Below are 56,803 nucleotides of genomic sequence, written 5' to 3'. Positions count from 1 at the left end.
TGCGCTGGGCCGAGTGGAACTACGGCCCGGAAAAGCGGTTTTTGGCCAGCTACCAGTTTCAGTATTCCCGCCCGACGGCGCTATTTGATTTGCTGCGCTTTACGCCGGCCGTGCAGAAAGTGCAGGAAAGCCGCCTGGTGCGGGAGTTCGGCAAAGACCTGCGCGACGAAAACGTGGAAGACGTGCAGGTGCTGTCGGCCAACCTGGACTTGTTTAAGCAGCTCGGGGAGCATGAGCTGCGCTACGGGGCCGAGGTAACCCGCAACGAGGTAGAAAGCACCGGCACCCGGGTCAACATTGTGAGCGGGGCCACTACCGGCATTGCCACGCGCTACCCCAACGGTTCGACCTACGCCACCACGGGCGTGTACGCCTCCCACCGCTGGGAAATTACGCCTAAGCTCATCTTGTCCGACGGGCTGCGCTTCAGCACCGTGAAGCTCAAAGCCAATTTCAACCCCGAGTTTTTCAAGTCCAGTTTGCTCAACTCCGACCAGTCGTCTTCGTCGCTCAACGGCAACCTGGGCCTGGTCTGGATGCTGCCGGCCGGGTTCCGGGTCAGCGGCCTGGTTTCCACGGGCTTCCGCAACCCCAACCTGGACGACGTAAGCAAGACCTTCGAGCAGAACAACGGCACGCTCATCGTTCCCAATCTGGACCTGAAACCCGAGCAGATTTTCTACCGCGAAGCCGAGGTGTCGAATACCATCGAAGGCAAACTGCAAGTGGCCCTGACCGGTTTCTACAGCACCCTGACCGACGCTATTGTGGTGCGGCCTTACACGGCCCCTGACGGCTCCACGACGACCGTTTATAATGGGCAGACTTTCACTACCGTGGCCAATACCAACACCGGCAAGGCCCGGGTGTACGGCTTCAGTGGCCGCTTCAATGCCGCACTGATTAAGCACTGGAGCGCCCAGGCTTCGGTGACTTATACCAAAGGCCGTGACTTAAGCCTGGACGTGCCCCTGGACCATATTCCGCCGGTGTACGGCCGCGGAGCTATTACCTACCAGAGCCGCAAGCTCACGGCCGAGGCCTCGATGCTGTTCAACGGCCGCAAGGGCGTGGCCGACCACAGCCCCTCGGGGGAAGACAACCTGATTCAGAATACGCCGGTGGGCGCCCTGGGCTGGCAGACCTTCAACCTGCGCACCACTTACCAGATTACCCGCAGCTGGAGCGTGCAGTCGGGCCTGGAAAACATCCTGGACCAGAGCTACCGGCCCTTTGCCTCGGGCATCAACGCGGCGGGCCGCAATTTCTACCTGACCGTGCGCTTTGAGCGGTAGTTCGGAAAAGAAGCACGCATAGCGAGGGTGGGAGTGTTACTTTTGACGCTCTCACCCTTTTTTGTGCCGTGCCCGTAGCTTCTTCCGACTTCCGCCCGCTCTCCGTGGCTCCCGCCGAGCTGTTCTCAGAAAACCTGGCCGCCCACACTGCCCAGGAGCAGCACTACGCCGGCCGGCACCGGGTGGTGGCCTGGGTGCGGCTGGCCGCCTTCGGGGTCAGCATTGCGGCCGTGTGGTGGCTGTTTTCGCGTGGGCAGCTGCCGGCCGCCTTTGGCGTAGTGGCCCTGGCTTACGTGGTGTTTTTGCTGCTGGTGCGCTGGCACAATGCCGTGGGCTACCAGCGGGAGCATTACCGCCTGCTGGCCCAGCTCAACCAGGAAGAGCTGGCCCGCCTGGAAGGTAAGCTCAACGGCTTCGACCCCGGCCTGCGCTACCTCGACCCGGCCCACCCCTACAGTGCCGACCTCGACGTGTTCGGCCCGCACTCCCTGTACCAATTGCTGAACCGGGCCACTTCCCGCCTGGGGCACGACTGGCTGGCCGGCTGGCTGCTGGCCGGGGCCGAGCCGGCCGTAATCGAGCTGCGCCAACAGGCCGTGGCGGAGCTGGCGCCCGACGTAGCCTGGCAGCAGGAGTGGCAGGCCCGGGCCAAGCATTTTCCCAAGCAGGACGCCGACCCGCGCACCTTCACGGAGTGGCTCCGGCAGCCCGATTTTTTCCAGGGTAAAGGCTGGCTCACGCTGCTGATGGTTGTGTTGCCGCCGGTGGCCGTGGGCTGCGTGGTGCTGTGGTTCCTGGGGTATTCCGGACTGCTGGCCCTGGGGGCGGTGCTGGTGCTGGGCGCTCTGAACTCGGTGTTTCGGGTGGCCCGGGCCGAGTACTTCAGCCACAGCAGCTCCATGCGCGACGCCCTGCGGGCCTACCGCGACCAGCTGGCCTGGTTTGAAGCGCCAACCTGGACCTCAGCCCATTTGCGGCAGCTGCACGCTACTTTGCACGCCAGCGCCGAACACCAGCCCGCCTCCGTCCTGATCGGGCAGCTTTCCCGCATTACTGGTCTGTTTTCGGCCCGGGAAAGCCCGCTGATTGCCATTATCCTCAACAACCTGCTGCTCTGGGACCTGTGGTGCATGTGGCAGCTGGAACGCTGGAAAAAGCGTCTCGGCGGTCAGCTCGACGCCATGCTGGAAGTAGGAGCGGAGCTGGAGGCCCTGGTCAGCTTGGCCGGCTTTCAGGCCGCTAATCCCACCTATGCCGTGCCCGAGCTAAGCGCCACGCCGCTGGAAGTCACGGCCGTTGGGCTGGGTCACCCGCTCATTTTTGCCCGGCAGCGCATCAGCAATGACTTCAGCACCCGGGGCGCGGGTCATACGGGCGTTATTACCGGCTCGAATATGTCGGGAAAAAGCACGTTTCTGCGCACGGTGGGCCTGAATATGGTACTGGCCCAGGCCGGGGCGGTGGTCTGTGCGCAACAGCTGCGGCTGGCGCCGGCCCGGGTGTACACGGCCATGCGCACCCAGGACAACCTGGCCGAAAGTACGTCCTCGTTTTACGCCGAGCTCAAGCGCCTGCGCCTGCTGCTGGAGCTGACGGCTACCGGCCAGCCGGTATTTTACCTGCTCGATGAAATCCTGAAGGGTACCAACTCCCTGGACCGCCACCGCGGGCCCAGGCCCTGATCCGGCAGCTGCACCAGCGGCCCGCCAGCGGCCTGATCAGCACCCACGACTTGGAGCTGTCGGCTATGGCCGAGGAACTGCCCGGCGCCGTGACCAACTACAGCTTCAACAGCACCATCGAGGGCGACGAAATTCGCTTCGACTACCGCCTCACGCCCGGGCCCTGCCGCGAGTTCAATGCCAGCAAGCTGATGCAGCTCATGGGCATAGAAGTGAAATTGTGAAGTGGTGAATTGGTGAGTTTGACGTTCTGACGTATACTCGACTATTCCTACTGAACGCCCGGTCTGAGTTGCCGTAACTAATGACCTGCACCGTAAGTAGTGCGCAATAATGTGAGAAGCCGTTTGGGCTACTATACCAACTCACCATCTCACCACTTCACCATCTCTGCATAAGTGTACATCCGGGAAAATCTTCGTTGGCGCGTCATCTGGAAATATGCCTGGCGCAGCGTGCTGCTGTTCACGCTGTATTCCCTGTTCATGTGCTTTCTGTACGCCAAAGTCGGGCTGCGCTTTATTGCCATTCCCTGGCAGCCAGTAGCCACGCTCGGTATTGCCGTGTCGTTTTACATCGGCTTCAAGAATAACGGCTCCTACGACCGGTTCTGGGAAGGCCGGCAGCTGTGGGGCGGCATCGTGAATGCCAGCCGCACCTGGGCCATCAAGGCGCTGGAATTCGTAACGTCCGTGGTGGATGCGCCCAACGTGAGTGCCCCCGCCGCCAGTGCCTCCGAGCTTAGCCACCGCCACCGCCAGCTCGTGTACCGCCACATTGCCTGGTGCAATGCCTTGCGCATTCAGCTGCGCCGCCAGCCCGAGCTGTGGGACGAGCAGGTAGCGCCTTTTCTGGACCCGGAAGAGTCGGCAATTATGCGCGGCAAGCAGAACCCGGCTGCCCATCTGGTGCGTCAGCAAGCGGCCGAGCTGCGCATCCTGCGCGAGGAGCGGGGCTTGCTCAACGACTTCCAGCATGTGTCGATGATTGAGACGCTGGAGCAGCTCTACAACTTGCAGGGCGGCTGTGAGCGAATCAAGAATACGCCGTTTCCGCGGCAGTACGCCTTCTTTAGCTACGTGTTTGTGTGGATCTTTATTTCCCTGCTGCCCCTGGGCCTGCTGGGCGAGTTCTCCAAGCTGGGACCTTCCCACGTGTGGCTCACGGTGCCGTTTTCGGTGCTGGTATCGTGGGTGTTCAACACGATTGAAGTAGTCGGCCACACCAGCGAGAATCCCTTCGACAACCTGATGAACGACGTGCCCATGACGGCCTTGTGCCGCAGCATCGAAATTGACTTGCGCGAAATGCTGGGCGAAACCGATTTGCCGTCCCGTTTGGAGCCCATCGAGGACATTCTGTACTAGCCCTGGTGCGCCCGCCACCGAGTGGTTTGGTGTAATTAGGAGATTAGCTACACAAAAGCCCCGCTTTAGCCCGGTCGTGAGACGGGGCTTAAAGCGGGGCTTTTTGTGGGTTTAGGCGTTATAAGGCGCATTTCGGGCTCGGCGCTTTCCGGGAGTATTACCGTAAAAAAGGATGCAACATTGAATTGTAATAATCTAATTATTGATAAAAGGTAGAAACTATTAATTTAGTAATGAGCGTCTTACGCCTGAAAATAATATATTCGGGCCGTATACTATTTGCTGTCAAAATCGTATTTGACAACTGAAAAAAGGGCAGCCTCGCAGCTGCCCTGGTCCTCGTGATTTTCTGCTCTGAATACCGCCCTGAGTCCCCCTGTCTTGCCAAACCCGCCAACCATTCTTGACTATTGCGCATGGAAGTTTACCGAGAGATTCTGCCAGAAAGCTACCTGCTAATTCTGGCTGATGATGTGCCCGTTTCGCCCGAGCACGAAGACGACGCCCTGGACCGGGCGCTGAGTCGGGCCGCCCGCAGCGGAAAGTCCAGCGTCTGGGTCGACTGCAGCCACCTGCACCACCTACCCTCGGATGCGGCCGAGCTGCTCACCTATTATTACCACAAGCTCAGCAAGCACGGTATGAGCCTGGTACTCTGCCACCTCAGCGACGGTATTCGTCAGGAATTGGCCGCCCTGGCACCGGCTCTGAACATCCCGATTGTGCCCACCCTGCTCGACGCCGAAACCTATTGCCGCCATCAGCTCAGCCAGCGCGACGCCCAGACCGACGCCGCCTGAAGCCTGCTGTACGCCCACTTCACCAAGCCTTTCCCACGCCGGGAAAGGCTTGTTTTGGTTTGAGGGTCAGCGTACTTAGCTTGTAATGCTGCCCGAAGCTGGGCGGTTTTGCCAACAGCCCTTACCTTGCCGCCCGTATAAGGCTCCTGAACAGCCCCGAACCGGGGCAACCACGCGGCAATGAACGAGCAAACCCGGAAAATCCACTACTTCTTCTTCGGGCAGGATTTTTCCGACGGACTGCGCATCACCTTCGCCATTTTGCTGCCGGCTCTGGTGTGTTCCTGGCTCGGGCAGTTTGAAACCGGCCTCACACTTTCCACCGGGGCCGTCTGCATCAGCATCACCGATTTGCCGGGGCCCATTGAGCACAAGCGCAACGGCATGCTCTACGGCAACCTGTGCATCTTTCTGGTGGGCCTGCTCACCGGGGCCCTGAACTACTCCAACTGGCTGCTGGGCCTGGAAGTAGCTGTCTTGACCTTCTTCTTTACCATGTTTCTGGTGTACGGCGCCCGGGCCGGGGCCCTAGGCTCGGCGGCGTTGCTGGTCATGATTCTCAACATGGACAAGCCGCTGACGGCGGCCCAGGTGCTGCCCCACAGCCTGCTGCTGCTGGCCGGCGGCGTGTGGTATACCGTGCTGAGTCTGTTGCTGCACCAGGTGCGTCCCCACCGTGCCGCCCGTCAGGCCCTGGCCGAGTGCATTCACGCCATTGCCCAGTTTCTGACCATTAAAGCTGATTTCTATACCCTCAACACGACCCTGGACGAGGATTACCGGCGGCTGGTGGCCCAGCAGGTGGTGGTCAGTGAAAAGCAGGATGCCGTGCGGGAAGTGCTGTTCAAAAGCCGACAGATTGTAAACGAAACCACCAGCCGCGGCCGGCGCCTGGTCGTCACGTTCATCGACGTGGTGGACCTCTACGAGCATATCACGGCCACGTATTACGACTACGCGGCCCTGCGCGCCCAGTTTGGCCACACCGGCATTCTGGGGAAGTGGCCGAGCTGATCCGGCACATGGCCGTGGAGCTGGACCACATTGGGGCCGCCATTCAGGCCAACCGGCCCTACGCCACCCGGGCCACGCTCAAAACTCAGCTCGAAACCCTCAAAACCCGCATCGACGCCATCGGCGAGGAAGGCAGCTCGGGCAGCAACCTGGTGCTGAAGAAGATTCTGGTAAACCTGCGCAACCTCACCCAGCGCGTAAACGACATCCTGAATTACTTCGACTCGGCCAAGACCGGGCAGACCTACGGGCGGGAGCTGGAGTTTTCCCGCTTCGTGTCGCACGAGGAGTTTGACCTCAAGTCCATCGGCGACAACCTCACGTTCAACTCCTCGGTGTTTCGGCACGCCATCCGCATGACGCTGGCCTGCTCGGTGGGCTTTATTGCGTCCAAGTTGCTGTTTCCGGGCTACCACAGCTACTGGATTCTGATGACGACGACCTACATGCTCAAGCCCGGCTTCAGCCTGACGAAGGAGCGCAACTACCAGCGGATCTTGGGCACCCTGGCCGGTGGCGTCATCGGGGTGCTGATTCTGTGGCTGATTCCCGACAAAACCGTGCAGTTTGTGCTGATGGTAGTGCTCATGGTTATTTCCTACAGCTTTCAGCGCACCAACTACATCATCACCGTCACCTGCCTGACGCCCTTTATCCTGATTATGTTCAGCCTGCTGGGCGTGGGCTACCTGGGCCTGATTGAGGAGCGGGTTATCGACACGTTTATCGGCTGCGCCATTGCCTTTTCAGCCGGCTACCTGCTGTTTCCGAAGTGGGAGGCCGACCAGTTGCAGGTGTTCATGCGCGACGTGCTGCGGGCCAACCTGAACTACCTGCTCAAGCTGGCCGAGAATATTTCGGGCGTGTCCTACCACCAAACCGACTACAAGCTGGTGCGCAAAAACGTGTACGTTAGCTCCGCCAACCTTTCGGCCGCGTTTCAGCGCATGCTTTCCGAGCCCAAAAGCACCCAGCGCAAAAGCTCCGAAGTCCACGAGTTTGTGGTGCTGAACCACATTCTGGCTTCTAATATTGCCTCGATTACCTCCACGGCGCCTGGGCAGCCGCTGGCTCCGGCCACCCGTAAGCCCCTGCGGCAGGCGCTGCTGGGCCTGACCCGGAGCCTGAAAAAGCTTGACGACGAAGCCCAGGAGCCCGCCACCGACTTTCTGGCCGTGGAGCCCGAGGCCTTTCCCAAGCAGGTGCTCACGCCCGAAGACAACCTGCTCCGCGAACAGCTGGAGTTTATCCAGAAAGTGAGCAGCGACATCGGCAAAACCACCGACGCCATTCTGACGAAATAGCTTGGGGGTAAGGGTAACTCCGGCTCCCGGTGACTTGTTGCCCCGTTGGCTACAAACCGTGGTCGAAGGCGAACTGCAGCAGGGCAGCCATATTGGGCAATTCCAACTTGTGCATGATGTTGCGGCGGTGGGTGCCCACGGTAAACTCCGACAACGAGAGTCGCTCGGCAATGTCGCGGGTGGTGAGGCCGGCCCGGATCAGGCCCACTACTTCCCGCTCCCGGCTCGAAAGGCGGTGCAGGCGCAGCAGTGGCTCGGTAGCTTCGCCGCTCTCGGGGGCGGCCCGGCGGGCGCTCGGGGAAAAACCCGCTGCCCGGCGTGTACGCGCCGGATAGATTCCAGCAGGTGTTCGGCATCGGCTGACTTGGCCACGAAGCCGTGGGCGCCGGCCGCAGCCACCCGCTCAATGAGCTCGGGGGAGGCCGCCGTGCTAAACACCAGCACCCGCAGCTGCGGATATTGTTGCAGGGTGGGCAGCAGGGTCAGGCCATCGGGGCCGGGCAGGTGCAAGTCGAGCAGGAGCACATCGGCGGGCACTGCGGCTCCCACGGCCTTGCCCAGCCACTCCAGCAGGGCCGTACCCGAAGCTAATTGGTCTACCACTACCAGGTCGGGCTGGCCGGCAAAAAGCAGCGCCAGGCTTTGCGTGAGCATTAGGTGGTCGTCGACGATAAGCAGGCGGCAAGGACTGGAAGGCATGCTACGGGAAGGCGTGAAAAAAGAGGAGGGAGGCTAGTTAGCAAGGAATTCTGACAACAATACTACTGCCCTGCGGGGAGCTGTCGATGTAGAGCTGCCCGCGCAGATAGTCGGCCCGGGCCCGCACCCGCGCAACCCAATACCGCTGTTGCGGGAAGGCTCTGCGAAGCCCCGGCCGTTGTCTTCCACCATGATTTCTAGCTCCTCGGAGTGGCGCAGCATCTGTACCGATACTTCATTGGCCCGGGAGTGGCGAATGGCATTGTTGAGCAACTCGGCCGCAATGCGGTAGGCGGTCTGCTGAATGTGGGTCGGCAGTTCATTCACGGCCGCGTCGCAGTAGGTCCGCACGACCGGGCTGCCGTGCAGATTGTGCAGCTTGCTGAGGGCAGCCAGCGACTCGCTGAGCGTACCCAGGCCGGGCTCGGAGGGTAGCAGCGTGTGGCTGTAGGTACGTACTTCGTCGCGCAGGTGACGCAGCAGCAGCTCGGTGTGCTGGCCCACGGCCGCGGCGGCGGGCGAAGTAGCCAGGGCCTCGCGCATGGCCGGACCCTGCCAGGCCATGTGCAGCGCCGCCAGGTTGGGCCCCAGCGCGTCGTGCAGCTCCCGGGCCAGCTGGGCCCGTTCTTCTTCCTGGGCCGCAATCAGACGGGCACTTTGGGCGTTGCGCTGCCGCAGCTGTCGGATTCGCAGCTTTTCATTCTGCCGCAGCGTGTGCCGAAACCGGCCCGTGAGCAGGCCGCTAAGTACCAGCAGCTCCAGCACCAGGCCCCAGGCCAGGGCGTTGGGCTGCACCAGGTTGAAGTTGGTCAGCCCCAAATGATTCAGCCAGAACAGCAGAAAGCCTACGAAAAAGAAGAAGTAGGTCAGGGCGTAGTAGGCGCCCAGCTGCCGACGCCGGCGCGACAACAGCACGTTGAGCAAGGTTACCCAACTGTAGAGCGCCAGGGCCCCCAGCAGTACTTCGCGCAGCCCGTTGAGCAGGGTAGGGTAGAGAAGGCCGGAGCGCACCGCAACGGGAAACAGAACCGCATAGGCCAATACAAACGCCGCTGCCAGGGCCGAAAGCCAGTTGCCCAGGCGGTACAGCCGGGGCCAGCCGGAGCGCAGGCGCAGAAAGGACTGCATGATCTGCACGCCACAGGCCGCGGCCAGCAGCAGGAAATTAAACTGCCCCACCGACCATACTAGGCGGTACAGCGCGGCGGGCAGGACCCAGGCGTCGAACCCGTCTTCCATCAGCAGAAACAAGGTGATGCACACCACATACACCACGTACCAGATGTGGATTCGGTCGCGCAGGAAGGTGTAGAGCACCAGGTTGAACAGAGCACTGCTTACGTAAAAGCCCAGCAGCCAAATCCAGTGCCGCTCGAAGGGCGCCTCCACCTCAGAGGCCAGAAACTGTTCGGTCGTCTCGATGTACGTGGGCAGATACAGGGCACCCGCACGATGGTCGACGCGCAGATAAAGCACGGCCCGCTGACCGGCCTCCAGGACAAAGGGGAAGCTCAACGACCGGGCCGGGAAAGGGCGTTGATCGGCTTGCTGCCAGGAGCTGGCCTGCACCCGGTGAAACTGCTCGGAGCCGTTGGGCCGGAAGTAAAGCGTGGCGCTGTCGGTAAAGTTGTAGATGCTCCACACGTAGCGGCTGCGTTGGCTTGAGGTGTTGGCCACGGCAATACGCACCCATACGCGCTGGTGCAAAAAGCCCAGGCTAAGCGCCTTGTGCCAACGGCCGGTTTGAAAAGCCCCGGCTTGCCAGAGGCTGTCGGCCCTCTCGGGGCTGGGCTTCACCGCAAACGGCTCGGTGCAGTAGCGGTACACCTCCGACACGTGCCGATGGTTTTCATCCTGCAGGTACAGCGTGTCGAGTACGGTATGGTCATCAGCGCTGCTCTGGGCCCGGCCGGGTACCAAAAAGCCAAGCAAGAGCACGCAGAAAGAAAGCAGGCGGATGAGCACAGTGGAGGAGAAGCAGCGGGGCAGGCGTGGACGGAAAGTATACTCTGTACTTACCTAAACTCAACTGCGTTGCATGCCTGGCGAATTACTTACCGCTTATGTACAGGTCCTAGCAGCCAGAAGCCACCCCAAAACCAACTTGCACCACGGCTCAGCCACGACGAGTACTACTGAAGCGGCTCTTGCCGGGGGCAGTCCTAATCGTAGTATTGATACTGGTAACGGTAAAAAACGGGGCTGCCGTTGCCGGTATTCGTGGTTTCGCCCGTCAGGAGCCCTGTTGGGGAGTAGGAAAATACGGTATAGGTGGAGCGGATACTAACCCCGGCACTTACAGAGGAATTTTCCCGGCCGATTAGCTGCCCCAGGTTATTATAGGTGTAATTGATGACAGCCCGAGAAGAACGTAAATCCTTCGCTCTCGTGAATTCGTGCCGAATAAGGCGGTGCTGTGAGTCATAGAAACGGCGGTTCTGGGGCTGTAACCCGGTACCCCGGCGTAGCGCTGCCAATGCCTGAGCCGGCCCCATCTTTTGAGCACTGGTATCATTGGCTGCCGAGCCTAGTTTGCGCGGATTTATCTTGCCTGTTTCCAGCAGCCGGCCGCGCTGGTAGAGCAAATAGTCGAACTGATAGCTGGTGGGGTGCTGGTTCTTGTCATAAAAGCAAGTCAGGGTCAGCATTGTGTCGGGGTGGGGTACCAGGCGAAGGCTGCGCTGGACATACTCCGGGTAGTAATAATTGCCTACCAGTAGCCCGTGGGCCTTGATTTCGGTTAGCAGTGTGTCGCCGTTTTGGTAGAGCTGCTTTTCCTGCACCACGGTGTGGGTTCCATTCCGTTGGAGCACTTCCTGGTGGCCCCGTCCCAGCGCCGGATTGTACGTGTTGATAACGGTATAAGGACGGGCCGCATAAGGGTGTTCTACCAATGCCGTGCACTGGCCGTTGCTATTATAGCTCCACTGCCGATGTACCTGGCCTTGCCACCGGCCCACCTCCGTCCAGCGACCTTGCTCATCCACGGCCAGGTACTCAACGGTGTCTTGCACCTGGCCCTGTTTATCGAGGCGAGTTTTTAGCACGGTGCGCACTCGGTGGCGGGCATATTGGCGCCGGGTGGCAGAATCAGGCTCCTGTTTAATGGATCCGTCAGCGTCGACGGGAATCGTCGGAGCAATTATGATTGGCTTTGGGGCACGGTACTGATTTGGCGAGGATAATTGGTAGCGAGTTTGCGGCTGATACGGTTGCGGCTGATACAGCACACTTCCTTGCGCATGGCCCGAATAAGCTGCCAGCAGACCGGGCAACAGCAGGGTGCTCAATACGACGAAGCGCATAGGACAATAGGTTTATAAGGATAGTGACCAAAAGATAGGGCGGCAAAACCAGGAACCCAAAAACAAACAGACCCTGCCGGTAGCGGCAGGGTCTGCGGGTGAGTGGTTCGGTCAGGCTACTTCGCCGCCTGGGCTTCGGGCTTGAGCGTGCGGCCCAGCCACTCGAAGAACACCCGGTTCCAAAGCACCGCGTTCTGGGGCTTCTGAATCCAGTGGCCTTCGTTGGGGAAGTATAGGAAGCGGCTGGGAATGCCGCGCAGCTGGGCCGAGCCAAAAGCTTCCATGCCTTGGCCCTCGGGCACCCGGAAGTCCTTGCCGCCGTGAATCACCAGAATCGGGGTGTCCCACTGGCCCACAAACTGCTGGGGGTTAAACCCGGTGTAGCTCTTGTGCTGGGGCATTTCCCAGGGCGCGGCCCCAATGTCGTGCTTGGCAAAGAACATTTCCTCGGTGCTGGGGTACCAGCTGGTCAGATTAAACAGGCCGGCGTGGGCAATAAAGGTCTTGAAGCGGCCCTGGTGGTGGCCTGCCAGGTAGTACACCGAATAGCCGCCGTAGGAAGCCCCTACGCAGCCGCGCCGGTCCTTGTCCACGTAGCTTTCCTTGCTTACGTCGTCAATGGCGGAGAGGTAGTCCCGGATGGGCTGCCCGCCCCAGTCGCCGCTGATGCTGTTGTTCCATTCGGTACCGAAGCCCGGCAGGCCGCGGCGGTTGGGCGCCACTACGATGTAGCCGTTGGCGGCCATCAGCTGGAAGTTCCAGCGGTACGAAAAGCTCTGGGTAACCGGACTCTGAGGGCCGCCCTGGCAATACAGCAGGGTCGGGTATTTCTTGCTCGCGTCGAAGTCGGGCGGGTAGATGACGTAGACCAGCATCTGCTTGCCGTCGGTGGTGGTTACCTGCCGGCTTTCCACCTTGCCCATCTTCAGGCCACTCAGCTCGTCCTTGTTAATGGTGGTCAGCGGAGTTTCCTTGCCGGTTTTCAGATCCACGCGCACCAGGTCGGCGGGGCTGCTGATGGTAGTTTTGTTGGCAATTGCCTGGTCTTTGCCGGCCAGCTCAAACGAGTTGTAGTTCTGGGCACCCTTGGTGAGCTGCTTCACCTTGCCGCCCTTGCTGGGAACCGAGAAAATCTGGTCGGTGCCCTGAATAACGCTGGCGAAGTAGATGGTTTTGCCGTCGGTGCTCCAGCGGATGTTAGCCGCGGCCTGCTCCGAACCCTTGGTAATATCCGTGCGCTGCTTGGTTTTGAAGTCGTACACCACGATGCCGTTGCGGTCCGACTCAAAGCCCGGGGTGGCCATGCTTAGCCAGGCCACCTTCGAGCCGTCGGGCGAAAATACGGGCTCCGTGTCGTAGCCTTCCAGGCCCAGGCTCAGGTTTTCGGTTTTGCCTTCCCGGATGCTGTAGAGGTAGATGTCGGAGTTGGTGCTTTCGGCTTCGGCCTTGCCCGTGAGCTTGCGCGAGGTATAAGCCACTGAGTAGCCGTCGGGCGAAAAGGCCAGCTGCTCAGAGCCGGCCAAGGGCTGCAGGGGCGCGTCAAACTTCTCGCCGGCCATGGCATCCTTGCCGTAGCCGGTGGGCTTACCATCCGAGCCCACGGGCTGGAAAAACACGTGGGAGACTTTGTAATCGTCCCACACGTTCCAGTGGCGGTAGTTCAAATCGTCGATGATGCGGGCGTCGGCCTTGGGCAGGTCGGCGTACCAGTCCTTTACCTCCTTGCCCGTTTTCACGTCCTGGGTGTAGAGAATAAAATTACCCTTGGGCGCATACTTCAGATTACTCAGGCCTTCTTCCGGAAATTGGCTGAGCTGCTGCTTGCCCGAGCCATCGGCGCTGATGACGTAGAGCTGGTCGGTGCCGCCTTCGCTTGAGAGGAAGGTCAACTTGCCGTCGGGGCGCCAGTTGAGGGTATTTTCGGAAACGGCGGGGGTGTTGGTCAGCTGCTTTACCGCGCCGCCGGCCACGGGCACCAGGTAAATGTCGGCGCTGCCTTTGTTGTCGCCCAGGCTGTAGCGCGTCACTGTGAAGGCCACCGTTTTCTGGTCCGGCGACACCTGCATTTCGCCCAGGCGGCCCAGCTGCCAGAGCTTCTCCGGCGTCAGCACCGATTGTTGGGCCGCGGCCGCCAGGGGAAGGAGGGCCAGCGCGGCAAGGAATGGTTTTCTCATTGGGAAAGGTGGAAAAGGGAATTGCTCAGGAAAGGTAGAAAAACTCGCTCTACTGCCGCTGTAATCTACCCGGCCTCACTCTATCATGTGATTGAAAGAGAAATAAATAGCTTCTACATTTAGTCGGTGCCGCTCTTTCAATTCCTTCTGCCCTATGAAAACCTGCCACCCAAAAGCAATGCTGCTGGCGCTGTTCCTGCTAAGTGGCAGCTACAGCTGGTCCCAGACGGCAGCGCCGGCTACTGCGCCTGCCACGTCGAAGGCCTTGCCCAAGCTGCCGCCACCCCCGACGCTGCCGGCCAATGCTACGGCGGCCCAGAAAGAAGAATACCAGCGGCAGACCGCCGACTACGAGCGGCGGCGCTGGAATTATGTGCTAACCGATTCGGCGGCCCGGGTTCGAGTGCTGAACGAGGCCCCCAATACGCTACTGGTGGAATCCGTGAAAAATCATCCGGTGGGCACGGCGCTGGACGTGGGCATGGGTGAGGGCCGTAACGCCTTGTATCTGGCTCAGCTGGGCTGGCAGGTAACGGGCGTCGATATTGCCGATGAGGCCCTGGCCTACGCCCAGAAAAAAGCCCGGGCAATGAAGGTCAAAATCACCACTGTGCAGCAGGATGCGGACCGCTTCGACTGGGGCACCAACAAGTGGGACCTGATTGTGCTGTCCTACGCCGGGGGCCGCGAATACGCGCCAAAAGTAATGCAGGCTCTGAAGCCCGGGGGCCTGGTGGTGCTGGAAGGCTTCCACAAGGATGCCACGCAGACGATGAAAATCGGGGACGGCGTGGTGTACAGCACCAATGAGCTCAAAACGCTTTACAGCGCTGCTGGCCTGAAAATCGTGCGCTACGAGGAACCCCTGGGCACGGCCGACTTTGGCAAGCGTGAAGTGCGCCTTGTGAAGCTGGTAGCCCGCAAGTAGCCCGGAACCATAGCCCGCCCGGCACCCCGGAAACCGCCCGGCGTACTACCTTGCGCCCATGCCCGATTTTCGTCTTCGCGTTTTTCAGTCGGTGGCCCGGCACCTGAGCTTCACCAAGGCCGCCCAGGAACTCTTTATTACCCAGCCAGCCATTACCAAGCATATCCGGGAGCTGGAGCGCAGCTACGGGCAACGCCTGTTTGAGCGGCGCGGCAACCGCGTGAGCCTCACCGAAGCCGGCCGCCTGCTGCTCAGCCACGCCGACGCCGTAGAAACCCTGCACCAGCAGCTCACCGACCAGCTCCACGGCCTGCACGCCGAAGCAGCGGGCCGCCTGCGCCTGGGAGCCAGCACCACGCTGGCCCAGTACGTGCTGCCCCCGCTGCTGCCCGGCTTTCAGGCCCGCTACCCCCACGTCGAGCTGATTCTGCACAACGGCAACTCCGAGCAGATTGCCGAAGCCCTGCTCCACGGCCACATCGACCTGGGCTTTGTGGAAGGCCAGGTGAAAAACCGGGACCTGCACTACGAGCACCTGCTCGACGATGAGCTAGTAGCCGTACGCCGAGCCACCGCGGCGGGAGTACCGGCCGAGCCCCTGTCGTTGCGCAAGACCCTGGAGCACCCGCTGGTGCTGCGGGAGCGGGGCTCGGGCACGCTGGAAGTGCTGGAGTTTGCCCTGAAAGCCCACAAAACCAAGCTTTCCGATCTGCGGGTAGCCTTATACCTGGATAATACCGAAGCCATTAAGTCGTATCTGGAGGCGGCGCCCAACTGTCTGGGGTTCGTCTCGAAACGGGCGCTGCATAAGGAACTGGAAGCCGGACGACTAGAAATTGTGCCGGTGCAGGATCTGCAATTGCCCCGGCAGTTTGAGGCCGTGTGGCTGCAGGGCCAACCCTTGGCGGTGCCCGCCCGGCGGTTTCTGCTGTACGCGCAACAAGAATTCAGCAAGGATACTATAACCTGAGGTAATTACTGATAATCATTTTTGATTATCGAAAGGGTAGGGGCGGGCGTAGTTTTGGGGTAGTTATTGCTGCTGCCCCACCCATGAAAGCGTCCCACCCCGCCCCACCCGTATTGCCGCACCCCGCGGAAGCCCGCAGCGCATTTGCGGCTTTCCTGGTTCATCCTCTGCCGGTCTTCGGCCTTAGCGTTACTCCCCAGCAGCTGATTTTTAGTTTGGCCGTACTTGTGTGCGTGTCGCCGCTGGGGTCCCCGCCGCTGGCGCTGCTGCTGGGGCTGGTCGTAGCCCTAGTTGTGGGCAACCCGTTTCTGAGCTTGAGCCGCCGGGTTACCAGCAAGCTGCTGCAGTGGTCGGTTATTGGCCTGGGCTTTGGCATGAATGCACAGGCCGCAGTACAGGCCGGGCGGGAAGGGCTGCTTTTCACGGTGGCCTCTATTAGCACCACGCTGGTACTGGGCTACTTTGTGGGCCGCTGGCTGAAGCTCAATCCCAAAACCACCCACCTTATTGCCAGCGGCACCGCTATTTGTGGTGGCAGCGCTATTGCGGCCGTGGGCCCGGTGCTGCGGGCCGATGAGTCGCAAATGTCAGTGGCCCTCGGGGCGGTGTTCATCTTGAATTCCATTGCTTTGTTCGTGTTTCCAATGCTGGGTCACGAACTGCACATGAGCCAGAACCAGTTTGGCCTCTGGTGCGCCATTGCCATCCACGATACCAGCTCGGTGGTGGGCGCGGCCAGCCACTACGGCGACCAGGCCCTGCAGATTGCCACCACCGTAAAGCTGGCCCGGGCCCTATGGATTATCCCGGTGGCCCTGGGCACGGCGTTTCTCTTCAAAACCCCGGGGGCCAAAGTCAAGCTGCCCTATTTTATTCTGGGCTTTATCGGGGCCATGCTGCTCAATACCTACGTGCCCGCCCTCCAGCCCCTGGCGCCGGTGGCTGTGAAGCTGGCCAAAATCGGCCTTACCCTAACGTTGTTTCTGATTGGGGCCGGCCTCTCGGCTCAGGTGCTGCGCTCGGTGGGCGTGCGTCCCTTCGTTCAGGCCTTGCTGCTGTGGGTGGTGATTTCCGTGACTTCGCTCTACGCCATTCTGCACACGGTCAGCTAAAGGCCGCAAGGCCGCGCCTCGAAGGTGCGACTTCTAAAACCGAAAGGGCCGTCCCAATACTGGAGCGGCCCTTTCGGTTTTAGAAGTCAAAGCCAAGGGCTTTATTTATCGTCGGCTTTCTTGCGGCCGGAACCGCTCTTTTTACCGCCGCCGTCCTGCTTGTTGACGGTGGCCCAGGCCCGGCGCTCGGCCTCGTCTTCCGACAAGCCGCGCTTTTCGTAGCCTTCCTCAATGTGTTCGGCCTGCCGCTTTTGCTTGTCGGTATAGGCCGATTTATCTCCTTGTGGCATGATGCAAGTGCGGGTTAGGTGAGACAATAACCAGTATGGGTTTTTGTACGCGGGCCTCCCAAGGGTGTTATGTCGAGCTTGCGGGCAGGGAGTTGCGCCTAGCTGCCTATCTTCGCCCACTCAACTCAGTGCCAACTCCTGCTGCTATGCGCCAGCTCGCCGATATTCCGCATCCGGAAGCCAAAATCACGCTCTTTTCCTGGAACGGGAAGTACCTTATCAAACTCGAAAAAGGCCCCTTCGAGCAAACCTACAAAGTCAGTGAAATGGATGTGACCAGCGAGGCCGACGTGCGCGAGCTGCTCGACGAGGAGTTCATTGCCGCTGCCGTGCTGCGTTTCACCCAAATGCGCCAGGATTTGCAGGCCGCCTTCGAACGGCACGATATTTACTAGTCGGCGGCTCAGCCGTCACCTTTTTGCCTGATTTTACTGTCCTATGAAATTCTTCTTCGCAACGATTCTGCTGGCCGGCGTGGTCGGCCTGGCAGCTCCGCGGGCCAGTGCCCAGCTCTACGAGGCCCGCACGAGCAGCGTCAACTTCGAGAAAAAAGAGCGTGCCGCCGTAAAGGTGCAGGTGGAAGGCACCGCCGCCTGGACGCGCGACTTCTGGCAGTCTTGGATTAAGGATACCTATAACATCCGTCTTAAAGGCGACGGCGTGTTCGGCGTCGGCAAAAAAGACGTGCTGATGGCTAAGCAAACCCCGGCTTCCAGCGTATCGGGCAAGCTCATTGACTTCTACTCCATGATTACCTCGCCCTCGGATACGACTTCGGAGCTGTCCATCTTCGCCGGCTTCGGCCCCGATACCTTCCTGGACCCCGACAAGACTTCGACCGAGTTTGCCGCCCTGCGCAGCATGGCCCAGAGCTTTGCCACTGCGGCCCGCCAGAAGGCCTATAAGGAGCAGATAGCCGAGGCCGAAAAGCAGCTTAAGGAGTCGGAAAAGGAAAAGGAGCGGCTGCAGAAGGAAATTACGACCCTGGAGGCCAACACGACCAGCAACCTGGCCCGCATTGAGGCCCTGAAGCAAACCAACGCCAGCAACGCCCTCAAGGCCCGCGAAGACTCGGTGAAGCTCGTCACCACCGGCCAGCAAATGGAGCTGCGCAAAATTCAGCTGCAAAAGCGGCGTGACCGTTTGTCGGCTTTGGACCGTAAATAACCCACGGCTCTTTAGCCCCAACCGCTGCCTAGTATGGAAAAAGACCCGTCCCCTCTCGATACCCTGCGCCAGCTCAAGGAATGGCTGGACGCGGGCACCATCACGCCCGCCGAGTTTGACACGCTGAAGCGCAAGTTGCTGTTCAGTGAGCAAAACGCGGCTACGCCTCCCGCCCCAGCTTCCCCGGTGCCACCGGTAGCGCCCATCACGCCCGCCAGCCCGGTACCAGTTCCGCCACTGGTGCCGCCGAGTGCTGTTACTCCGCCCTCGGGCGGAGGCTTCACCGACACGCCCACACCGCCCCCGGTAGTAATGGCGCCGCTGGTGTCGGAGCCCGAGCGGCCCGTTACGCCGCCAATTTCGTCGTTGCCGCCCGTTACACCCACGGCCCCGCCGGTAGTGCCCGTAAACCCTAGCAGCCCGACGGAAACCTATAGCTACACCCGGGAGCGGCCTGCCGAGCCGATTTATACCAACGTACCAACTGAAAGCTTCGAGGCCAACGAACTGCCCGACGAACCCGACGAAACGCCTTACGTGGCCCCGGCCCGCAACCCGCTTTCTACCGTGCTCATCGTGGGTGGCATTCTGGCTTTGCTGGCTTTGATTGCCTACCTCACGCTTGGCAACCGCGAGTCGGAGCACCTAAGCAGCAAGAGCCGCACCGAGCAGGACAGCCTAAGCACCACGCCGGAAGTAGGCCCCCAGGCCGAGCAGATTGACCTGCCGCCCGCTGCCGCTCCCGAAACCGTGCGCGTGGCCCCCGTAGTGCCGCCTACTGCTGCTCCGGCTGAGGATACCGCCACTACGACGGCGGCTCCAGCCGCTGAGGCAACGCCCGCCGCGCCGCCCGTCGACGAAAGCGCCGTGCGTAGCCGCATCGAGAGCACGCTTTCGGCCTACTACGAAGACATGAAAGCTGCGCCCTTCAGCGCCAGCCAGTACTTTTCCCCGTCCGTGGAGCGCTTCTACACCCTACAGAATACGACGCCGGCCGCCATCAACGAGGAGCTGACCAAAAGCCACTTTCCCGAGTTCCTGGAGGCTTCCACCGAAATTGAGCCCGGTAGCCTGCAAATCAGCGACGTAGCCAATGATGGTTCGCGCGTGGTTACGTTTCTGGAGAAAAGTCAGGCCTTCCGCCAGTCCCAGCAAAAGCACCAGCAAACCCGGGCCCAGGTGCGGGTCCGGTTTGATAAGAACTACAAAATCAAGTACCTGCGTCAGGAGCGCCTCCTGGAAAACACCTTCACTGACTAGGCTTGGCCGAATGACCAAAGAAAATAGCTCATGCACCGCGGTGCATGAGCTATTTTTGTATTCCAGCCCTGGTTTCCTATGCGTACTTCTCTTCTATTCCGGTCGGTTTGCCTGAGCGTGGCGCTGCTGGCCACGAGCAGCTTAAGCTCCTGCCTGAAGGTAATTAAGCCCGGCAAGCAATTCACCGCCTATCGGCCCGCCACCATGCCCGACTATGCCCAGCCCGACAACTGGGCCGCGCTGCCCACCCGCCGCGACTCGGCCGATGTGGTGCCGCTGGGCTCGGGGCTGCGCGACAACCAGAAAAACGCCGTGGCCGACGTGTTCTACGTGCATCCCACTACCTTCCTCAGGAGTGAGTCCTGGAATGCTGACCTTTCGGATGAGCGTTTGAACCGCTTTACTGACAACAGCACAATTCGCAAGCAGGCCACGGTGTACAATGCGGCGGCCCGTATCTACGCTCCGCGCTACCGCCAGGCCACGCTTTACTCGTTCTTCGACGAGAAGACCACCAATGGCAAGGATGCCCTCGAACTGGCGTACTCCGATGTAAAAGCCGCTTTCCAGTACTATCTGGCCCACTACAACCAAGGCCGGCCCATCATTATAGCAGGCCACAGCCAGGGCACGTTTCACGCCACCCGCCTGCTCCACGAGTTCTTCGACAACGACGCCAAGCTGCGCAAACAGCTCGTAGTGGCCTACCTCATCGGCTTCAAGGTAAAAACCGATGAGTACCAGGCTATGCGCCCCTGCGAAGATTCTACTCAAACCGGCTGCTACGTGGGCTGGAACTCGGTAGAGACGGGCAATGAGTACCCGCCCTTTGCCGGCGGCTTGGCTACGAATCCGCTCACCTGGACCCTTGACACTACCGTGGTTCCGGCCCGGTTGAATAGGGGAGGAGTGCCGCTGGCCTTTAATCGGATTGATACGGCCGTAGTAGGTGCTCAGGTGCACCGCGGCCTGCTTTGGATCAACGTGCCCAAGCCCATCGGCTACCCGCGCTTCCTGCTGCCCGGCCAGCCCCAGCTCCGCCACTCTTTCCACATTGCCGACTACGCCCTGTTCTACCTCAACCTGCGCCGCAATGCAGTTACCCGAGTGCAGGCCTACACCGCCCAGCCCCAACGCCCGTAAAGCTCCCTTATGAAGAATATCAATTGGCCCCGCGTTCTGATCGGCCTGCTGTTTTTGCTGTTGCTGGCCGCGCTGGCTAAGAATTTAATCGGTGGTGCTAGCCGGCGGAAGCATAACACTCCCGTTAGTCAGCCGCGGTAGGATATACCGTTTTGTGGGTACTCCCCGGGAAGCTAAATTCTTCAGTAAACTAAAACATACAGATAATCAGCACTCCAATTGCCAGCAGACAGGGTATGAAGGCCCCAATACTCAGTGCGGCAGCAGCGTCAATCTTTTGCTTTCTGTACAGTGCTATGGTAATGTAGCCGTTTGTGAGCAGCATCAGCAGAAGCACACCAATAAATAGGTTACCGCTTTCCTCTAGATAAAACGCGTACCCAAGCGCGACTACGTTAGCAGCTAAAGATGCTAGTACCGCTCCTAGAAACATAGGGTATTTGTACCAGGGCCATGTTGGTTCACGAGTCTCCATTACTTCTAAATATAGCAAAACAAAAAAGGCCCGCTGGTGAAAACCAGCGGGCCTTTTCAATAAACTAAACTTCTTACAGCTTAGGCACCGATGGCCACGCGCTTGAAGTCGGTTACGGTCATGCCTTTCGACGTTTTGTCGAGCAGCTGAGCGATGGTCAGCGAGTTGTCTTTCACGAACTCCTGGTTCAACAGGGTGTTTTCCTTGTAGAACTTGTTCAGCTTGCCCTGAGCAATTTTCTCCAGCATAGCCTCGGGCTTGCCTTCGGCACGCGCCTGCTCTTTGCCGATTTCAATTTCGCGCTCGGTGATCGAAGCGTCTACACCGTCTTTGTCAACGGCTACGGGCTTCATGGCTACGATCTGCATAGCTACGTCGCGGCCTACGGCAGCGATGTCAGCACCACCTACGTTCTTCAGGCCTACGAGTACGCCTTTCTTGCTGTCCGAGTGGATGTAAGAAGCTACTTTCTCAGCGGTCAGGGTAACGTAAGTCAGGTTCAGCTTCTCGCCGATTTTGCCCATCAGGTCGGTGATGTGCTCCTGAATGGTCAGGCCATCTTCTTCCTTGGTAGCCAGCAGCTCTTCCTGCGACGTAGCGTTGGTACGTACGGCAGCATCGAGGATGCGCTGTACCAGCTCGCGGAAGTTGGCAACCTTGGCTACCGATTCCGTTTCGCAGGCCAAGGCCACCAGCTTGCCGGTGGTGCCGTCTTCGCTTACAGCTACGGCTACAAAGCCTTCCGACGTTTCGTTGTCAGCACGCTTGTCAGCAATCTTCTGACCCTGCTTGCGCAGAATGTCACGAGCAGCTTCGAAGTCGCCATCGGCTTCGGTCAGCGCTTTTTTGCAATCCATCATGCCTGCACCGGTCATGGTGCGGAGCTTGTTCACGTCTGCGGCGGTAATTGCGGCCATTCTTGTGAGAGTTAAAAGGAGGGGATATTATGAGAGGATAGAACCGCTAGCGTACCAGCAGGTTCTCAATAGGCGAAAGAGGGGAGGAGTACCTAAAGAAAAAGGGAACACCGGAGCCGAGTGCTTCGCATGTTCCCCTCTTCTCAATAGGTAGCCGGACTATTCGTCGGCGGCCAGCTTCTCTTGGATGCCTTCGTCTTCCGACTGCTTCTTGTCCGCTTCGTCTTTGTCGACTTTGCGCTCCGACAAGCCTTCTTCGATAGCCTTGCTGATGATACCTACGATCAGCGAAATTGACTTCGAGGCGTCGTCGTTAGCAGGGATGGGGAAGTTTACCAGCTCGGGGTTCGAGTTCGTATCGCAGATAGCGAAAACGGGGATACCGAGTTTCTGGGCTTCTTTAACGGCAATGTGCTCACGCTTTACGTCCACTACGAACAGGGCAGCAGGCAGGCGGCTCAGGTCGGCAATGCCGCCCAGTACACGCTCCAGCTTCTCCCGCTCGCGCGACAGCATCAGACGCTCACGCTTTGCAAGTGCTGCGTAGGCCGTGTTTTCCTTCACCATCTTGTCGATGGTGCTCATTTTCTTCAGCGACTTGCGAACCGTGGCGAAGTTGGTGAGCATGCCACCCAACCACCGGTCGGTAACGAATGGCATTTTCAGGCGCTTGGCCTCTTCGGTAACGATTTCCTGAGCCTGCTTCTTGGTAGCAACGAACATTACTTTCCGACCGCTCTTGGCGATGTTGCGGATAGCAGTGGCAGCTTGCTCCAGCGAAACCAGGGTTTTGTTCAGGTCAATGATATGGATGCCGTTCTTCTCCATGAAGATGTACGGCGCCATTTTCGGGTCCCACTTGCGCGTAAGGTGACCAAAGTGGGCACCTGCGTCGAGCAGTTCTTTATACGTGGTGGACTGAGCCATGATAAAATTCCTCTGGGTTTAGCGTTTCGAGAACTGGAACGAACGACGAGCCTTGCGCTTGCCGAACTTTTTGCGTTCCACCATGCGGGGGTCACGGGTCAGGAAGCCTTCTTTTTTCAGGGCGGGACGCACTTCGGCGTTGTCACCCACGAGGGCTTTCGAGATGGCCAAACGGATAGCCTCAGCCTGAGCCGAGATGCCACCACCGCGCACGTTCACCTTGATGTCATACTGGTTGAGTTGCTCAACCGTGTTCAAAGGCTGGTTCACGATGTTTTCCAGGAGTTCATTGCCAAAGTAGGCTTTCATTTCCCGGCCGTTGATAGTGATATTCCCTTGCCCGGCTTGCATGTAGATGCGAGCCACCGAGGTTTTTCTTCTACCAGAGGTGTTGGAGATTTCCATTAATGAAAAATTAGAGAAAAAAAGGAAAGCTGGTGAGGCTTACAGGTTCTTCAGATCAACAGCTACCGGCTGCTGAGCTTGGTGGGGATGCTCGGCACCTTCGTACACGAACAGGTTGCGGAATTGCTCACGGCCCAGACGGTTGCCGGGCAGCATGCCGCGTACAGCGTGCTCGATAACGCGGGTCGAGGAACGCTCCATGACCTCACGCATCGACTTGCGCTTCTGGCCACCGGGGTAACCAGAGTGCGACACGTAAATTTTGTCGGTCATCTTTTTACCCGTCACGCGCAGTTTGTCGGCGTTGATAACGATAACCGAATCGCCGCAATCAGAGTTGGGCGTGAACGAAGGCTTGTGTTTGCCGCGGAGAATGTTGGCAACTTGACTGGACAGACGGCCCAGGGTGTTGTCACCAGCATCAATCACGACCCAGCCCTTGTTGGCGTTGGCTTTGTTGACGGACACCGTCTTGAAGCTCAGATGATCCATTGGGGAGTTGAGTAAGCGTTTGAAAATGAGATAGAACCCAGCTAGGGTTCGGGAAAAACGGACACAAAGTTACCCTTTTTCACTTACGAAGCAAAGGGCTGGACAGAATTATCCGCTTAAAACCCATTCACTTACCCGCGTTGACGGTTTTTGACTATTCGCCATTCGTCCCAAAACCAGTGGTGTTTGCTACTACGGGAGCATTAAAGCTTAGCTATACTGCCGCAGGGTGTCGACCAGCACCCGGAAATCCTTGGGGTAAGGGGCTTCCACGGTTACTTCCTCGCCATTAAGAAGGGCAAACGTCAGCTTGGCCGCGTGCAGGGCAAAGCGTTTGATGAAGGGCTGCTCTTCCTCCCCATCCTTCATGTTAAACTTCTTCTTTAGGGTCGAGAGGTAGAAGTCTTCACCGCCGTACACTACGTCGCCCACGATGGGGGCCTGCAGATACATCAGGTGCAGGCGGATCTGGTGCATACGGCCGGTAATAGGTACACACTGCACTAGAGTGTGGCGGGCAAAAGGCTCCAGGGTGGTGAAGTAAGTTTCGGCGGGCTTGCCTTTGTAGGCCAGGCGTGCCTTGCCCTTGGTCGTGGTTTCAATGCTGCGGTCCACCAGCTTGTTGTCGAACTGGTGTACGCCCCAGGCCACGGCGTGGTAAAGCTTCTTGACCTCGCGGTTCTCGAACTGCATGGAGAGGTGGCGGTAGGCCTCCGGGTTTTTAGCCAGGGCCAGGGCGCCCGAGGTTTCCTTGTCGAGGCGGTGGCAGGCCTGCATGTCGTCGGAATACTCCCGGGCCATGCGCAGGATGTTGGGCGCGCCGCCTACCCGCTCGTCGAGCGTGGCTAAGAACGGCGGTTTGTTGATGACCACGAAGTCGTCGTCCTCAAACAGAATCAGGTCTTTAAAATCTAAGTGCTTCTTCATAGCGGGCCGCAAAGGTACGCCGAAGTCTTGGGAAGCTTAGGCTTCGGGCGCACTAACTTCTGTCGGAGCTTTGGGCAGGCGGGGCTTGGGCAGTTTAAACTCCAGGGTAGTGCCCACGCCTACCTCGCTGCGCACCCGAATCACCGACTTATGGGACTCTACAATGTGCTTGCTGATGGCCAGGCCCAGACCCGAGCCGCCGGAGTCGCGGGAGCGGCTTTTGTCGATGCGGTAAAACCGCTCAAAGATGCGGTTCTGGTGCTGCTTCGGAATACCGGCTCCGTCGTCGCGCACGGCCACGCGTACGGTTTTGCTGCTTTCCACGAGGCTCACTGTGACGTGGCCGGCTTCCTTGCCGTACTTGATGGCGTTGTCAATCAGGTTGACCAGCACTTGCCGGATGCGGTTCCGGTCGGCCAGCACGGGCAGGTGTTCGGTGTCGAGGCTAGGTGGGAACAGCTCCAGCGTCACGTTGCGCTGAGCGGCTTTCATCTCCAACTGCTCGAAAATTTCCCGGACCAAGGCTGCCAGGTCGAAGTTCTGCTTGCGCATGCGCACCACGCCTTTTTCCAGCTGGGAAATAGTCACCAAGTCCTGTACCAAGGCGTCGAGCGTGTCGAGGCTGGTAGCGGCTTTATTCAGGAATTTCTGGCGCAGGAAGTCGTCGTCCATGTCGCCATCCAGCACGGTGTGCAAAAAGCCCTGGGCGGCAAAAATGGGTGTTTTGAGCTCGTGCGACACATCGGCCAGAAACTCCCGGCGCAGCACCTGCAGGCGTTTGAGCTCGTCAATCTCCCGTTCCTTGCGCTCAGCCATTTCCAGGATTTCATCCCGCATGCGCTTCAGTGGCTCGGGCCGAAACAGAAACTTGTTGGACAGCCGCCGAAACTCCTTGCGCTTGATATTCTCCAGGCCGGCGTAGATGTTGTTGATTTCCCGGAAGAGCAGGGCCTCAAACGATAGATACACCAGCAGAAAACAGGCCGCCACCGTGATACCCATAGCCAGGGAAGCCTCCTGAAACGGCAGCGTAGGCGCTATCCAGGCAAACGTAACCAGCACGCAGGCCACAAGCAGCGCAATCAGGATGGCAATAGTGCGGGACGAGATATTCACCGGGCAAAAGAGAAATTACGACATAAAAATACGTCTGTCATCCGAAGCCTCCTACCGTGAGTAGACTTCGGATGACAGACGAGTGGCGGCAGCCAGCGGCAGCTTAATCAGCGTTGAACTTGTAGCCGACGCCCTTGATGGTCTGGATGTGGTGGTCCCCGACTTTCTCCCGGACTTTGCGCACGTGCACGTCCACGGTGCGGGCCAGAACGAAGACGTCGTTGCCCCAGATGTTCTGCAGCAGCTCCTCGCGGCCAAATACCTTATGAGGGGAGGCGGCCAGAAAAGCCAGCAGCTCAAACTCCTTCTTGGGCAGGGAAATCTTGCGGCCTTCCTGGAACACGGCAAAGCCGGTGCGGTCAATGGTCAGCCCGTTGATTTCAATGGTTTCCGACACGGCCGAGGTTTCATGGTCGCGGCGCACGTAGGCAGCAAGGCGGCTCATTAGGGCCCGGGGCTTAATGGGCTTAGCAATAAAGTCGTCGGCACCGGCGTCGAAGGCGGCTACTTCCGAGAATTCCTCGGCCCGGGCCGTCAGGAAGATAATGTACGTTTCCTTGAAGCGTGCCATGGCCCGCAGCTGCCGGCAGGTGTCGATGCCGTCGAGGTGGGGCATCATCACGTCGAGCAGAATGATGTCGGGCCCGAATTGGGGCGCAACTTCCAGGGCTTTGCGGCCGTCGGGGGCGCTGGCCACGATATAGCCTTCTTTGCGCAGGTTGTACTCAAGCAGTTCCACGATGTCCGGGTCATCATCGACTACCAGAATCTTGTAGGCGTTGGAGGAAGGAGTAGGGTGCACGGGTCGTGGGGTTTGGGGGTAAAAGAAAATGCGCGAGGACAAAAATACCTCCTGGCGGATGGTAGCGCGTGTTACCTTTTTGTGAACCGGACTGGCCGGCGCCGGCGGCTGCCGCAGATTTTGCCCGGGCCGCACCACCGGCGGTGGGCAATGCCGGTTCGGGATGAGACTCTGCAAAAGAGGCTTAGCGCTCTTTTTGGGCAAGGTTTCCGTTAGCGGCATAGCGTGGAGCTTGGTTGATAAGAGGAAAGAATGAACTCAGACAAGGGCGGAAGAGCATAAAAAAAGCGACCCGGGCGGAGTCGCTTTTAGAAACGGAATCAATTTTTGGCCACCAGGTTCAACCGGTTTCGCAGGCCTTGGTACTTGTACATATCGACTTTGACGGAGCCAACGAACATTTCAGCCTGAAACAGCACCGGGATTTTATTCCGGTCGTCGGAGAGGTATACCGACACGGCGTTTTCTCCTTTGAAAATCTTGTTTTCGGGCATCTTCGGAACCAGGCGGATGGCGCGAATCACGCCGGCTTTGGTTTCTACCGTTTCCTTACCCTTGTAGGTCACGTCCATGTTGAACACTTCATCGTCGAAGAAGCCCTGCACCCGGATGACCTCCCCGATTTTGCGGTTGTCGTAGTTCAGGGTCCGCAGGAAGTAGAAGCCGCTGACGATGTCCTGAATGTTGTCGGGCGTTTTGAAGGTGCCTTTCTTGGCCGGGTCCTGCTTGCGGTGGGTTTCCACCTGCACCACGTTTTTATCGTGGTCGAACTCCATGTACTCCTTTTTGCGGAAGCTGTTTTCCTCGATATTCTGAAAAAAGCGCTGGGGCAGGATGCTGGTCGTATCGATGTAGGAGCGCCAGGTGTCGCGGATGCGCAGGAAAAAGTCGAAGGAGCCGATGGTTTTTCCCGTAACGGTGGCCTTATAGCAGGGTCGGTCGTTGACTTTATGAATCTCGTCGGAGAGCTCCACCGTGGCTTCGGCCGCGTTGATCAGGCCGTAGTGCACCTTGTAGCGCAGCACCTCACCTTTGGTAAAGCTATGATTGGGAATAGTGCGCTCAGTCTTGGCTGTGTCAAACGACCACAAAAACGCACAAAAAGCAAGAAGCAACGGGGAAAACAGAAGCCAGCGACGGTTCATTGAAAACGGCAAAATGGTTTTGGCCGATGCTTATTCAAACGAGATGCCAGCAAAGATACCAGTAACTGTAGAAACAACATCGTACTTGGGCAAAAGGAACGCAAATGCGCGTCAGGGGTTCTTTTACCCAATTTCAGCCCAATAAGATACGCACAAAAAAAGCCTCTCCACTTTCGTAGAGAGGCTTTCTCGATAAACCGGGAAGCTTACTCGTCGTCTTCCTCAGCAATTGACTCGTCGGTGGGAATGGCGGCCAGCGCTGCTGCGGGCTCACCTTTCACCATGTCGCGAATCTGCTGCTCGATTTTGTCGGCCAGCTCGGGGTTGTCGAGCAGAATCTGCTTGACGCCCTCCCGGCCCTGACCGAGGCGGTTACCGTCGTAAGAGAACCAGGAGCCCGACTTGGCAATGATGCCCATGTCGACGCCCAGGTCGAGAATCTCGCCGACTTTGCTGATGCCTTCGCCGTAGATGATGTCGAACTCAACCACTTTGAACGGTGGCGCTACTTTGTTCTTCACCACCTTCACCTTGGTGCGGTTACCGGTCACGTTGTCCTTGTCTTCCTTGATCTGGCCGATACGACGAATGTCGAGACGAACCGAAGCGTAGAATTTCAGGGCGTTACCACCGGTCGTGGTTTCGGGGTTGCCGAACATCACGCCGATTTTCTCACGCAGCTGGTTGATGAAGATGCAGCAGCAGCCGGTCTTGTTGATGGTACCGGTCAGCTTCCGCAGGGCCTGGCTCATGAGGCGGGCCTGCAGGCCCATCTTGGAGTCGCCCATGTCGCCTTCCAGTTCGCCTTTGGGCACCAGAGCAGCTACGGAGTCAATTACGATGATGTCGATAGCACCCGAGGAAATCAGGTGGTCGGCTATTTCCAGTGCTTGCTCACCGTTGTCGGGCTGAGCAATCAGCAGGTTGGTTGTGTCGATACCCAGCTTTTCAGCGTAGGTTTTGTCGAAGGCGTGCTCGGCGTCGATAAACGCGGCGATACCGCCTTTCTTCTGGGCCTCGGCGATGCAGTGCATCGTGAGCGTCGTTTTACCGCTCGATTCAGGACCGTAGATTTCAACGACCCGGCCGCGGGGCAAGCCGCCGATGCCGAGCGCAATATCAAGACCGAGCGAGCCGGTGCTGATGGCCGGAATATCGACCACGCGCTCGTCGCTGAGCTTCATGACGGTGCCTTTACCGTAAGCTTTGTCAAGCTTATCCATCGTGAGCTGAAGCGCCTTCATCTTCTCGATGTTCGGATTGACAGCTTTATCAGTGGTGGGTGCAGCCATTGGAATGGGGTTAGGGATAAATGCTTAGGTTTGGTGAATGTAGGCGTTTTAGGCCGCTAAAACAACCCGATCAGGCCCTTTTACGACATCTGACGAGGGGTGTTCTTGGTCGGCAATGGGTAACACAACCGGGCTATATTTTGTCCCCACAATGCTAAAAAAATTTGCTGAATTTCGGGGTATAAACCAATGCTAAAATTTTTGTCAAAGGTACTGCCTGATTGCCAGGCAAAACCACTCGGGTTGGCTTTTCTAAGCTTATTTTTTTTGTTTAGTAGCGTACCAAAAAGTTGGGCTCAGCTCAACAACCGGGCTTTTTACCGGCCCATTGACCTGCGGTCCGAGAACGACCAGCAGCTGCGGTTGCAGGTCAGTAGCCTGCTGTTTAATAAGGACAATGAGTACTTCAACAAGATTGACGACGGCCGCACATACTACGGAGCCCAGCTAGCCCCGCGGCTGATTTACTTTCCCAGCCCCAAGTTTCGGCTGGAGGCCGGCGTCTTTCTGCAAAAAAACTACGGAACCGACCGGCTCCGGATAGTGCAGCCCCTGTTCACGGCCATTTACCAGCACGGTCCGCACCGGCTGTTGCTGGGCAACATACAGGGCAATGTGCAGCACGGCTATATCGAGCCCATGTTCGATTTCGAGCGGATTCTGACCACGCCGCTGGAGGAAGGCACGCAGTACCTGCTTACCACCCGTCACCTGACCCTGGACGCCTGGGTAAACTGGCAGCGGCAGCAGTACCCCAACAGCAATTTTCAGGAGGAGGTAGCCGGTGGCCTGGCGGCGGAAGCTACGGTGCTGGAAGACTCTTTGGGCTGGCGCGTGGGCATCCCGTTCCAGTTTACCGGCAAGCACTTGGGCGGGCAGATTGACACCTTGGATAAGCCCCTGCAAACCTACTTCAACCTGGCCACCGGACTGCGGGTGCGCAAAAAGCTGCCTTCGGACCTTTTCCGCGCAGTTTCCTTCGATGGGTATGTCACGCAGTTCATCGACTACTCCTTTACCCAGGAACTGGCCTTCAGCAAAGGCTATGGGCTTTACCTGAACGCCGGCCTGGATACCAAGCTTTCCAACCTGCAGGTGGCTTATTGGAAAGGCAGCCGCTATTTTTCCCCGCTGGGCGGCCGGCTCTACCAGTCTATTTCGTCCACCGTCAGTGACCCGGGTTACACTGAGCGCAACCGGGAGCTGCTAATTCTGCGGGTGCTGCGCGACTATCAGCTGGCCGATCAGCTGGTGCTGACTACGCGCTTTGAGCCGCTGTATGATCTGGGCAACAAGTCTATTGACTTTTCCTTTGCACTGTATCTGAACTTCAACCAGGAATTTCTGCTCACTACTCTGGGCCGAAAGAAGTAGCTGATTTCGGCCCGTGCTAGTCGGAAGAGGTCGGCGTAAGGCTGTAATAATAGATTTCGGGCTGGTTTTTCTGGGCCACAGGCGGGGCTTGGCCGGCAACCGCCGGAAGCCGGCCCGCTCGGCTACGGCACAGCTGCGCGGGTTGGTGGCGTAGCAGCGAATATCGAGACGAGTGGCACCTAACGGGGCCCTGAACCCGAAGACTACGGCAGCTTCCAAGGCTTCCTGGGCGTAGCCGTGGCCTTCGGCGTCGGCGGCCAGATAGTAGCCGATTTCGGCCGTTACGGCGCGGCTCCAGACCGGCTTCAGGCTGATGTCACCCAGGTAAGCGCCCGACGCTGTATGCCAGATGCCGAGTACCAGCAGGCGGCGCGAACTCCAGTCCTGGGTGTAGCCTTGCAGCACCTGCCGGGCGTCGTCTAGGGTCTGAACGGCAGCCACCCGGGAAGGAAAGGCGGGCTGCAGCCGGGCCCGCTCCTGGTCGATAACGGCGAAGAAGGCTTCCGCATCGGCGGCGACGTAGGGGCGGAGCGTAAGGCGCGGCGTGCGGATGGGCGTACGGGCAGGGGCTGGGGGCAGCTCAACAATATTCATAGGAACACAACCAGAATACCTTTGGCTACACGTAGCCGCCGCCGGAAGGTTGGCACCCGTTCGGGCGCGTTGGGGATAACCTCCACCGGAGAATGCCGTTAGTTTTTGGGACTTCCGTGCGCTACGGACTGCTAAATCAGGTCGGTGGGCAGAAGTTTTACGAATCTATCTAACGACACAACCAACAGCATCATGACCAGAAGATTGGAAGGCAAAGTAGCTATTGTTACCGGCGGTGGCGCGGGTATTGGCGAGGCCATCAGCAAGAAATTTGCCCGCGAAGGCGCCGCGGTACTCGTCGTGGGCCTGGCCGAAGACCCGGTGGGCGAAGTAGTAGAGGAAATTGTGGCGGCCGGAGGGCGGGCTGCGGCTTTTACCGGCGACATCTCCACCCAGGCTACTGCCGAAGCCTGCGTGCAACAGGCCGTGGAGCTGTTTGGTAAGCTCGACGTGCTGGTAAACAATGCCGGCGTGTTTCCGGCTACCGACGAGCTGGATAAGTACCCGGTGGAGGCCTTCGAGTATATGATTAAGAACAACATCTACACCGCGTTTCACATGAGCCGGGCCGCGCTGCCGTATTTGCAGAAAACCCGAGGCAACATCATTTCGGCGGGCTCGGAGGCCGGACAGATGGGTTCTCCCAACATCACGCCCTACGGCGGCACCAAAGCCTGGGTCATGACTTTCTCCAAGGGCCTGGCTGTGGAACAAGCCAAATACGGGGTGCGCGTCAACTGCGTGGGCCCAGGCCCGATTGATACGGCCTGGACGCACAAGGAAACCGGCCCGATGGATAAGAAGATGGAAAAAAACACGGTGGAAGGCGTGCCAATGGGCCGTCGGGGCACACCCGAGGAAGTGGCCAATGTGTACCTGTTCCTGGCCTCCGACGAAGCCAGCTACGTAACCGGCGCCACATACTTCGTGGATGGCGGCGTGACTTCCTCCAAGAGCTTGTCGGGTGAGGAAGTGCCGAGCGAGCTGAAAAAGGAGCCGGCTGGCGAGCTGGTTTTGTCCCACTCCCAGGATGGGCACGCCGAAATCCGCCCCCAAGATACCGGCCACATGAGCAGCTAAAGAGGCAGGGACAATGTCCCAACAAAAAAGCCACCTCGGGTTGAGGTGGCTTTTTTGTGGAGTTCAAACCCAGCTTATTTTTTCAGCGCGACGCCGGTACTCAGGTGGGGGTGCTGGTACTGCACGGGGCTGCCCAGGGCCTGCTGAATCCGCATCACGTTAACTAAGCGGGCTGTTTCGTTGAAGTATTCCAGCCGACGAATCAGCATTTCCTTGGTCAGCACGCGGCCTTCTGGCGTGCGCATAAAAGAACGTTTGTCTTCCAGAATGCGGCGCATAATGGCTTCGGTTTCGGCCTCCTGCCGCACGTACTGCTCCTCAAACTCAGCCAGCCGGGCTACGCCTTCGGTGGTGAGGCGGTAGGTAGCGCCGCCCGTGTTCAGGACTTCGCAGAGCACGTATACTTCCAGGGGCAGCGAAACTTCCAGGGGCGTCGTGCGCAAATCAAGGCCGGCCCGCAGCGCGTCGAGGATGATGCCGATGTTGCGCTCAAATTGCTGATAGTAGCCGAGAACTTCCACGTTGGAGAGAGTTAGGTGTTGATTGCTGAAAGTGGGATGATAGTTCACTATCACCCAGCGCCTTTCCGCGGGTTTTAAAGTAATTCTTTGACAATCTGGTCGATGCTGATGCCTTCAGCTTCGGCCTTGAAGTTGCGCACCAGGCGGTGACGCAAAATAGGTCCGGCAATGGCTTTCACGTCCTCAATATCGGGCGAGTATTTGCCATTGAGCAAGGCATTGCACTTGGCACCCACAATAAGGTGCTGCGAGGCCCGCGGACCGGCGCCCCATTCCAGCAACTGATTTACGCGGGCCGACGCCCGGTCGGTGTTGGGGCGGGTTTTGTGCACTAGGCTTACGGCGTACTCCACTACGTTATCGGCCACGGGCACGCGGCGCACCAGCTGCTGATACGCCTGAATATCGTCGGAATGCAGGATTTTGTTGACGCTCGGCTTCTTGTCCGACGTCGTATTTTTCACAATCTGCAGCTCTGCCTCGTAGCTGGGGTAGCCCAGTTCGATGTTGAACATAAACCGGTCGAGCTGGGCTTCGGGCAGCGGGTAAGTGCCTTCCTGCTCAATCGGGTTCTGGGTAGCCAACACGAAGAACGGGCGCTCCAGGGGGTAGCGTTTGCCAGCCACCGTTACGGAGTACTCCTGCATGCTTTCCAGCAAAGCAGCCTGGGTTTTGGGCGGCGTCCGGTTGATTTCATCGGCCAGCACGATGTTGGCAAACACGGGTCCTTTCACGAATTGAAAGTCGCGCTGCTGGTTCATCGTTTCCGAGCCTACGATGTCGGAGGGCATCAGGTCGGGCGTGAACTGAATCCGGTTAAACGAGAGGTCGAGCGAGTCGGCAATGGTTTGAATCAGCAGGGTTTTGGCCAAACCCGGTACACCCACCAACAGGCAGTGGCCCTGGGAAAAAACGGCCGTCAGCACGAGCCGGACAACCTCATCCTGGCCAATAATGACCTTGCCGATTTCCTGGCGCAGCGTACGGTAGGAGGCTGCCAGGGCATCGGCGGCTTCTTTATCAGAAGAGAAAGTGCGCATGAATAGGTGAAATTGTGAGATGGTGAAATTGTGAGTTGAGAAGCCGTGAAACAGAAGCTTGAGTCCGACTAGCGCACCTTGGTGCCTGCGGAACAAAAACTCGCTATTTCACCACTTCACCATTTCACCACTTAATAAACCGCGTCCAGCAGCTTGCAGTCGGCGTACTGCGGGTCGGCTTCGAGGTATACGGAGCCGCGGTTTTTGAGGAACCACTCATCCAGCGCCTTGTTTTTCTTTTCGTTCAGGGCAGCCTGGGCAATCTTCTGGTAGTCGTCCTTCAGGTTGGCCTGGTGGGGCGGCGTGTTCGACTTCAGCCAGATGATGCGCATGGCGTCTTTGCCATCGTCGGTGCGGTAGGGCAGGGGCGGGGTAATGTGGCCCACTTTCATCGTGTCGATGGTGAAGAAGATGGCCGGGTCGAGCTTGTCGAGGGCAGATAAGTGCCACCGTCCTGGCGGTTAGCCAACAAGCCGCCGTTGCCGCTGGTCTGCTTGTCGTCCGACATATCCTTGGCTGCCTTGGCAAACGTGATACTGTCACCCAGGATGCGGCGGCGCAGCTTAGTCAGCTGTGCCCCAGCCTCGTTTACATCGTTGCCACCGGCGGCAGGCTTGAGCAGAATGTGGCGGGTGCTGTAGCTGTCGCCTTTGCGCTCAATGAGCTGAATCAGGTGGAAGCCAAACTGGGACTCTACGATGGGCGAGAGTTGACCGGGTTCCAGCTTCAGGGCTGCCGCTTCGTACTCAGGCACCAGCTCCCGGCGCTTGAAGAAGCCCAGGTAGCCACCCTGCGCCCCGGAACCGGGGTCCTCAGAAAATTGCTTGGCCAGCGTCTCGAAGCTTTCCCCGGCCTGGATGCGGGCCCGCAGGTCGTTGAGCTTAGCAATGGTTTCCTGCTTGGCTTTGGGGTTTACCTGGGCCAGCTTTACAATCTGGCCTACTTCTACCTCAGTGGAATAGTAGGGCAGGCTGTCTTTGGGAATGCGGTTGAAATACTGGCGTACCTCGCGCGGGGTCACGGTGACCTTACCGGCAATGGTTTCCTGCATTTTCTGCTGAATCAGCTGCTCCTTCACCTGGGGGCGCAGGTCGTCCTTGAGCTGCTTAAGGGGCTTGTTGTAATACTCCTCCAGCTTTTTCTCAGAGCCAATCTGCTGCACGAAATAAGCCATGCGGCGGTCCAGCTCATTTTTCACCTGGCTGTCTTCCACCACCACCGAGTCGGTTTCGGCTTTGGCCAGCATCAGCTTGTTGAGCACGATGCTCTGCAGGATTTTGCAGCGCAAATCGGGCGGCAGCGGCTTGCCCTGGGCCTGCTGCACCTGCTGGGCGTAGGCAATTTCCAGGTCGGAACGCAGCACAATCTGGTTGTCGACTTTTACAATAATAGCATCCGCAATCTGCCGACCAGCGGGACGCCCAATGCCGAGCTGGGCGAAACTTGTACTAACTGTGCCAGCCAGCAAACCCATGCCAAGCAGGGCCACGCGGGCCGACGTACGAACGAATTGAGTCATGGAATCGAAAAGAGTAATGCCCGCGGCAGCCGTGCGTGCTGCACTTGCCGGAGCCAGCCGACTTCTGAAACGCAGAAAGTCGCCCGTAAATTTCAACATAAATCCTTTCTCCGGCAAAAACAACGGTTTACGCCCGTAAGCTCCGGCCGGGAAGTAGCCTAAGGAGTCGGCCGGAGCCCGGGGCGTTGCATGGCGGCGCACAGCAAAAAAGAAGCCCCGGCAACAACCGAGGCTTCTGAGAGAGTAGCGCCGGAAAATCCGGACCGTTTATTTGGTTACCAGCTTATCGACTTCGGGCTGGTTGACTTTCACCGGGTACTGGTCGCGCAGCTGCGAAATCCACTGCTTTTCCAGGAAGTTCTGGTAGTCAGAAGTAGCCTGACCGCGGGCTTCGGCCAGGGTTTTGGGCCCGGCCGGCAGCACTTTGTCGATGGTTACGGCGTAGTAGCGGCCGTCTTTATTCACTGTGTAGGTGCCAGGGCCTTTGCTGAGGAGCTCATCCACTACTTTGTTGTCGCCTTTCTGGAAGCTGCGCTGCTGAATCTGGACGGCCAGCGGGTTCTGTTCGTTGAGGCTTTCTTCCAGGGCCGTAGGGCTGGCGCTGGTCAGGGCCAATATGGCGGCCCCATCAGCAGTAGCTGCTTTGCTGGTGCTAGTGGTAATGCGGCGGGCAACGGCACCTTTGCCTACCAAGTATGATTTTACGCCGGCCACGCGGGGACCTACCAGGTTGGCTGCTTCTCCGCGCTTAGGGTGGCCGGTAATGGTTAGCGTTAGGGTCGTGTCGGAGGCCAAGCGGCTGGCCAGACGGTCCAGGCTAGCCCAGGCCCCTTCATAGCGGTTGCTTTGCCGGGCATGAAAGTCACGGTCCGGGCACTACGCGCTTTACTTCGTAGCGGCCAGCCTTCAGCTGGGTTTGGGCCTGCTTCAGCAAATCGGGGGTGGCGGCGCTGATGACGGTGCCCTGCACCCGCGGCTCCCACTGGTACTTGCTCTGGTTTTCGGCAAAGAACTTCTGCAGTCCAACGGAGTCCTCAATGGCTTTGGACCACACTTTCTCGTCCATCAGCTGAAACAGCAGAATTCCGTCGCGGTACTCTTTTACGAGCATGCGGTAGTCTTCGTACTTGGTTTCCAAGTTGGCTTTCTCGAAATCAGTCAGGCTCTGGTCCACGTACTGGTCGTAGAGCTGCTGCATGGCAAAGCGCGGCTCGGCGCCCTTTTTGGCCCGCTGGTTTTGCTGGGCATAGCTCAGGAAATCTTTAACCAGGTAGGGTTTGCCTTTGATGGTAAACAGCGGGCTATTGTCGCCTACGGTCTTGCTGGCTTTGGCCGGGGCCGCCGGAGCGGTATACTTGAAGCGGCCGTTTACCAAGGATGTGTCGGCTTTGGCAAACACAAAGTCTTTGCCGGCCTTGTTCTCGGTAAATTGGTTTTCGGTGCGAATCCGCTTCAGGAAGGCGGCGCGGTTGAGCTCCGAGCGGGAGTCTTTCGACACTTTACTTTTCAGCGAAGCCTCCATGTCCTCAAACTTGGGCACGGGCTGCTTCTCAATCAGCTTGATGATGTGCCAGCCGTAAGGCGTCTGCACGGGAGCCGACAGGTCACCGGGGTTCTGCAGGCGGAAGGCGGCTTCCTCGAAGGAGGGAATCATGCGGCCGGTGCCGAAGGGCGGCAGCTCACCACCGTTGGCGGCCGAGCCGGCGTCTTCCGAAAACTGGGCCACCAGCTTGTCCCAGGGCTCTTTGCGCTGCAGGCGGCTGGACAGCTCATCGATTTTCTTTTTGGCCGTTACCGAGTCAGCTTTGGGCATGCCCGGCGTGGCCCGGATCATGAGGTGAGCCACTTTGATTTCGCCCTGAGCCTGACGCACGTCATTCACCTTGATGATGTGGTAGCCAAAGCGGGTGCGCACCGGCTGCGACACTTCGCCCACCTTGGTGCGGTACGCGGCCGACTCAAACGGATACACCATCTGCATGGCCGTGAAGTAGCCCAGCTTGCCGCCATTGTCGCGGGCTGAGGGGTCTTCCGAAGTTTCGGCGGCTACTTTGTTGAAGTCCTCGCCGCCGGTTACGCGCTGGCGCAGGGCCATAATCTTGTTGTAAGCCGCCAGCGTATCGGCCGGGGCCGCGTCGGGAGCCATCCGGATCAGGATGTGGGAGGCGTTTACCTCCTTGCTCATCCGGTCGTAAGCCTCGCGCACCAGCTGGTCGGTTACGCTCTTCTCGGTGAGGTAGGGCTGGGCCAGCTGCTGCTTGTAGCCCTCCAACTCCCGCTTGAAAGCCTGGGTGGTATCGAGGCCACGCTGCTCGGCTTCCAGCACTTTGAGCTTAAAGTTGGTGTAGAGGTCCAGATACTCCTGCACGCTGGGCCGGGTGCCAAACTCGGGGGCGGTACCGTTATTCTTCCGATACACATAAGCAAACTCCCCGGCCGGCACCTCGTGGGTGCCCAGCGTTTCAATAACGGGTTGCTTGGCGGTGGTAACTGATTTGGTAGTCTGGCAGCCAGCGGCCAGCAGTGCAGCGGCCAGCGGGCCGGCGTACAAAATGCGTTTGTGCATACAATAAGTAAGATACTACAAAGCGTACAGCCATCGAAACGAGTTAGGACGGAAGGCTGACTGACGCAATTTTACGCATTTTTTTCGGGCTGCCGCTGCCGGGCCAAAACAGCTTTGGGCATAAAAAAAGCCCTTCCGTCGGGAAGGGCTTTTTCCAGTAGGTTTGGGGCCTACACGATGCGTTTGTACAGGCGGCACACGTTGTGGGTACCGGTAGTCGTAAACTCGACACGGTCCATGATGCGGTTGACGAGCGTCATGCCCACGCCTCCTTTTTTGCCGATGCGAATGTGCTCCTGCAGATCGGGCTCCTTGTAGAGGGAAGGTTGGTAGGAAGACTTGCTGTCGTCCTCGATTTCTATTTCGAAAACCTGATCGTCAACCGTCAGGCGAAGGTCCAAGAACTGGGATTCGTCTTCGTGGTTGGCGTGGATAATCAGGTTGGCTACTACTTCATCAACGGCCAGAATGATTTGATTAAGCTGCAAATCCGACAGGCCGTAAGCAGCCAGATAGCTGCTTACAAAATCGCGCACCACTTTAAGGTTGTGGCGGCTACAACTGATGCGGATTGCGTTTTTCATTCCCTCCTGTACCCCTAGAAGCTTAAATAGCGGTGGCTTCGGCCTCGGAAGGCACAATAGTCATCAAGGCATCCAGACCCAGAATCTCGAACACGTTATGCACTTTCTCCTGCATGTTGAAGAATACCAGCTTCACGTTAGCATCCTGAAAACGCTGCAGGTGGGAAATAAATACACCCAGGCCCGCCGAGGAAATATAGTTGAGGCGCTGGCAGTCAATCAGGACCTTTTTGTAGTCGAGTACTTCAGGCTTAGTCAGCTCCGTGTCCAGCAATACGGACGAGCTGGCGTCCAGTTCTCCGTCGAGGCTGAGCGTGAGGGTATTTTCGGTAGTTTGTTGATTAATTTTCATGCCTCCACTGTACGTTAAATTGTTACTTCTGGTTGAGCTGCTTTGAACTTGATAACCAGCAACGTCTGGTCATCGTGCATGGGCTGACCCTTGCTGAACTCGGCCAGATCGGCTAGAATATGCTCTTTGATTTCGTCGGCCTCCAGATAATACGTGTGTTCGAGCTGCTGTTTGAGCCGTTCCTCACCGTACTCTTCCTGGTTGGCTCCCCTGGCTTCTACGATACCATCGGTATAAATGACCATCACGTCGCCGGGATTGTAGTCATAAAACTGGTTTTTAATGTGCTTCTCGTAGGAGTCGTTGCGGATAATACCCAGGCCCAGGCCCGCCGTGCGGAAATAAGAAACCTCCTCCTTAATAGAGTGGTAGTATAGCGTATGGCAGTGGCCGGCGCGGGCAAAGACGAAGCCGCCGTGCTCATAGTCCACGATGTAGAGGGCGGCCGTTATGAAAGACGACTTTTCCAGGCAGTGCGTCAGGGCCCGGTTAGCCATGGACATAAACTTGCTGGGCACCGGAAACTTCTCCCGCTCATCCTTGGCCAGCGGATTCTCCTGCATCAGCGCATGGAAAATACCCTTCATCTGGGCCATGTGGAAGGCGGCCGTAATGCCCTTGCCCGATACGTCACCAATGAGAATGGCTAGGCGCTTGCCGGGCAAGTGCAGGAAGTCGTAGAAGTCGCCGCCTACCTCTTTAGCCGCCAAGGCATGGGAGCCAATTTCAAACCAGTTGTCGATGGGCAGGTCCTTGGGAATCAGGCTGTCCTGCACCGAAGAAGCAATTTTGAGCTCTTCCTTCACCCGCTCGTTCTGCAGGGAAGCCGCCACCAGCTGCAGGTTTTCAATGCTGAGCACCGTCTGGCTGGTGAAGGTCTGCAGGATGCCCAGGTTTTCGCGGTCGAAGCTTTGGCGCTGCTCTTTCAGCATGTAAAGGGCTCCGTATTGCCGCTTGGCCGAGCGCATGGGCATCACAATCAGGGAGCCGTAGGGCAGCTCCAGGCCACGAAAGCCGCTGCTGTTCGCCAGGTCGTTGTTGAGGTACTCAATCTGACCCAGGTTGTAATCGGTAAGCAAGGTGCGGATGGCGGCCACGTGGGCTTCAGTAACCTGGTAGCGTTGGCCCACGTGCAGCTGCCCATCGGTTTCCACATCCAGCCAGGCCGCGTCAGCTTCCACGGTCTGAATGGCAGCCTCAAACAGCATCTGGTACACTTCTTCTTCAGTCTGCCCCTTCTGAATAAGCTGGGTAAGGCGCTGCAGACTCAGAATTTCGTCGCGCTTTTGCTCGAATACGCCGGCTGTGGGCAGGTTGAAGAACGTTACCAGCAAACCGGCCAGGGAGTAGAACCCGGCAAAAAACACAGTCAGTAGCAGGAAGGCATGCTGGGGCTCAGGCGCCACCAGCTTGGGGTCCTGGGCAATGCGCAGGAAATAGATGCTGAAAATGCCCAGGCACAGCAATAACGCCAGCTGCAGAAAGACTACTTCCCACTTCTGGCGACGGTTCAGGTAAGCCACCCACTTCTGGTTTCCGCTCAGGTAAACCCCATACACGGCCAAGCCGCCCATAATAAAGTAGGCTACCGGCATAGGCGGAGCCCAGGAAAACAGACGAAACAGCAGCGTGCCACCCAGCAGCAGTTCAAACCACAGCCAGGCGCGGCGCAAGCGGGCTGAGGAGCGGAACAGGACTAAGGAGCGCCAGGAGTAATTGGTGTACGCCAGAAAAACGACGAACAGGGCCAGGTTGATGGTATAAATGCTGGCAAACAGAATCCGGTCGGCGCTGGGCTGCTCATACTGGATAAACCGCTCCAGCAGGTGCAACACCACGCAAACAGTGGCCAGCAGGCCCGGGCCCAGCACCAAGCGTCGCAGCAGGCCCACAAAGTCGGTGCCGCGCAACGGGTCGGGCCGGCTACGCTGGTACACAAAAACGCCGGCCACAAAAGCCGCCTGGGCCAGCAGCGTAACCCACTGCGCGGGTAAGCCGAAACGGGCTGCCGCCTCCGGACTGGCGTGCAACAGGGTACTGATAAGCAGTATCAGCCAGCTCAGCACGGTGAAGGGCAATACAATAGCTTTCAGCTTCTGTCGAAAGGACATGAAAATAAGTAAAATACTAACGGCGGTGCTAGGCATTGGCCCGCCGGAATATACGCGCAAGATACGGCCTGATTCGCAAATCTGCCGGAATGCCTGACTTACGGGCGGGTTACCCGTACGAATTTGCAAAAAAAGAGGCCAACTGCCCAGGGTGGCAATTGGCCTCTTATACAATATTTCGCAAGAAAGGTTAGCGGCTGCTGTAGTTAGGCGCTTCCCGGGTAATTTGCACGTCGTGGGGGTGACTCTCGCGCAGGCCGGCGCCGGTTATGCGCACCATCTGGGCCTTTTGCAGAACCTCAATGGTCGGAGCCCCGCAGTAGCCCATGCCCGCCCGCAAGCCGCCAGCCAGTTGGTAGAGCACTTCGCTGGCCGCTCCCTTGTAGGGCACCCGGCCCACGATGCCCTCGGGAACCAGCTTTTTCACGTCGTCTTCGGCGTCCTGGAAGTAGCGGTCCTTGGAGCCTTCCTCCATGGCTTCCACCGAGCCCATGCCGCGGTACGACTTGTACTTGCGGCCTTCGTAGAGCGTCACCTCCCCGGAGCTTCCTCGGTACCAGCCAGCAGGGAGCCCACCATGATGGTAGAGGCCCCACCGGCTAGGGCTTTCACCGCGTCGCCGCTGAACTTCACGCCCCCGTCGGCAATAAGGGGCACGCCGGTGCCTTCCAATCCGCGGGCTGCTTCCATTACGGCCGAAAGCTGGGGTACGCCGATGCCGGCAATGATGCGGGTGGTACAGATGGAGCCGGGGCCAACGCCCACTTTCACGGCGTCGGCACCAGCGTCGGCCAGGGCGCGGGCACCTTCGGCCGTGGCTACGTTGCCGGCAATAACTTCCAGGTTGGGAAATCTGGTTTTGATGCTGCGCACTGCGTCGAGTACGCCTTTGCTGTGGCCGTGGGCCGTATCCACGCTAACCACATCCACGCCGGCTTCTACCAGAGCCGCCACGCGGTCCAGCAAATCGGCGGTTACGCCCACGGCGGCTCCCACGCGCAGACGGCCGAATTCGTCTTTGCAGGCGTTGGGGCTGCGGCGGCGCTTGCGGATGTCGCGGTAGGTGATAAGGCCCACCAGGCGGCCATCGGTGTCAATTACGGGCAGCTTCTCTACTTTCGACTCCTGCAGAATCTCCTCGGCGTGGGCCAGCTCGGTGCCCGCCGTGGCCGTCACGAGCTTATCCTTGGTCATCACCTCCGAAACCGAGCGGTCCATATCCTTTTCGAAGCGCAGGTCGCGGTTGGTCAGGATGCCTTTGAGGCGGCGCTGGTCGTCGACAATCGGAATACCGCCGATTTTATTGTCGCGCATCAGGCGCTTGGCGTCGCCCAGGGAAGCCGTTTCCTCCAAAGTAAATGGGTCCAGAATCATCCCGCTTTCCGAGCGTTTCACGCGCCGCACCAGCTCGGCCTGGGCCTTGATGCTCATGTTTTTGTGAATGATGCCGATGCCACCTTCTTGAGCCATGGCAATGGCCATGTCGGCTTCGGTGACGGTATCCATGGCTGCCGAGACGAACGGGAGCTTCAGGCGGATGTTGCGGGTAAGCTGGGAGCTGGGGTCCGCGTCGCGGGGCAGTACCTCCGAATAGGCAGGTAGCAGCAGGACGTCGTCGTAGGTAAGTGCCTCGAAGGCAATTTTGGGCAGCGCGTTGGCCATGGCAATAAGATGATTAGGTACCGCTTATTGCCGGGTAAAACTACGACGAAAATTCGGGTAAGTCGGTGTTAAGCTTTTGCACTACCCGATTTTTGGCTGATAAAACTATTTTGCGCCGGCCTCTTTGACAGCTGCCAGTAGGGCCACGGGCCGAAAATCCGGGTTGAATTTCAACCCAACCTGTACCGAGTGGGGGCTGCCAAAGCTGCCGACGTTAGTGGAAGCGAGTTGGTTCTGATAGCCGATTTCCAGCGCCAGAGACTTCATAGCTTGGTAGCCCAGCCCGGCATAAGCCCGGTTCTGATCGAAAATACCGTGCTCCACGTTGCGGCCAAAGCCCAAAAACAGCTCATTGGATGCTGCCACGTAGGCCCCGCCGGTCTTGAGCACGGGCCCCGACAATGGGTAAGCCAGCTGCAGCCGGTAGCGGATTCGGTTTACGTATACCGGCGCGGCTCCCTCGGTTTGTTGTATCCAGCGCTGCTCCAAGCGGTAACGGTGCTGCAACTGCAGGCGGTCCTGCAAATCATTGAGCAGCACTTGCTGGTAGGCCCGGTGCTCGGGCCGCTGAGCAGCGGCTGGGGCATCGTTGTTGTCGGTAGTCAGCAGCAGGGCGTAGCCAGTTGAGAGCTGAAGCTCCCCAGTGGCATGGTAAGTAATACCAAGGCGCAGCACGTTTTGGTGCGGGGACCCAGCGCCTTTAGCCTGGCGCCACTGCGCTTCGAGGTGGCTGCCCCAACGGTCGGTGAGGCGGGCGTCGCTGGTTAGGGTTAGCCAAACAGCGCTGGATAGGGGCCGACTTTTTCCCAGCGTGGAGCTTTGGGCACGCCCACTCACGGCTGCCAACAGTAGCAGAGCAGTGAAAAACAGAATATGGGCGCGGGCAACAAGCATAACCAATGTTACGCAATTGTTATCCGTATTACCAAATTGTTACGATTGTATTTGCGGCCAAAAGGCAAATGATAACATTGGGCTCCGGAAAGAGGCTGAAAAAGATATAACTGTCTAGTGTTAATGCTATTCCGGCTAGCTAAGTAGGAAGAGGTTGCTGTTGAGCATTAGCCGCTCCAATCCCTGACGAGCTTAAATCAGATACAGCAGTTGGACTTTAGCCGGGTCGCTTCTTTGTGCCCCGGGTCGCAGGGGCATCCAGTGGGTTGTCGGGCCAGTGGTGCTTGGGGTAGCGGCCACGCAGGTCTTTGCGCACCTCGAAGTAGCCTGTGTTCCAAAAGCTACGCAAATCCCGGGTGACCTGCACCGGCCGCCGCGCCGGCGACAACAGGTGCATGGTCAGCGGGACCCGGCCCAGGCCCACGGTGGGCGTGTTGAGCAGGCCAAACACTTCCTGCAGGCGCACAGCTAGCACCGGCGCTTCTGGATTGGAGTAATCCAGCGTGATATTCGAGCCACTGGGAACGGGGCAATGGGCTGGGGCCAGGCGGTTCAGTTCCTGCTGTTGGGCCCAGCCGCCGGGCAGCCAGTTGAGCAGCGCTTCCCCAACGGCAGCCGGTTGACCTCGGCCATGGTACGCAGTCCTTCCAGATACGGACCCAGCCACTTGGGCAGCGCCGCCAGCAAGGCTTCATCCGACGTGTCGGGCCACTCCGCCGGGAAAAGATGGTGGGCAAAAGCCAGCCGCTCCCGGGTTTGCTGGGCTTCATCGGTCCAGGGCAGGCGAGCTATGCCACCCTGACGCAGCCCGTCGAGTAGGGCAGCGGCCACGGCTTCGGGAGCGGGTTGCGTCAGGGCGGTTTCGGCCAACGTAATGGCTCCGAGTCGCCGAATGCGGCGAGCCACGACCCGGCCGGCCGCAGCATCCCAGCGCACTTCCTCTAGGCTTTCGATAAGGTCGGAGAAATGCTGCTCCAGCTCTTCCCGTTCGATAGGGGCGGCCAGGGCAGCCCGGGGAGCATGAGGCGGGCCATCCAGGTGGGCCACGCCGAAGTAGGTGGTGCCTGGGCTGAAGTGCTCGGCTGGCAAGGCGGCGCGCTGCCCGGTAATGAGGCGCACCCGCTCGGGCGTTTCGCGCTGGGCCAGCCGGTCGGGGTAAGCCAGGCCCGCCAGCAAGCCGGCCACGTCGGCATCCAGGGGCGTGTCGCGGACGTGGGCGCGGTTGCGGAGTACGACAGCGGCTTCGCGCACCCGGCGCACGGCTCCGGCATCGGGTACCAGGCCCGGCAACGGGGCGCGGCCGGTGCTGAGGGCTTCCAGGCGCAGGCGCAAATCGGGCGGGGCCGGCGTGCCATCCGCTAGGCGCAGGATGTCGCGCTCGGTGAGCAGGGCCGCTAGGGCGCAGGCGGTAGCGCCGTGGCCCACTTCCTTGCCCGGATAACCAGATGGCCCAGGCGCGGAATCAGGCCCAGACCAGCTAGCGTACGGCCGTGGGGTGTGGGCTGACCTTCCCGGGTGAGGGCTCCCAGGCGCACGAGCAAGTCGCGGGCCTGGGCCAGAGCGGCAGCGGGCGGCGCATCGAGCCAACGCAACGTAGCCGGGTCCTGGGTCCCCCACAAGGCCAGTTCCAGAGCCAGGCCACTGAGGTCGGCGGTAAGGATTTCGGGCGGCAGGTGGGCCGGGCGCTGGGTGTGCTCGGCTTCGGTCCAGAGGCGGTAGCAGGTGCCGGGGCCCAGGCGGCCGGCGCGGCCCCGGCGCTGGTCGGCGGCGGCCTGGCTGACGGGTACGGTGGCCAGGGTGGTAAGGCCGGTGCGGGGCTCAAACTGCGGCACGCGGGCAAAGCCGCCATCCACCACAATCTGCACGCCCTCGATGGTCAGGCTGGTTTCGGCAATGCTGGTAGCCAGCACTACTTTGCGCCGACCTTGCGGGGCAGGGCGCAAGGCCGCATCCTGCTGCTCGGCTGGCAGCTCGCCATGCAGCACGTGAATATCGGTGGTAGAAGCTACGGCTCCTATGAGCTTATCGGCGGTGCGACGCTGGTCGGCCAAGCCGGGCAGAAACACCAGCACGTCGCCTTCCGCATGTTTGCTGAGTGCTTCCCGAACTAACGCCGGAGTCAAATCGGCTAGGCGCTCAGTGGGGCGGCTGCCGGCTGCCGCCACCCGGGCCGGCGACAAATAGTGGGTACTGACCGGGTGCTGCAAACCGGCACTTCGCACTACGGGCGCTTTAAGCCAGCTGCCCAGCCGCTCAGCTTCCAGCGTGGCGCTCATGATGAGCAGACGTAGGTCGGGGCGGAGCACGGCCTGGGCGTCGAGGGCCAGGGCCAAACCCAGGTCGGCCTGCAGGCTTCGCTCGTGAAATTCATCGAACAGCACGGCCGCCACGCCTTCCAAGGCCGGATCATCCTGTAGCATGCGGATCAGAATGACCTCCGTGGCTACTTCAATGCGCGTCTGGGCCGATACCCGGCTTTCCAGGCGCACCCGGTAGCCCACGGTTTGGCCTACCGGCTCCCCCAGAATGCTGGCCATGCGGGCGGCGGCAGCACGGGCCGCCAGGCGGCGCGGCTCCAGCACGATGATGCGGCCGGTGGGGGGCATCCAGGGAGCTTCGAGCAGGGCCAGCGGTACCACAGTGGTTTTGCCGGCGCCGGGCGGCGCCTGCAGCACGGCGCAGTTGGTGGCAGCCAGGGTGGTCAGCAGCTCGGGCAGAGCCGCGCATATCGGGAGGTCGGGCAGGCGCAAGCGGTGAGATAGTGAGATGATGAAATGGCGAGTTTGTTGTTCTGATATTGTGGACGGCCCTCACCATTTCACCATCTCACTATCTCACCAAAGTTAATACACCGGCACGCTGGGGTCCACACGCACAGACCAGGCGTGAATGCCACCGCGCAGGTTCAGCAGGTTGGTCAGGCCGTGGCGGTGCTGCAAGAACGACAAGGCCTGGGCCGAGCGGACGCCGTGGTGGCAAATCAGCACTACGGGCCGGTCGGAAGGCACTTCTTCCCAGCGCCGGGCAATTTCGCCCAGCGGGAGCAGTTCACTGCCCGTAATCTGGCAATACTCGAATTCCATGGGCTCCCGGACGTCGAGCAGGTGCAGGGCCTCGCCTTGCTGCAAGCGGGCGTGCAGATCTTCGGGGGTAATTTCGGGGAGCATAGAATAAGCGGGGCAAAAGTGAGAGGAGCCCGTAAAATTAGCGGGTCACTGGTTAGCTTTGGCCTCCGCCGGACTTGCGGGTCCGGGTTACCCCGAATTTTCCGCCAAACGACGCTGCCTTTGCTACATTCCCTCTACGAGTTCTGGACTTCCGCCGCGGGCAACTCCCCGCTGGAGTGGGTGGCCGTCATTACCGGGTTTGCCTGCGTGTGGCTGGCGGCCCGCGAGTCGCTCTGGAACTTCCCGGTGGCTATTTTCAGCTGCATCCTTTTCGCCGTAGTGTATTACCGCAGCCAGCTGTACTCGGATAGTCTGCTGCAGGGCTTTTTCATTCTGATGAGCATCTACGGCTGGTACGAGTGGCTGTATGGCGGCAACCGCAACACGGCCCTGGTCGTGACCCGCACCCGGCCCTGGGAATGGGCCGTGGTGGGAGTGGGCACAGTCGTATTTACCCTGGGCTTTGGCTATTACCTGCGGCACCACACCGACGCGGCGCTGCCATACTGGGACAGTTTTACCACCGCCGGCAGCCTGGGCGCCCAGTACCTGCTTACCCGCAAGCGGCTCGAAAACTGGCTGATCTGGATTCTGGTCGACCTGATTTACGTGCCGCTGCTGTGGTACAAGGACCTGCACCCGACCAGCGGCCTGTACGCCGTCTACCTTATTCTGGCTGCCTATGGCTACGTGGAGTGGCGCCGGGCTGCCCGCGTGGCAGCCGTCACCCCAACTCCCGTAAGCTGATGCTGCGCGTTGCTCTCACTGGCCCCGAATCGACGGGCAAAACCACGCTCAGCCGTCAGCTGGCCGACTACTACCACACCACCTGGGCCCCGGAATACGCCCGGCAGTACCTGGAAACACACGGACCGAGCTACACCTTCGAGGACCTGGAAATTATTGCCCGCGGGCAGGTAGCCACCGAGGATGTGGCCGCAGCTCAGGCCCACCGCGTGGTGTTCTGCGACACGGATTTGCTGGTTATCAAGGTGTGGTCGGAGCACGCGTTTGGGCAGTGTCCGGAGTGGGTGAAGCAGCGCATTGAGCAGCAGTGCTACGACTTGGTGCTGCTGCTGGGCGTGGATATTCCCTGGGAGGCCGACCCGCTGCGGGAACACCCCCACCACCGGCAATACTTCTACTCCCTGTATAAAGCCGAGCTCAACAGCCGCATGTCCAACTACGCCGAAATCAGCGGGACGCCCGAGCAGCGCCTTGAGCAGGCCTGCTTCTTCGTGGATGCCCTGCTGGCCGACCCTAAACCGGGGGCGGCCCGTACTGGGTTGTCATAAGCTCTGATTAATCAGCTCCGACATGAATTATTCACTCGAAAACGACCAGTGCCGCGTCGCGGTAAACAGCTACGGCGCCGAGCTGAGCAGCCTGGTGCGCAAAGACCTGCCCGAAATAGCCGACCTGGAGTACCTCTGGCAGGCCGACCCGGCCGTGTGGGGCCGCCACGCCCCGGTGCTCTTTCCGATTGTGGGCCGCCTGCCCGAGGATACTTACCGGCACCAGGGCCAGGAATATAAGCTGCCCCAGCACGGCTTTGCCCGGGACCGGGAGTTTACCCTGGTGGAGCAAACTACCGAGGAGCTGACCTTCGAGCTACAAGCCGACGAAGCCAGCCGGGCCGTGTACCCCTTCGAGTTCGTGCTGCGCATTACCTACCAGTTGCGTGGCCTGCAGCTTACGGTGCGCTGGCAGGTGCAAAATCCTGATTCGGCCCGGGAACTGCTCTTCAGCATTGGGGCTCATCCCGCCTTCCGCTGCCCGCTCATGCCGGAGGAGAAGTTCGAGGACTACTTTTTTCACTTCGACCACCCCGTAACCCTGGACCGCCACCTGCTGCAGGGCGGGCTGCTGAGCGGCCAAACCGCACCCGTGCTGCACGAGGAAACCGAAATGCCGCTGACCTACGAGCTGTTTGCCCAGGATGCCCTGGTGTTTAAGCATTTCGACTTCACCCACGTGTCGTTGCGCAGCTTTGCCTCCGACCGGGCCGTGCGCCTGCGCTTCGACGGGTTTCCCTTCCTGGGCCTCTGGACCAAGGGGAAAGATGCGCCGTTTGTGTGCGTGGAGCCCTGGCAGGGCATTGCCGGCTCGGTAGGCAGCCCCGTGGAGCTGGCCGACAAGGAAGGCATTCTGACCCTGGCCCCCGGCCAAACCTACTCGGCTGAGTATTCCATTGCCATAACCTAGCCCCAGTCTTTCATGGCAGTGCCCGAGTTGGAAATCCGCCGCATTACGCCCGCGCAAACCTACCCGCTGCGCCACGCCGTGCTGTGGCCCGACAAGCCCCTGGACTACGTGAAAGTGGAAAACGACGCGGCCGGGCAGCACTTCGGAGCTTTTGTGCAGGAGGAGCTGGTTTCGGTAATTTCTCTGTTCGTAACTGGCCCGGATGCCCGCTTCCGCAAGTTTGCCACCGCCCCGGAGTGGCAAAAGCAGGGCATCGGCTCCCGACTGTTGCAGTGCATTATGGAGGAAGCCCGGCAGCAGGGGGCACAGGAGCTGTGGTGCGATGCCCGGCAGGATGCGGCGGCTTTCTACCAGCGCTTCGGTATGGTAGGGCAGGGGCCGGTTTTCTACAAGGGCGACATTCCTTACCTGCGCATGAGCCTCCAGCTGTAGCTGCAGGGTAGGCACAACAACAGCGGCCTTTTTGCCTGCCTTACTTCCGGTATCGGCCACGATTAACCGGAAGCAGCTGGGCAAAAAGGCCGCTGTTTGCTTGTATAAGAAACCTTAGAAGGTAATTGTTTCCAGGGGCGCACTGGTGCGCTGGGGCGGCCGTAGTCGGGCTCCCAGTCGTTGATGGGCCGGGAGATGCCCGGCGGCAGGTCCAGGTCGGGCAGGCCGTCGTCGAGCGGCTCCCCGCCGTCGTCGTCGCCGTCGGTGTAGGGTGGGTGCTGGTAGCGGTGGCGCGGGGCCACGATGAAGTAAGCCAAAATGGCAAATACCACGAGCGTGTAGATGAGACTGATCATGGCAGCAACTGGTAAAATGACGACGCAAACAAGGCAGAGCCGGCAGGCTGTATCTGGCTAACGGAGTGGGTGGGACGGATGTTTTGGGATGACGTAATTTTTCCGGCCCACTCGTTAGCCAGTCTAATATAGTTGATTGTCAAGCGAAAGTAAAGCACAAGATTGTCGATTTGGAACTCCTTGCTGAGGGCTCTAGCTTTGCAGCATAGTTTTAGGGGTGCCCTACCAGCGGCTAGCTGCCGTGGGGCTGAGATCATACCCATTGAACCTGTCCGGGTAATGCCGGCGAAGGGAACAAACGATCCTCGAACGTGAAAACCTAGTGCGCCGACCCCTGGCGCAGGGCCCGTTCCACTTTTTCTTTACCATTTCCTTGAAGCATTTATTGGTTTGGGGGGCCGCCGCAGCGCTGCCCCTACTGGCAGCACCCGCCGCCTGGGCCCAGGGCCCCGTGGCCGGCACCGTCGCCGATGCCCGCACCGGCACCGTGCTGCCCGGCGCCACCGTGCTGCTCGACGGCGCCGTGGTGGGCGTCACCGACGCGACGGGTACCTTCATCCTGCCCGCGGTGCCGGCCGGTGCCCACGAGCTGCGCGTTACGTTTCTGGGCTACGATGCGCTGCGCCAGACTGTGCAGGGCCAGGCTACCGAGCAGCGCCTCACGCTGGGGCTACAAACCGGGGGCATCCTGACCGGCGAGGCCCTGGTAACGGCCAGCCGGGCCAACGACCGCACGGCCACGGCTTACACCAACGTGAGCCGGGCAGAGCTGGCCAAGCGCAACTTCGGCCAGGACATTCCCTACCTGCTCGACCAGACGCCTTCCGTAGTAGTGACTTCCGATGCTGGTGCCGGTGTGGGCTACACCGATATCCGCATCCGGGGCACGAGCAACACGGGTATCAACATGACCATCAACGGGGTGCCGCTGAACGATGCGGAGTCGCACGGCTCGTTCTTGGTGAACCTGCCCGATCTGGCTTCGTCCGTGAGCAGCCTGCAGGTGCAACGCGGGGTGGGCACCAGCCAGAATGGTGGGGCGGCGTTTGGGGCCAGCATCAACATTTCCACGTTTGATAACCGGCGCGAAGCCTACGGCGAAACCCAAAACAGCGTCGGCTCCTTCAATACCTGGAAAAACACCGTGCAGTTTGGCACCGGCCTGCTGGGCCAGCATTTCACCGTGGATGGCCGCCTCTCGCGCATCGCCACCGACGGCTACCTGAACCGGGCCGCGTCGGATCTGAAGTCATACTACCTCTCGGCCGGCTACCAGGCTAAGAATACGTTGGTCAAGTTCATCACCTTCTCGGGCCGGGAAAAAACCTACCAGGCCTGGAACGGGGTGCCCGAGCCGCTGATTACCGGGGACCGGAAGCTGCTCCAGCAGTTTATCGACAACGGGGAGCTCAGTGAGGCCGACGCCGCCCGCGGCCTGCAGGAAGGCCGGCGCTACAGCTACTACACCTACGACAACCAGACCGACAACTACCAGCAGAACCACTACCAGCTCCACCTTTCGCAGGGGCTGGGGCCGACTGGAACCTGGGTGCGGCCCTGCACCTGACCCGCGGCTTTGGCTACTACGAAAGCTACCGGGCGCGCCGCAAATTCGCCGATTACAACCTGCAGAACGTCATCATCGGGACTGATACGCTCACGCGCACCAACCTGATTGACCAGAAGTGGCTCGACAACTACTTCTACGGCGGCACGTTTGCCCTCAACTACCAGCCCCGCAACAACGACAAGCTGCAAGCTACCCTGGGCGGGGCCTGGAACCAGTTTGTCAACGACCATTACGGGGAGGTCATCTGGGCGCAGTATGCTTCCAACGGCAATATTCGCCACCGCTACTACTTCAACGACGCCCGCAAGACTGACTACAATGCCTACGCCCGCGCCACCTACCAGGTGCTGCCCCGCCTGGGTGTGTACGGCGACTTGCAGGTGCGCCACATCAAGTACGGCATTGATGGGGTGGAGGCGCAAAACCGGGACGTGGCCACCCACGAACGGTATTTGTTTGTCAATCCCAAGGCCGGCGCCACCTTTACCGTGTCGGAAGGGCAGCAGCTGTACGCCAGCTTTGCCCGGGGGCAGCGGGAGCCGGTGCGCTCCGACTTCACCGACCGGCCCGCCGGCCAGCCCCAGGCCCGGGCCGAGCGGCTCGACGACTTCGAGGCCGGCTACCGCCTGACGCGAACTAATACCACCTTGCTGGGCCCCAACACGGCCGTGCGCCTGGAGGCCAACTACTTCTACATGCACTACCGCGACCAGCTGGTAGCTACCGGCCGCCTCGATTCGGTGGGCAATGCCCTGCGTACCAACGTAGACCGCAGCTACCGCACGGGCCTGGAGCTGACCGGCTTCGTGTCGGCTGACGACAAAATCAGCCTAAGCTCCACGCTCACGATGAGCCGCAACCGGATTCTGGGCTTCCGGGAGGTGATTTATGATGCCAACTACCTGCCCGTAACGGCTGCCGAAGCCCGCACCACCACGATTTCCTACTCGCCTTCCCTGGTGTCGGCGCACACGCTGGAAGGCCAGCCGCTGAAGGGCCTGCGGGTGGCCTTGCTCTACAAGACCGTCAGTGAGCAGTATCTGGACAATACGGCCAGCGCCGACAAGCGCATCAAGCCCTATCAGGTGCTCGATTTTCGGGTGCGCTACAGCATCCGGCCGGTATTCGTGAAGGAAATTGAGCTGGGCCTGTTGGTCAACAACGTACTGAACCGTAAGTACGAAGCCAACGGCTACACCTACGGCTACCCCGGCGCCGACGGCCGCCCGCAAATCTTCAACTTCTACTTCCCCCAGGCTACCCGTAACTTCCTGGCGTCGGTAGGGGTGAAGTTCTAAGCCACTACTTCCGGCAAACGCTTCGGGTTGGTCGGATTCTTCGAACGGTGCGCTACTGTAAAAGCCCGTTGCAGGCAGCTGCAACGGGCTTTTGTACGCTCTACCAAAGCCAACTCAGCAGCAAAGTCCCCAAAGTCCGCGCGTACCAGGCTCAACTTTGCTGCTGAGTTGGCCGTGGTACGCACGTACCGTCCCCCTTCTTGGGCCAAATTGCCCGCAGTACGCGCGTACCATGGGCAATTTGGTGGCTGCATAGGCCATGGTACGCGCGTACTGCGGGCGTTTTGCCACCGATTTGCGCCTGGTACGCGCGTACTACGCCCAGCTTGACACCAAACCGGCTCTGGTACGCGCGTACCAGAGCCGGTTTGACTTGTTTCAGGGCATTCTGACCTGCGTAGGAGCCCAACGGGAGCTGGAACTCAGATAATCAGACGCACGCCACCGAGCTCGGAAATGTGGTAGGGAAACTGGTTGCCGGGCGAGCCAATGAACATGAAGTTCTTGGGGATGTTCCACTCGGTGGAAAGCCGGTCAATCAGCTCGGGGCCAAACTTGCCGTCGAGCGTCACAAAGTCTACCTCAATTTGCTCGTAGGCCCGGTCCAGCACCCGGATATCGGTCAGCAACTCCTGCGGGTAGCTCTCGCCCGGCTTGAGCAGGGTCACGATCTTGAGGCGGTTGGTAAACTCGTTTTCCACCACGTAGGCCATGACCTTGTTGAGGTTCGAGACATTGTCGCCCTTGGTGAAAAACACGAATTCCTGCTTGTGCAGCTCCTTGAGCTGCCGCTTTACAAATAGCCGGCCTAGGCGCGAGAAGCGGGAGTGCTCGGCAAAAGAGTTGATGGCCGCTAGTCCCAGGTTCAGAATGGCCGTGCGGTTGAGCATAACGTAGACCAGGGCCATGGTGGGCAGGAAGTACTGCAGGAACACAATCAGGTATTCGGGGTGAATCTTGATGTTGCCGTAGAGGGCCACCAGAATGCCAATGAGGGCCAGCAAAACGGTGCCAATGCCCGCGTACACCGGCCGGGGCAGGTTAGGCCGCTTGCTCTTAAGCAGGAAGTTGCCGAGCGCAAAAAACGCCATTACCGCCAAAAACGAAATGGTATACACCCCGACAGCGGCCCGAGCTGCCCATTGGTGATAAACAGAACTGAGGCGCAGAGCAGGAAGAAAGTAATCAGGATGAGGTAGTTGCTCTTGGCCTTGTTTTCCTTGAGAAAGAACTGGGGTAGAATCCGGTCCAGGGTCATGCGCTTCATCAGGCCGCTCACGCCCACAAACGAGGTCAGCACGGCCCCGCTGAGCACGGCCACGGCATCGACGGAGATGAGCATGCCTAGCCACCGGCCGCCGGTGGTGGTGCCCAGGTGGGAGAGTAGGGTTTCGGTGTGCTGGCCTACTTCCACCATGGGTAGGGCCGCAATAGCCAGGAAGGCAATAACCGGATTGAAGAAGCTGACCACAATCCACATGTTGCGCAGGGTCTTGGGAAACACGCCGCGGTCCTGCTCCTCCACGAAGTTGGCCGAGCTTTCGAAGCCCGAAATGCCCAGCATGGCCGCGCTAAAGCCAAAGAACAGCGCGTTGGCTACGCTGCCGCCTTTCACCGGCAGCTGAAAGTTCAAGCTCAGATTGTCGAGCCCATGGGTAGCCAGGTACCAGATGGCGCTGCCCACCAGCAAGGTCAGGGAAATGAGGTGGACCAGGAAAATGCCCACCGCCACCTTCGCCGACTCCGAAATGCCCAGAATGGTCAGCACCAGAAACAGGCCCAGCAGCCCCAGCGTGGCCCGATGATGGGCAGCCCGTGCCAGAGCGTATGCAGATAGTGCATGGCCTCGGAGGCCGAAATAACCGCCGTAGCCATGTACGACAGAATCGTGAGGCAGGCCGCCAGGGCCGCGTTGCGCTTACTGGTCGTGTTCAGCAGCACGTTGTAGGCGCCCCCGTTGAGCGGCAGCGCGCCCACTACTTCGCCGTAGATGCTGCGGAACAGAAACAGCACGGCCCCCACAATCAACAGGGCAATCCAGGCGTACTGCCCCGCATACGCTATAGCCAGGGCCGACACGTACAGACACGAGGACGAAATGTCGTTGCCGCAGATGGCGGTGGCTTCCAGCTCGTTTAATTTCTTTTCGTGACTCATGGAGAATAGGGAGGAAGGGAAAGAGCGGATAGGGAATGTGCCCTCTACGGAAGAATGGGTCTTTTTGAATATCAAAACTCAATATTCCCGACCGAGTAGGGCTGTCAGTCCGCAAGAATACAGCATATCATAAACTTTGCTGTGGCCCCGGCCTCTCCGAACCAACCCCGCCCAGGGCCTGTTCTGCATCCTGAAACTTCTATCTTTGAGGCTGATTCCCACCCAACCCCACGTTATGTCATCCCAATCCGACGTCCTCTCGCCCAAGGCCAAAGCCGAGCACCGCAGCGGTTCCCTGAATGCCGCCGGCTTCACCGATTACTACGACATCGACGGCCTGCTGACCGAGGAGCACAAGCTCATCCGCCAGAGCATCCGCGACTTTGTCAAAAAGGAAATCAGCCCCAGCATCGAGAAGTGGGCCCAGGACAATCATTTCCCCTCCGAAATCGTCAAGAAGTTCGGTGATGTGGGCGCCTTTGGGCCTACTATCCCCACTGAGTACGGCGGCGGCGGCCTCGACTACATCAGCTACGGCCTGATTATGCAGGAAATTGAGCGCGGCGACTCGGGCATGCGCTCCACGGCCTCGGTGCAGGGCTCGTTGGTGATGTACCCGATTTACGCCTACGGCTCGGAGGAGCAGCGCAAGAAGTACCTGCCCAAGCTGGCCTCGGGCGAGTGGCTGGGCTGTTTCGGCCTCACCGAGCCCGACCACGGCTCCAACCCCGGCGGCATGGTGACCAATATCAAGGATATGGGTGACTACTACCTGCTCAACGGCGCCAAGCTCTGGATTTCGAACTCGCCCGAGGCGCAGATTGCCGTGGTGTGGGCCAAAAACGAGCAGGGCCGCATCAAGGGCCTGATTGTGGAGCGGGGCATGGAAGGCTTTACGACTCCCGAAATTCACAACAAGTGGAGCCTGCGCGCCTCCTGTACCGGCGAGCTGGTGTTCGACAACGTGAAAGTGCCCAAGGAAAACCTGCTGCCCAACGTGGAGGGCCTGCGCGGTCCGCTCGGCTGCCTCGACTCGGCCCGCTACGGCATTGCCTGGGGCGCCATCGGCGTGGCCATCGACTGCTACGAGTCGGCCCTGAAGTACTCCCTGGAGCGGGAGCAGTTTGGTAAGCCGATTGCCGGCTTCCAGCTCCAGCAGAAAAAGCTGGCCGAAATGATTACCGAAATCACCAAGGCCCAGCTGATGGTGTGGCGCCTGGGCATGCTCAAAAACGAGGGCAAAGCCACCAGCGCCCAGATCAGTATGGCCAAGCGCAACTCCGTGGATATGGCCCTGCAGGTAGCCCGCGAAGCCCGCCAGATTCACGGCGGCATGGGCATCACCGGCGAGTATCCCATCATGCGCCACATGATGAACCTGGAGTCGGTTATTACCTACGAAGGCACCCACGATATTCACCTGCTCATCACCGGCGCCGATATTACCGGTATTCAGGCGTTTAAGTAGCCGGTTTCGGTTGCGGTCAGAAAAAGGGCATCTTACACTCGTAAGATGCCCTTTTTGCTTTTCGAACTCTAATGACGCGGCGGTACCTGGTTTTTTTCTTTGTCCTGCTTCTCTCCGGCTGCTCCACGCTGGGAGAACCAACGCCGGGCTGGTGGAGCTTCTCGGAAATTCCCCTGGCGCAGCGGCGACACTTTCCCCGGAAGTGGTCCGGGCCCCGGCCAGTAGTCCCTGATACAACTACTCACCGCTTCGTGCGCAGCCTGCTGGCCCAGCGTAGGAAAGACCCTCGGCTTCCGGATACCTCGACCAGTTTCTGGATCGGCAGTACCCTATTTGATCGGTATCCCTACGTTGAACTTACTGACACTCTCATTGGGCGCCGGTGCGCTAACTGCGCCGATCCGGAATTATCAGGTGGCTTGCTACGGCAACTTGTGTTGGCCGATAAGATATTATTGGCGGAGGATACGGTCTTTATACGTCAGCAGTCGGCTAAGGCCGTTTGGTTTGAATTGCAGCAGCAGTGGCTGCCAGGTTACCAAGTTGTGAAGGTTGATACCTTGCAGGCTCTGGCCCAGAAAGCAGTTAAGCAGCATCAACCCCGGCGGCATATTTTAAAGGAAGCCTTTCAGATTCTGAATACTCGATATTCGGCCGATTCAAAAGCTCATGGTGCCATCTTCTACCTGAGCCAGCCTCTCTTCTCCAAAGACCTGCAAACGGTCATTGTTTCGGTGAATTATACCTTTGGTACCGATGGAGCAGGCACAACTTACGTGCTGCACCGGGAAAACCGCCGCTGGGAAATACTACTGAAACTCAGTAGCTGGATTAGTTAAACTAAT

Annotated in this window: 58 protein-coding genes, 2 pseudogenes and 1 riboswitch (1 of these 61 cut by a window edge); of the genes and pseudogenes, 25 read left to right on the top strand and 35 right to left on the bottom strand. The window is 59.3% G+C overall.

The features are described 5' to 3' along the window. The 7 genes from MUN79_RS28465 to MUN79_RS28435 all read left to right on the top strand — a co-directional run. A protein-coding gene (locus tag MUN79_RS28465) for a TonB-dependent receptor (RefSeq protein WP_244675810.1) crosses the window boundary here: on the top strand, positions 1-1,295 show its 3' portion. It extends 913 nt beyond the left edge of the window; only the last 1,295 of its 2,208 coding nucleotides appear in the window; its start codon lies beyond the left edge, outside the window; the stop codon is at positions 1,293-1,295. 68 nt (positions 1,296-1,363) lie between these two features. Beyond that, on the top strand, positions 1,364-2,977 hold the full coding sequence (locus MUN79_RS28460; protein ID WP_244675809.1) for a MutS-related protein: 1,614 nt from the start codon (positions 1,364-1,366) through the stop codon (positions 2,975-2,977). Between the two features lie 50 nt (positions 2,978-3,027). After that, the gene (locus MUN79_RS28455) at positions 3,028-3,201 is read left to right on the top strand and encodes a P-loop NTPase family protein (protein WP_244675808.1); all 174 of its coding nucleotides are present in this window, start codon (positions 3,028-3,030) and stop codon (positions 3,199-3,201) included. A 174-nt stretch (positions 3,202-3,375) separates the two neighbouring features. Beyond that, entirely contained in the window at positions 3,376-4,344 is a 969-nt protein-coding gene (locus tag MUN79_RS28450; protein WP_244675807.1) for a bestrophin family protein, read from the top strand. 416 nt (positions 4,345-4,760) lie between these two features. Then, positions 4,761-5,144: an STAS domain-containing protein gene (locus MUN79_RS28445; protein WP_244675806.1), complete on the top strand. Its 384-nt coding sequence runs from the start codon at positions 4,761-4,763 to the stop codon at positions 5,142-5,144. Between the two features lie 180 nt (positions 5,145-5,324). After that, entirely contained in the window at positions 5,325-6,158 is an 834-nt protein-coding gene (locus tag MUN79_RS28440; protein WP_244675805.1) for an FUSC family membrane protein, read from the top strand. Beyond that, complete coding sequence (locus MUN79_RS28435; protein WP_244675804.1) at positions 6,146-7,462, top strand: FUSC family protein; 1,317 nt, start codon at positions 6,146-6,148, stop codon at positions 7,460-7,462. Before MUN79_RS28440 ends, MUN79_RS28435 begins: the two co-directional genes overlap by 13 nt. Positions 7,463-7,511: 49 nt before the next feature. Here MUN79_RS28435 and MUN79_RS28430 read toward each other — a convergent pair whose 3' ends face one another. The 5 genes from MUN79_RS28430 to MUN79_RS28410 form a co-directional block, all read right to left on the bottom strand. Then, positions 7,512-7,670 (bottom strand): response regulator transcription factor, encoded by a 159-nt coding sequence (locus tag MUN79_RS28430; protein WP_244675803.1) that lies wholly within the window; start codon positions 7,668-7,670, stop codon positions 7,512-7,514. After that, positions 7,670-8,161 (bottom strand): response regulator, encoded by a 492-nt coding sequence (locus tag MUN79_RS28425; protein ID WP_244675802.1) that lies wholly within the window; start codon positions 8,159-8,161, stop codon positions 7,670-7,672. The genes MUN79_RS28430 and MUN79_RS28425 overlap by 1 nt, the downstream gene beginning before the upstream one ends. A 33-nt stretch (positions 8,162-8,194) precedes the next feature. Continuing rightward, positions 8,195-10,126, bottom strand: a complete 1,932-nt coding sequence (locus MUN79_RS28420; RefSeq protein WP_244675801.1) for a sensor histidine kinase — start codon at positions 10,124-10,126, stop codon at positions 8,195-8,197. 197 nt (positions 10,127-10,323) lie between these two features. Next, positions 10,324-11,217 (bottom strand): hypothetical protein, encoded by an 894-nt coding sequence (locus MUN79_RS28415; RefSeq protein WP_244675800.1) that lies wholly within the window; start codon positions 11,215-11,217, stop codon positions 10,324-10,326. A 365-nt stretch (positions 11,218-11,582) separates the two neighbouring features. Continuing rightward, a complete protein-coding gene (locus MUN79_RS28410; RefSeq protein WP_244675799.1) occupies positions 11,583-13,640 on the bottom strand; it encodes a S9 family peptidase in 2,058 nt (685 codons plus the stop codon). 154 nt (positions 13,641-13,794) lie between these two features. Here MUN79_RS28410 and MUN79_RS28405 point away from each other — a divergent pair, with 154 nt between their 5' ends. The 3 genes from MUN79_RS28405 to MUN79_RS28395 all read left to right on the top strand — a co-directional run bounded on the left by MUN79_RS28405 (position 13,795) and on the right by MUN79_RS28395 (position 16,650). Continuing rightward, positions 13,795-14,568: a class I SAM-dependent methyltransferase gene (locus MUN79_RS28405; RefSeq protein ID WP_244675798.1), complete on the top strand. Its 774-nt coding sequence runs from the start codon at positions 13,795-13,797 to the stop codon at positions 14,566-14,568. A 58-nt stretch (positions 14,569-14,626) separates the two neighbouring features. Continuing rightward, positions 14,627-15,538 carry a LysR substrate-binding domain-containing protein gene (locus tag MUN79_RS28400; protein ID WP_244675797.1) on the top strand — a complete coding sequence of 304 codons (912 nt, stop codon included), beginning with the start codon at positions 14,627-14,629 and terminating at the stop codon, positions 15,536-15,538. A gap of 83 nt (positions 15,539-15,621) precedes the next feature. After that, a complete protein-coding gene (locus tag MUN79_RS28395; protein ID WP_244675796.1) occupies positions 15,622-16,650 on the top strand; it encodes a YeiH family protein in 1,029 nt (342 codons plus the stop codon). Positions 16,651-16,751: 101 nt separating this feature from the next. On the opposite strand, the gene MUN79_RS28390 is transcribed toward MUN79_RS28395, so the two are convergent. After that, positions 16,752-16,940, bottom strand: coding sequence for a hypothetical protein (locus tag MUN79_RS28390; protein WP_244675795.1), 189 nt, complete (start codon positions 16,938-16,940; stop codon positions 16,752-16,754). A gap of 146 nt (positions 16,941-17,086) precedes the next feature. On the opposite strand from MUN79_RS28390, the gene MUN79_RS28385 reads away from it, so the two are divergent. From MUN79_RS28385 to MUN79_RS28370, 4 genes are all read left to right on the top strand, one after another. Next, positions 17,087-17,335: a hypothetical protein gene (locus MUN79_RS28385; protein WP_244675794.1), complete on the top strand. Its 249-nt coding sequence runs from the start codon at positions 17,087-17,089 to the stop codon at positions 17,333-17,335. 43 nt (positions 17,336-17,378) lie between these two features. Next, a complete protein-coding gene (locus tag MUN79_RS28380; protein WP_244675793.1) occupies positions 17,379-18,107 on the top strand; it encodes a hypothetical protein in 729 nt (242 codons plus the stop codon). A gap of 33 nt (positions 18,108-18,140) precedes the next feature. After that, positions 18,141-19,367, top strand: a complete 1,227-nt coding sequence (locus MUN79_RS28375) for an SHOCT domain-containing protein (RefSeq protein ID WP_244675792.1) — start codon at positions 18,141-18,143, stop codon at positions 19,365-19,367. A gap of 78 nt (positions 19,368-19,445) precedes the next feature. After that, positions 19,446-20,510 (top strand): DUF3089 domain-containing protein, encoded by a 1,065-nt coding sequence (locus tag MUN79_RS28370; protein ID WP_244675791.1) that lies wholly within the window; start codon positions 19,446-19,448, stop codon positions 20,508-20,510. A 555-nt stretch (positions 20,511-21,065) separates the two neighbouring features. Here MUN79_RS28370 and tsf read toward each other — a convergent pair. The 9 genes from tsf to recA all read right to left on the bottom strand — a co-directional run bounded on the left by tsf (position 21,066) and on the right by recA (position 29,008). Continuing rightward, on the bottom strand, positions 21,066-21,902 hold the full coding sequence (gene tsf, locus MUN79_RS28365; protein ID WP_244675790.1) for a translation elongation factor Ts: 837 nt from the start codon (positions 21,900-21,902) through the stop codon (positions 21,066-21,068). A gap of 159 nt (positions 21,903-22,061) precedes the next feature. Further along, positions 22,062-22,829 (bottom strand): 30S ribosomal protein S2, encoded by a 768-nt coding sequence (gene rpsB / locus MUN79_RS28360; protein WP_100337368.1) that lies wholly within the window; start codon positions 22,827-22,829, stop codon positions 22,062-22,064. Between the two features lie 18 nt (positions 22,830-22,847). Beyond that, positions 22,848-23,234, bottom strand: coding sequence for a 30S ribosomal protein S9 (rpsI, locus tag MUN79_RS28355; protein WP_100337369.1), 387 nt, complete (start codon positions 23,232-23,234; stop codon positions 22,848-22,850). Between the two features lie 39 nt (positions 23,235-23,273). After that, entirely contained in the window at positions 23,274-23,726 is a 453-nt protein-coding gene (gene rplM / locus MUN79_RS28350) for a 50S ribosomal protein L13 (protein ID WP_244675789.1), read from the bottom strand. Positions 23,727-23,936: 210 nt separating this feature from the next. Then, positions 23,937-24,653: an RluA family pseudouridine synthase gene (locus MUN79_RS28345; RefSeq protein ID WP_244675788.1), complete on the bottom strand. Its 717-nt coding sequence runs from the start codon at positions 24,651-24,653 to the stop codon at positions 23,937-23,939. Positions 24,654-24,689: 36 nt separating this feature from the next. Then, positions 24,690-25,769, bottom strand: a complete 1,080-nt coding sequence (locus MUN79_RS28340; protein ID WP_244675787.1) for a sensor histidine kinase — start codon at positions 25,767-25,769, stop codon at positions 24,690-24,692. A 103-nt stretch (positions 25,770-25,872) separates the two neighbouring features. Then, positions 25,873-26,571, bottom strand: a complete 699-nt coding sequence (locus MUN79_RS28335) for a response regulator transcription factor (RefSeq protein ID WP_226172425.1) — start codon at positions 26,569-26,571, stop codon at positions 25,873-25,875. A 320-nt stretch (positions 26,572-26,891) separates the two neighbouring features. After that, complete coding sequence (locus MUN79_RS28330) at positions 26,892-27,686, bottom strand: DUF3108 domain-containing protein (RefSeq protein ID WP_244675786.1); 795 nt, start codon at positions 27,684-27,686, stop codon at positions 26,892-26,894. Between the two features lie 236 nt (positions 27,687-27,922). Beyond that, on the bottom strand, positions 27,923-29,008 hold the full coding sequence (gene recA / locus MUN79_RS28325) for a recombinase RecA (protein ID WP_244675785.1): 1,086 nt from the start codon (positions 29,006-29,008) through the stop codon (positions 27,923-27,925). A gap of 267 nt (positions 29,009-29,275) precedes the next feature. On the opposite strand from recA, the gene MUN79_RS32415 reads away from it, so the two are divergent. Continuing rightward, the gene (locus tag MUN79_RS32415) at positions 29,276-30,382 is read left to right on the top strand and encodes a lipid A deacylase (protein WP_511177051.1); all 1,107 of its coding nucleotides are present in this window, start codon (positions 29,276-29,278) and stop codon (positions 30,380-30,382) included. A gap of 114 nt (positions 30,383-30,496) precedes the next feature. Here MUN79_RS32415 and MUN79_RS32410 read toward each other — a convergent pair. Continuing rightward, positions 30,497-30,976: pseudogene (locus MUN79_RS32410) on the bottom strand (GNAT family N-acetyltransferase); the annotation flags it as partial. A 192-nt stretch (positions 30,977-31,168) separates the two neighbouring features. Here MUN79_RS32410 and MUN79_RS28315 point away from each other — a divergent pair. Continuing rightward, positions 31,169-32,056, top strand: a complete 888-nt coding sequence (locus tag MUN79_RS28315) for an SDR family NAD(P)-dependent oxidoreductase (protein ID WP_244675783.1) — start codon at positions 31,169-31,171, stop codon at positions 32,054-32,056. A gap of 74 nt (positions 32,057-32,130) precedes the next feature. Here MUN79_RS28315 and MUN79_RS28310 read toward each other — a convergent pair whose 3' ends face one another. The 15 genes and pseudogenes from MUN79_RS28310 to MUN79_RS28240 all read right to left on the bottom strand — a co-directional run bounded on the left by MUN79_RS28310 (position 32,131) and on the right by MUN79_RS28240 (position 46,472). Further along, entirely contained in the window at positions 32,131-32,577 is a 447-nt protein-coding gene (locus tag MUN79_RS28310; RefSeq protein WP_244675782.1) for a hypothetical protein, read from the bottom strand. Positions 32,578-32,651: 74 nt separating this feature from the next. Next, positions 32,652-33,617 (bottom strand): AAA family ATPase, encoded by a 966-nt coding sequence (locus MUN79_RS28305; protein WP_244675781.1) that lies wholly within the window; start codon positions 33,615-33,617, stop codon positions 32,652-32,654. Between the two features lie 131 nt (positions 33,618-33,748). After that, complete coding sequence (locus MUN79_RS28300; protein WP_244675780.1) at positions 33,749-34,009, bottom strand: hypothetical protein; 261 nt, start codon at positions 34,007-34,009, stop codon at positions 33,749-33,751. After that, a complete protein-coding gene (locus MUN79_RS28295; protein ID WP_244675779.1) occupies positions 34,006-35,136 on the bottom strand; it encodes a peptidylprolyl isomerase in 1,131 nt (376 codons plus the stop codon). The genes MUN79_RS28300 and MUN79_RS28295 overlap by 4 nt, the downstream gene beginning before the upstream one ends. A 267-nt stretch (positions 35,137-35,403) precedes the next feature. Next, on the bottom strand, positions 35,404-35,931 hold the full coding sequence (locus MUN79_RS28290; RefSeq protein WP_244675778.1) for a hypothetical protein: 528 nt from the start codon (positions 35,929-35,931) through the stop codon (positions 35,404-35,406). A 67-nt stretch (positions 35,932-35,998) separates the two neighbouring features. Next, complete coding sequence (locus MUN79_RS28285) at positions 35,999-37,702, bottom strand: peptidylprolyl isomerase (RefSeq protein WP_244675777.1); 1,704 nt, start codon at positions 37,700-37,702, stop codon at positions 35,999-36,001. A gap of 170 nt (positions 37,703-37,872) precedes the next feature. Continuing rightward, complete coding sequence (locus tag MUN79_RS28280) at positions 37,873-38,238, bottom strand: ATP-binding protein (RefSeq protein ID WP_244675776.1); 366 nt, start codon at positions 38,236-38,238, stop codon at positions 37,873-37,875. A gap of 70 nt (positions 38,239-38,308) precedes the next feature. After that, positions 38,309-38,638, bottom strand: a complete 330-nt coding sequence (locus MUN79_RS28275) for an STAS domain-containing protein (protein WP_100337384.1) — start codon at positions 38,636-38,638, stop codon at positions 38,309-38,311. Between the two features lie 14 nt (positions 38,639-38,652). Next, positions 38,653-40,749, bottom strand: a complete 2,097-nt coding sequence (locus MUN79_RS28270) for a PP2C family protein-serine/threonine phosphatase (protein WP_244675775.1) — start codon at positions 40,747-40,749, stop codon at positions 38,653-38,655. A gap of 190 nt (positions 40,750-40,939) precedes the next feature. Beyond that, a pseudogene (gene guaB / locus MUN79_RS28265) lies at positions 40,940-42,411 on the bottom strand (IMP dehydrogenase). Positions 42,412-42,516: 105 nt separating this feature from the next. Beyond that, on the bottom strand, positions 42,517-43,305 hold the full coding sequence (locus tag MUN79_RS28260) for a DUF2490 domain-containing protein (RefSeq protein ID WP_244675774.1): 789 nt from the start codon (positions 43,303-43,305) through the stop codon (positions 42,517-42,519). Between the two features lie 217 nt (positions 43,306-43,522). After that, on the bottom strand, positions 43,523-43,972 hold the full coding sequence (locus MUN79_RS28255) for an ATP-dependent helicase C-terminal domain-containing protein (protein ID WP_244675773.1): 450 nt from the start codon (positions 43,970-43,972) through the stop codon (positions 43,523-43,525). After that, complete coding sequence (locus MUN79_RS28250; protein ID WP_244675772.1) at positions 43,858-44,730, bottom strand: DEAD/DEAH box helicase; 873 nt, start codon at positions 44,728-44,730, stop codon at positions 43,858-43,860. Before MUN79_RS28250 ends, MUN79_RS28255 begins: the two co-directional genes overlap by 115 nt. Next, a complete protein-coding gene (gene hrpB, locus MUN79_RS28245; RefSeq protein ID WP_244675771.1) occupies positions 44,700-46,055 on the bottom strand; it encodes an ATP-dependent helicase HrpB in 1,356 nt (451 codons plus the stop codon). The genes MUN79_RS28250 and hrpB overlap by 31 nt, the downstream gene beginning before the upstream one ends. A 93-nt stretch (positions 46,056-46,148) precedes the next feature. Next, positions 46,149-46,472, bottom strand: a complete 324-nt coding sequence (locus MUN79_RS28240) for a rhodanese-like domain-containing protein (RefSeq protein ID WP_244675770.1) — start codon at positions 46,470-46,472, stop codon at positions 46,149-46,151. 120 nt (positions 46,473-46,592) lie between these two features. Here MUN79_RS28240 and pnuC point away from each other — a divergent pair, with 120 nt between their 5' ends. Genes pnuC through MUN79_RS28220 form a run of 4 tightly spaced genes read left to right on the top strand, consistent with a single transcriptional unit; the run spans position 46,593 to position 49,109 of the window. Further along, positions 46,593-47,219 (top strand): nicotinamide riboside transporter PnuC, encoded by a 627-nt coding sequence (pnuC, locus tag MUN79_RS28235; RefSeq protein WP_244675769.1) that lies wholly within the window; start codon positions 46,593-46,595, stop codon positions 47,217-47,219. Continuing rightward, the gene (locus MUN79_RS28230) at positions 47,219-47,767 is read left to right on the top strand and encodes an AAA family ATPase (protein WP_244675768.1); all 549 of its coding nucleotides are present in this window, start codon (positions 47,219-47,221) and stop codon (positions 47,765-47,767) included. Before pnuC ends, MUN79_RS28230 begins: the two co-directional genes overlap by 1 nt. 22 nt (positions 47,768-47,789) lie before the next feature. After that, complete coding sequence (locus MUN79_RS28225; RefSeq protein WP_244675767.1) at positions 47,790-48,677, top strand: aldose 1-epimerase family protein; 888 nt, start codon at positions 47,790-47,792, stop codon at positions 48,675-48,677. A gap of 12 nt (positions 48,678-48,689) precedes the next feature. Further along, the gene (locus MUN79_RS28220) at positions 48,690-49,109 is read left to right on the top strand and encodes a GNAT family N-acetyltransferase (RefSeq protein WP_244675766.1); all 420 of its coding nucleotides are present in this window, start codon (positions 48,690-48,692) and stop codon (positions 49,107-49,109) included. Between the two features lie 62 nt (positions 49,110-49,171). Here MUN79_RS28220 and MUN79_RS28215 read toward each other — a convergent pair whose 3' ends face one another. Next, on the bottom strand, positions 49,172-49,465 hold the full coding sequence (locus MUN79_RS28215) for a hypothetical protein (RefSeq protein WP_244675765.1): 294 nt from the start codon (positions 49,463-49,465) through the stop codon (positions 49,172-49,174). Positions 49,466-49,668: 203 nt separating this feature from the next. Beyond that, positions 49,669-49,777: riboswitch (TPP riboswitch) on the top strand. A gap of 10 nt (positions 49,778-49,787) precedes the next feature. Between MUN79_RS28215 and MUN79_RS28210 the strand changes: the two genes are divergently transcribed. From MUN79_RS28210 to MUN79_RS28200, 3 genes are all read left to right on the top strand, one after another. Then, entirely contained in the window at positions 49,788-51,032 is a 1,245-nt protein-coding gene (locus MUN79_RS28210; protein WP_244675764.1) for a TonB-dependent receptor, read from the top strand. Continuing rightward, a complete protein-coding gene (locus MUN79_RS28205; protein ID WP_311136807.1) occupies positions 51,011-52,333 on the top strand; it encodes a TonB-dependent receptor in 1,323 nt (440 codons plus the stop codon). The genes MUN79_RS28210 and MUN79_RS28205 overlap by 22 nt, the downstream gene beginning before the upstream one ends. Positions 52,334-52,592: 259 nt before the next feature. Continuing rightward, complete coding sequence (locus MUN79_RS28200; protein WP_244675763.1) at positions 52,593-52,763, top strand: hypothetical protein; 171 nt, start codon at positions 52,593-52,595, stop codon at positions 52,761-52,763. Here the strand turns inward: MUN79_RS28200 and MUN79_RS28195 are convergent. The 3 genes from MUN79_RS28195 to MUN79_RS30485 are packed head-to-tail and all read right to left on the bottom strand — an operon-like array spanning position 52,756 to position 54,490. After that, complete coding sequence (locus MUN79_RS28195; protein WP_244675762.1) at positions 52,756-53,424, bottom strand: hypothetical protein; 669 nt, start codon at positions 53,422-53,424, stop codon at positions 52,756-52,758. The two genes, MUN79_RS28200 and MUN79_RS28195, sit on opposite strands and share 8 nt — an antisense overlap. Beyond that, the gene (locus tag MUN79_RS30490) at positions 53,424-54,101 is read right to left on the bottom strand and encodes an APC family permease (RefSeq protein WP_262922959.1); all 678 of its coding nucleotides are present in this window, start codon (positions 54,099-54,101) and stop codon (positions 53,424-53,426) included. The genes MUN79_RS28195 and MUN79_RS30490 overlap by 1 nt, the downstream gene beginning before the upstream one ends. Further along, complete coding sequence (locus MUN79_RS30485; protein WP_262922958.1) at positions 54,095-54,490, bottom strand: amino acid permease; 396 nt, start codon at positions 54,488-54,490, stop codon at positions 54,095-54,097. Before MUN79_RS30485 ends, MUN79_RS30490 begins: the two co-directional genes overlap by 7 nt. Before the next feature lie 235 nt (positions 54,491-54,725). On the opposite strand from MUN79_RS30485, the gene MUN79_RS28185 reads away from it, so the two are divergent. Beyond that, positions 54,726-55,958: an acyl-CoA dehydrogenase family protein gene (locus tag MUN79_RS28185; protein ID WP_244675761.1), complete on the top strand. Its 1,233-nt coding sequence runs from the start codon at positions 54,726-54,728 to the stop codon at positions 55,956-55,958. Positions 55,959-56,209: 251 nt separating this feature from the next. Then, complete coding sequence (locus MUN79_RS28180) at positions 56,210-56,797, top strand: hypothetical protein (RefSeq protein WP_244675760.1); 588 nt, start codon at positions 56,210-56,212, stop codon at positions 56,795-56,797. Positions 56,798-56,803: the final 6 nt, after the last annotated feature.

It is taken from the genome of Hymenobacter cellulosilyticus, assembly GCF_022919215.1.
Lineage (GTDB): Bacteria > Bacteroidota > Bacteroidia > Cytophagales > Hymenobacteraceae > Hymenobacter > Hymenobacter cellulosilyticus.
This window is presented reverse-complemented; position numbering and strand designations above follow the sequence as displayed.

Excerpts from the sequence above, each read along its gene's own strand:
- MUN79_RS28195 (WP_244675762.1), bottom strand. The coding sequence starts at position 53,424 with ATGGCGTTTTTTGCGCTCGGCAACTTCCTGCTTAAGAGCAAGCGGCCT.
- MUN79_RS28260 (WP_244675774.1), bottom strand. The coding sequence starts at position 43,305 with ATGCTTGTTGCCCGCGCCCATATTCTGTTTTTCACTGCTCTGCTACTG.
- MUN79_RS28440 (WP_244675805.1), top strand. The coding sequence starts at position 5,325 with ATGAACGAGCAAACCCGGAAAATCCACTACTTCTTCTTCGGGCAGGAT.
- MUN79_RS28370 (WP_244675791.1), top strand. The coding sequence starts at position 19,446 with ATGCGTACTTCTCTTCTATTCCGGTCGGTTTGCCTGAGCGTGGCGCTG.
- MUN79_RS28240 (WP_244675770.1), bottom strand. The coding sequence starts at position 46,472 with ATGCTCCCCGAAATTACCCCCGAAGATCTGCACGCCCGCTTGCAGCAA.
- MUN79_RS28230 (WP_244675768.1), top strand. The coding sequence starts at position 47,219 with ATGCTGCGCGTTGCTCTCACTGGCCCCGAATCGACGGGCAAAACCACG.
- MUN79_RS28445 (WP_244675806.1), top strand. The coding sequence starts at position 4,761 with ATGGAAGTTTACCGAGAGATTCTGCCAGAAAGCTACCTGCTAATTCTG.
- tsf (WP_244675790.1), bottom strand. The coding sequence starts at position 21,902 with ATGGCCGCAATTACCGCCGCAGACGTGAACAAGCTCCGCACCATGACC.
- MUN79_RS28380 (WP_244675793.1), top strand. The coding sequence starts at position 17,379 with ATGAAATTCTTCTTCGCAACGATTCTGCTGGCCGGCGTGGTCGGCCTG.
- MUN79_RS28225 (WP_244675767.1), top strand. The coding sequence starts at position 47,790 with ATGAATTATTCACTCGAAAACGACCAGTGCCGCGTCGCGGTAAACAGC.
- MUN79_RS28385 (WP_244675794.1), top strand. The coding sequence starts at position 17,087 with ATGCGCCAGCTCGCCGATATTCCGCATCCGGAAGCCAAAATCACGCTC.
- MUN79_RS28305 (WP_244675781.1), bottom strand. The coding sequence starts at position 33,617 with ATGCGCACTTTCTCTTCTGATAAAGAAGCCGCCGATGCCCTGGCAGCC.
- MUN79_RS28425 (WP_244675802.1), bottom strand. The coding sequence starts at position 8,161 with ATGCCTTCCAGTCCTTGCCGCCTGCTTATCGTCGACGACCACCTAATG.
- MUN79_RS28275 (WP_100337384.1), bottom strand. The coding sequence starts at position 38,638 with ATGAAAATTAATCAACAAACTACCGAAAATACCCTCACGCTCAGCCTC.
- MUN79_RS30485 (WP_262922958.1), bottom strand. The coding sequence starts at position 54,490 with ATGAGTCACGAAAAGAAATTAAACGAGCTGGAAGCCACCGCCATCTGC.
- MUN79_RS28300 (WP_244675780.1), bottom strand. The coding sequence starts at position 34,009 with ATGAAAGTGGGCCACATTACCCCGCCCCTGCCCTACCGCACCGACGAT.
- MUN79_RS28400 (WP_244675797.1), top strand. The coding sequence starts at position 14,627 with ATGCCCGATTTTCGTCTTCGCGTTTTTCAGTCGGTGGCCCGGCACCTG.
- rplM (WP_244675789.1), bottom strand. The coding sequence starts at position 23,726 with ATGGATCATCTGAGCTTCAAGACGGTGTCCGTCAACAAAGCCAACGCC.
- MUN79_RS28285 (WP_244675777.1), bottom strand. The coding sequence starts at position 37,702 with ATGCACAAACGCATTTTGTACGCCGGCCCGCTGGCCGCTGCACTGCTG.
- MUN79_RS28410 (WP_244675799.1), bottom strand. The coding sequence starts at position 13,640 with ATGAGAAAACCATTCCTTGCCGCGCTGGCCCTCCTTCCCCTGGCGGCC.
- recA (WP_244675785.1), bottom strand. The coding sequence starts at position 29,008 with ATGGCTGCACCCACCACTGATAAAGCTGTCAATCCGAACATCGAGAAG.
- MUN79_RS28395 (WP_244675796.1), top strand. The coding sequence starts at position 15,622 with ATGAAAGCGTCCCACCCCGCCCCACCCGTATTGCCGCACCCCGCGGAA.
- MUN79_RS28295 (WP_244675779.1), bottom strand. The coding sequence starts at position 35,136 with ATGACTCAATTCGTTCGTACGTCGGCCCGCGTGGCCCTGCTTGGCATG.
- MUN79_RS28215 (WP_244675765.1), bottom strand. The coding sequence starts at position 49,465 with ATGATCAGTCTCATCTACACGCTCGTGGTATTTGCCATTTTGGCTTAC.
- MUN79_RS28185 (WP_244675761.1), top strand. The coding sequence starts at position 54,726 with ATGTCATCCCAATCCGACGTCCTCTCGCCCAAGGCCAAAGCCGAGCAC.
- MUN79_RS28270 (WP_244675775.1), bottom strand. The coding sequence starts at position 40,749 with ATGTCCTTTCGACAGAAGCTGAAAGCTATTGTATTGCCCTTCACCGTG.
- MUN79_RS28345 (WP_244675788.1), bottom strand. The coding sequence starts at position 24,653 with ATGAAGAAGCACTTAGATTTTAAAGACCTGATTCTGTTTGAGGACGAC.
- MUN79_RS28375 (WP_244675792.1), top strand. The coding sequence starts at position 18,141 with ATGGAAAAAGACCCGTCCCCTCTCGATACCCTGCGCCAGCTCAAGGAA.
- MUN79_RS28200 (WP_244675763.1), top strand. The coding sequence starts at position 52,593 with ATGGTACGCGCGTACTGCGGGCGTTTTGCCACCGATTTGCGCCTGGTA.
- MUN79_RS28390 (WP_244675795.1), bottom strand. The coding sequence starts at position 16,940 with ATGCCACAAGGAGATAAATCGGCCTATACCGACAAGCAAAAGCGGCAG.
- rpsB (WP_100337368.1), bottom strand. The coding sequence starts at position 22,829 with ATGGCTCAGTCCACCACGTATAAAGAACTGCTCGACGCAGGTGCCCAC.
- MUN79_RS28405 (WP_244675798.1), top strand. The coding sequence starts at position 13,795 with ATGAAAACCTGCCACCCAAAAGCAATGCTGCTGGCGCTGTTCCTGCTA.
- MUN79_RS28220 (WP_244675766.1), top strand. The coding sequence starts at position 48,690 with ATGGCAGTGCCCGAGTTGGAAATCCGCCGCATTACGCCCGCGCAAACC.
- MUN79_RS28315 (WP_244675783.1), top strand. The coding sequence starts at position 31,169 with ATGACCAGAAGATTGGAAGGCAAAGTAGCTATTGTTACCGGCGGTGGC.
- rpsI (WP_100337369.1), bottom strand. The coding sequence starts at position 23,234 with ATGGAAATCTCCAACACCTCTGGTAGAAGAAAAACCTCGGTGGCTCGC.